This window comes from Agrobacterium leguminum, assembly GCF_015704895.1.
Classification (GTDB): Bacteria; Pseudomonadota; Alphaproteobacteria; order Rhizobiales; family Rhizobiaceae; genus Agrobacterium; species Agrobacterium leguminum.
The window spans coordinates 57,672-115,342 of sequence record NZ_JADQWB010000018.1 but is presented as its reverse complement, the minus strand read 5'-3'; the positions used below and the strand labels follow the sequence as shown (position 1 = coordinate 115,342).

50 protein-coding genes (2 of these 50 cut by a window edge) are annotated in these 57,671 nt (G+C 61.2%); 23 read left to right on the top strand and 27 right to left on the bottom strand.

The annotated features are described in order from the left end of the window. The 5 genes from I3J13_RS21275 to tssH all read right to left on the bottom strand — a co-directional run. On the bottom strand, positions 1-16 hold part of the coding region annotated (locus I3J13_RS21275; RefSeq protein WP_420867949.1) for a contractile injection system protein, VgrG/Pvc8 family (this coding region is incomplete at its 3' end). The annotated region extends 255 nt beyond the left edge of the window; 16 of 271 annotated nt are visible. A 13-nt stretch (positions 17-29) separates the two neighbouring features. After that, a complete protein-coding gene (locus I3J13_RS21270; RefSeq protein WP_196380135.1) occupies positions 30-530 on the bottom strand; it encodes a type VI secretion system amidase effector protein Tae4 in 501 nt (166 codons plus the stop codon). A gap of 11 nt (positions 531-541) precedes the next feature. Beyond that, complete coding sequence (locus I3J13_RS21265) at positions 542-931, bottom strand: Rap1a/Tai family immunity protein (RefSeq protein ID WP_196380134.1); 390 nt, start codon at positions 929-931, stop codon at positions 542-544. A 109-nt stretch (positions 932-1,040) separates the two neighbouring features. Next, positions 1,041-1,517: an Hcp family type VI secretion system effector gene (locus I3J13_RS21260; RefSeq protein ID WP_003504561.1), complete on the bottom strand. Its 477-nt coding sequence runs from the start codon at positions 1,515-1,517 to the stop codon at positions 1,041-1,043. A gap of 57 nt (positions 1,518-1,574) precedes the next feature. Continuing rightward, entirely contained in the window at positions 1,575-4,229 is a 2,655-nt protein-coding gene (gene tssH / locus I3J13_RS21255; protein ID WP_196380133.1) for a type VI secretion system ATPase TssH, read from the bottom strand. 220 nt (positions 4,230-4,449) lie between these two features. Here tssH and tssA point away from each other — a divergent pair, with 220 nt between their 5' ends. From tssA to I3J13_RS21185, 14 genes are all read left to right on the top strand, one after another. Beyond that, positions 4,450-5,505: a type VI secretion system protein TssA gene (gene tssA / locus I3J13_RS21250; protein WP_080707348.1), complete on the top strand. Its 1,056-nt coding sequence runs from the start codon at positions 4,450-4,452 to the stop codon at positions 5,503-5,505. 67 nt (positions 5,506-5,572) lie between these two features. Then, positions 5,573-6,082, top strand: coding sequence for a type VI secretion system contractile sheath small subunit (gene tssB, locus I3J13_RS21245; RefSeq protein WP_035263819.1), 510 nt, complete (start codon positions 5,573-5,575; stop codon positions 6,080-6,082). 100 nt (positions 6,083-6,182) lie between these two features. Then, the gene (tssC, locus tag I3J13_RS21240; protein WP_059761077.1) at positions 6,183-7,664 is read left to right on the top strand and encodes a type VI secretion system contractile sheath large subunit; all 1,482 of its coding nucleotides are present in this window, start codon (positions 6,183-6,185) and stop codon (positions 7,662-7,664) included. 55 nt (positions 7,665-7,719) lie between these two features. Continuing rightward, complete coding sequence (gene tssC, locus I3J13_RS21235) at positions 7,720-9,114, top strand: type VI secretion system contractile sheath large subunit (protein ID WP_196380132.1); 1,395 nt, start codon at positions 7,720-7,722, stop codon at positions 9,112-9,114. Further along, entirely contained in the window at positions 9,111-9,935 is an 825-nt protein-coding gene (locus tag I3J13_RS21230) for a type VI secretion system accessory protein TagJ (RefSeq protein ID WP_196380131.1), read from the top strand. Before tssC (I3J13_RS21235) ends, I3J13_RS21230 begins: the two co-directional genes overlap by 4 nt. Next, positions 9,928-10,437 (top strand): type VI secretion system baseplate subunit TssE, encoded by a 510-nt coding sequence (gene tssE, locus I3J13_RS21225; protein WP_059761081.1) that lies wholly within the window; start codon positions 9,928-9,930, stop codon positions 10,435-10,437. Before I3J13_RS21230 ends, tssE begins: the two co-directional genes overlap by 8 nt. Further along, on the top strand, positions 10,430-12,211 hold the full coding sequence (tssF, locus tag I3J13_RS21220) for a type VI secretion system baseplate subunit TssF (RefSeq protein WP_196380130.1): 1,782 nt from the start codon (positions 10,430-10,432) through the stop codon (positions 12,209-12,211). Before tssE ends, tssF begins: the two co-directional genes overlap by 8 nt. A gap of 9 nt (positions 12,212-12,220) precedes the next feature. Then, entirely contained in the window at positions 12,221-13,225 is a 1,005-nt protein-coding gene (tssG, locus tag I3J13_RS21215; protein WP_196380129.1) for a type VI secretion system baseplate subunit TssG, read from the top strand. A 4-nt stretch (positions 13,226-13,229) separates the two neighbouring features. After that, positions 13,230-14,435 carry an FHA domain-containing protein gene (locus I3J13_RS21210; protein WP_196380128.1) on the top strand — a complete coding sequence of 402 codons (1,206 nt, stop codon included), beginning with the start codon at positions 13,230-13,232 and terminating at the stop codon, positions 14,433-14,435. Continuing rightward, positions 14,425-15,765, top strand: coding sequence for a type VI secretion system baseplate subunit TssK (tssK, locus tag I3J13_RS21205; RefSeq protein ID WP_059761087.1), 1,341 nt, complete (start codon positions 14,425-14,427; stop codon positions 15,763-15,765). The genes I3J13_RS21210 and tssK overlap by 11 nt, the downstream gene beginning before the upstream one ends. Continuing rightward, complete coding sequence (gene tssL, locus I3J13_RS21200; protein WP_196380127.1) at positions 15,762-17,264, top strand: type VI secretion system protein TssL, long form; 1,503 nt, start codon at positions 15,762-15,764, stop codon at positions 17,262-17,264. The genes tssK and tssL overlap by 4 nt, the downstream gene beginning before the upstream one ends. After that, complete coding sequence (gene tssM / locus I3J13_RS21195; RefSeq protein ID WP_196380126.1) at positions 17,261-20,740, top strand: type VI secretion system membrane subunit TssM; 3,480 nt, start codon at positions 17,261-17,263, stop codon at positions 20,738-20,740. The genes tssL and tssM overlap by 4 nt, the downstream gene beginning before the upstream one ends. Before the next feature lie 82 nt (positions 20,741-20,822). Next, positions 20,823-22,229 (top strand): type VI secretion system-associated protein TagF, encoded by a 1,407-nt coding sequence (gene tagF / locus I3J13_RS21190; protein WP_196380125.1) that lies wholly within the window; start codon positions 20,823-20,825, stop codon positions 22,227-22,229. After that, complete coding sequence (locus tag I3J13_RS21185) at positions 22,216-23,121, top strand: protein kinase domain-containing protein (protein ID WP_196380124.1); 906 nt, start codon at positions 22,216-22,218, stop codon at positions 23,119-23,121. The genes tagF and I3J13_RS21185 overlap by 14 nt, the downstream gene beginning before the upstream one ends. An 11-nt stretch (positions 23,122-23,132) precedes the next feature. On the opposite strand, the gene I3J13_RS21180 is transcribed toward I3J13_RS21185, so the two are convergent. Continuing rightward, positions 23,133-24,269 carry a polysaccharide biosynthesis/export family protein gene (locus I3J13_RS21180; RefSeq protein ID WP_020812312.1) on the bottom strand — a complete coding sequence of 379 codons (1,137 nt, stop codon included), beginning with the start codon at positions 24,267-24,269 and terminating at the stop codon, positions 23,133-23,135. Between the two features lie 274 nt (positions 24,270-24,543). On the opposite strand from I3J13_RS21180, the gene I3J13_RS21175 reads away from it, so the two are divergent. Next, entirely contained in the window at positions 24,544-24,840 is a 297-nt protein-coding gene (locus tag I3J13_RS21175) for a PRC-barrel domain-containing protein (protein ID WP_003522015.1), read from the top strand. Positions 24,841-24,936: 96 nt separating this feature from the next. Here I3J13_RS21175 and I3J13_RS21170 read toward each other — a convergent pair whose 3' ends face one another. From I3J13_RS21170 to I3J13_RS21125, 10 genes are all read right to left on the bottom strand, one after another. Then, on the bottom strand, positions 24,937-25,662 hold the full coding sequence (locus tag I3J13_RS21170) for an SDR family oxidoreductase (protein WP_196380123.1): 726 nt from the start codon (positions 25,660-25,662) through the stop codon (positions 24,937-24,939). 57 nt (positions 25,663-25,719) lie between these two features. Beyond that, positions 25,720-27,327 (bottom strand): FGGY-family carbohydrate kinase, encoded by a 1,608-nt coding sequence (locus I3J13_RS21165; RefSeq protein ID WP_196380122.1) that lies wholly within the window; start codon positions 27,325-27,327, stop codon positions 25,720-25,722. Between the two features lie 89 nt (positions 27,328-27,416). Beyond that, the gene (locus I3J13_RS21160) at positions 27,417-28,148 is read right to left on the bottom strand and encodes an SDR family oxidoreductase (protein WP_135398321.1); all 732 of its coding nucleotides are present in this window, start codon (positions 28,146-28,148) and stop codon (positions 27,417-27,419) included. A 39-nt stretch (positions 28,149-28,187) separates the two neighbouring features. Beyond that, on the bottom strand, positions 28,188-29,165 hold the full coding sequence (locus I3J13_RS21155; RefSeq protein WP_020812316.1) for an ABC transporter permease: 978 nt from the start codon (positions 29,163-29,165) through the stop codon (positions 28,188-28,190). Continuing rightward, on the bottom strand, positions 29,155-30,657 hold the full coding sequence (locus I3J13_RS21150; RefSeq protein ID WP_196380121.1) for a sugar ABC transporter ATP-binding protein: 1,503 nt from the start codon (positions 30,655-30,657) through the stop codon (positions 29,155-29,157). Before I3J13_RS21150 ends, I3J13_RS21155 begins: the two co-directional genes overlap by 11 nt. A gap of 69 nt (positions 30,658-30,726) precedes the next feature. After that, positions 30,727-31,638, bottom strand: a complete 912-nt coding sequence (locus I3J13_RS21145; protein WP_196380120.1) for an ABC transporter substrate-binding protein — start codon at positions 31,636-31,638, stop codon at positions 30,727-30,729. Between the two features lie 97 nt (positions 31,639-31,735). Then, a complete protein-coding gene (locus I3J13_RS21140; protein WP_196380138.1) occupies positions 31,736-32,620 on the bottom strand; it encodes an AraC family transcriptional regulator in 885 nt (294 codons plus the stop codon). 386 nt (positions 32,621-33,006) lie between these two features. Continuing rightward, positions 33,007-34,059: an NAD(P)-dependent alcohol dehydrogenase gene (locus I3J13_RS21135; RefSeq protein ID WP_196380119.1), complete on the bottom strand. Its 1,053-nt coding sequence runs from the start codon at positions 34,057-34,059 to the stop codon at positions 33,007-33,009. 260 nt (positions 34,060-34,319) lie between these two features. Further along, a complete protein-coding gene (locus tag I3J13_RS21130) occupies positions 34,320-34,769 on the bottom strand; it encodes a DUF1801 domain-containing protein (RefSeq protein WP_196380118.1) in 450 nt (149 codons plus the stop codon). A 129-nt stretch (positions 34,770-34,898) separates the two neighbouring features. After that, positions 34,899-35,492: a TetR/AcrR family transcriptional regulator gene (locus tag I3J13_RS21125; RefSeq protein ID WP_196380117.1), complete on the bottom strand. Its 594-nt coding sequence runs from the start codon at positions 35,490-35,492 to the stop codon at positions 34,899-34,901. A 121-nt stretch (positions 35,493-35,613) separates the two neighbouring features. Here I3J13_RS21125 and I3J13_RS21120 point away from each other — a divergent pair, with 121 nt between their 5' ends. From I3J13_RS21120 to I3J13_RS21090, 7 genes are all read left to right on the top strand, one after another. Beyond that, entirely contained in the window at positions 35,614-36,840 is a 1,227-nt protein-coding gene (locus I3J13_RS21120; protein ID WP_196380116.1) for an MFS transporter, read from the top strand. Positions 36,841-37,143: 303 nt separating this feature from the next. Further along, positions 37,144-37,647, top strand: coding sequence for an RNA polymerase sigma factor (locus tag I3J13_RS21115; protein WP_020812324.1), 504 nt, complete (start codon positions 37,144-37,146; stop codon positions 37,645-37,647). 151 nt (positions 37,648-37,798) lie between these two features. Beyond that, positions 37,799-38,755 (top strand): FecR family protein, encoded by a 957-nt coding sequence (locus I3J13_RS21110; RefSeq protein WP_196380115.1) that lies wholly within the window; start codon positions 37,799-37,801, stop codon positions 38,753-38,755. Between the two features lie 116 nt (positions 38,756-38,871). After that, positions 38,872-41,292: a TonB-dependent receptor gene (locus I3J13_RS21105; RefSeq protein ID WP_196380114.1), complete on the top strand. Its 2,421-nt coding sequence runs from the start codon at positions 38,872-38,874 to the stop codon at positions 41,290-41,292. Then, entirely contained in the window at positions 41,292-42,182 is an 891-nt protein-coding gene (locus I3J13_RS21100; RefSeq protein WP_196380113.1) for an ABC transporter substrate-binding protein, read from the top strand. Before I3J13_RS21105 ends, I3J13_RS21100 begins: the two co-directional genes overlap by 1 nt. Further along, positions 42,179-44,149 (top strand): Fe(3+)-hydroxamate ABC transporter permease FhuB, encoded by a 1,971-nt coding sequence (gene fhuB / locus I3J13_RS21095; RefSeq protein ID WP_196380112.1) that lies wholly within the window; start codon positions 42,179-42,181, stop codon positions 44,147-44,149. The genes I3J13_RS21100 and fhuB overlap by 4 nt, the downstream gene beginning before the upstream one ends. Then, positions 44,146-44,895, top strand: coding sequence for a siderophore-interacting protein (locus tag I3J13_RS21090; RefSeq protein WP_196380111.1), 750 nt, complete (start codon positions 44,146-44,148; stop codon positions 44,893-44,895). Before fhuB ends, I3J13_RS21090 begins: the two co-directional genes overlap by 4 nt. A gap of 37 nt (positions 44,896-44,932) precedes the next feature. Here the strand turns inward: I3J13_RS21090 and purU are convergent, their stop codons facing one another. From purU to I3J13_RS21055, 7 genes are read right to left on the bottom strand one after another with little or no spacing between them, the layout of a single operon-like run. Further along, positions 44,933-45,817 (bottom strand): formyltetrahydrofolate deformylase, encoded by an 885-nt coding sequence (purU, locus tag I3J13_RS21085; protein WP_003521996.1) that lies wholly within the window; start codon positions 45,815-45,817, stop codon positions 44,933-44,935. A 21-nt stretch (positions 45,818-45,838) separates the two neighbouring features. Next, entirely contained in the window at positions 45,839-47,233 is a 1,395-nt protein-coding gene (locus I3J13_RS21080) for an L-serine ammonia-lyase (RefSeq protein WP_196380110.1), read from the bottom strand. Then, complete coding sequence (gene glyA / locus I3J13_RS21075) at positions 47,234-48,502, bottom strand: serine hydroxymethyltransferase (protein WP_059761123.1); 1,269 nt, start codon at positions 48,500-48,502, stop codon at positions 47,234-47,236. 17 nt (positions 48,503-48,519) lie between these two features. After that, the gene (locus I3J13_RS21070; RefSeq protein ID WP_162936035.1) at positions 48,520-49,074 is read right to left on the bottom strand and encodes a sarcosine oxidase subunit gamma; all 555 of its coding nucleotides are present in this window, start codon (positions 49,072-49,074) and stop codon (positions 48,520-48,522) included. A 13-nt stretch (positions 49,075-49,087) separates the two neighbouring features. Further along, positions 49,088-52,078, bottom strand: coding sequence for a sarcosine oxidase subunit alpha (locus tag I3J13_RS21065; protein ID WP_196380109.1), 2,991 nt, complete (start codon positions 52,076-52,078; stop codon positions 49,088-49,090). Continuing rightward, a complete protein-coding gene (locus I3J13_RS21060; protein ID WP_080853706.1) occupies positions 52,075-52,395 on the bottom strand; it encodes a sarcosine oxidase subunit delta in 321 nt (106 codons plus the stop codon). The genes I3J13_RS21065 and I3J13_RS21060 overlap by 4 nt, the downstream gene beginning before the upstream one ends. A gap of 10 nt (positions 52,396-52,405) precedes the next feature. Further along, positions 52,406-53,659 carry a sarcosine oxidase subunit beta family protein gene (locus tag I3J13_RS21055; RefSeq protein WP_196380108.1) on the bottom strand — a complete coding sequence of 418 codons (1,254 nt, stop codon included), beginning with the start codon at positions 53,657-53,659 and terminating at the stop codon, positions 52,406-52,408. A 147-nt stretch (positions 53,660-53,806) separates the two neighbouring features. Between I3J13_RS21055 and I3J13_RS21050 the strand changes: the two genes are divergently transcribed. After that, positions 53,807-54,853 carry a GlxA family transcriptional regulator gene (locus tag I3J13_RS21050; RefSeq protein WP_196380107.1) on the top strand — a complete coding sequence of 349 codons (1,047 nt, stop codon included), beginning with the start codon at positions 53,807-53,809 and terminating at the stop codon, positions 54,851-54,853. A gap of 17 nt (positions 54,854-54,870) precedes the next feature. Here I3J13_RS21050 and I3J13_RS21045 read toward each other — a convergent pair whose 3' ends face one another. The 4 genes in view from I3J13_RS21045 to I3J13_RS21030 are tightly spaced (at most 14 nt apart) and all read right to left on the bottom strand, a layout consistent with a single transcriptional unit that may run on beyond the window. Then, complete coding sequence (locus I3J13_RS21045) at positions 54,871-55,203, bottom strand: cytochrome C oxidase subunit IV family protein (RefSeq protein ID WP_035239099.1); 333 nt, start codon at positions 55,201-55,203, stop codon at positions 54,871-54,873. Positions 55,204-55,217: 14 nt separating this feature from the next. Beyond that, on the bottom strand, positions 55,218-55,943 hold the full coding sequence (locus I3J13_RS21040) for a heme-copper oxidase subunit III family protein (protein ID WP_196380106.1): 726 nt from the start codon (positions 55,941-55,943) through the stop codon (positions 55,218-55,220). 12 nt (positions 55,944-55,955) lie between these two features. Then, positions 55,956-56,660 carry a cytochrome c oxidase subunit 3 gene (locus tag I3J13_RS21035; protein WP_196380105.1) on the bottom strand — a complete coding sequence of 235 codons (705 nt, stop codon included), beginning with the start codon at positions 56,658-56,660 and terminating at the stop codon, positions 55,956-55,958. Then, positions 56,657-57,671, bottom strand: the 3' portion of a protein-coding gene (locus I3J13_RS21030) for a cytochrome c oxidase subunit I (RefSeq protein WP_196380104.1). 764 nt of this gene lie beyond the right edge of the window; 1,015 of the gene's 1,779 nt are visible here — the last part of the coding sequence; the start codon falls outside the window, past its right edge — the gene reads right to left on this strand; it ends in the stop codon at positions 56,657-56,659. The genes I3J13_RS21035 and I3J13_RS21030 overlap by 4 nt, the downstream gene beginning before the upstream one ends.

Sequence of the window (57,671 nt, the reverse complement as noted above, 5' to 3'; positions counted from 1 at the left end):
ACGGCTGGTCGTTCATGGGATACTCCTAATCAGGACCCGCGGCTGGACTGCAGGGGCCAGAACCAGATCGTTTCCGAATTGTAGTAGCAGGCCGAAGCGCATTGGGTGGCTTCGGAGCCGCCCCGCACAAGATCGATATGACCGCCGCCGGTGTAGCCGGGGATATTGTTGAACGCCACGACACCGTTGCGCGCACCGATGCCGTTGCGCGCCGTCGCGGGAGTGAAAGGCTCGGGTTCGCCAAGATAGCTCGTCCGCTTCATCAGGTTGGCAAGGCGGCGCATGTTCACCTCTATGCCCTTACCGGCATGGGGCCCCTTCTGGATGCGGTGCGAGGCGGGCACGATGTTGATGCCCGACTTCACGAAAGCAATGCTGACGCGGATGGCGCAGGTATTGTGATAGTTCGGATTGCCGATGAAATCGTCCCAGCCGATTTCCGTGAACAGATCACGCTGGCTGAGATAGTTCGGATGCGACGGGTCGCTGCTCGGATAATTCTTATAGAGAGTGTCAAAGTTAACACGCATGGTTCGTCCCACTAGTTACTTTTCTGCTCACAGGGAAAGGAGACCTTGAGCGCCTCCCGCACGAGAGTGGCTGCCTTTTCATCCAGTTTTTCCGCAGGAAGATCGCCGAGATAGGTGTAAATCCGGTCGGTGAGTTCATGGGGCGCCACGGCACCCGCACCGCACCAGTCCGATCCGCTTGTCAGATCGGCCACACCGGCAATATAGGCGCTCGATTTTGCGACGGAAACCAGCCGCCGCATTTCCGGATCAGACACTTCCGGGGCAAGTTTGCCCTCGATGGCCTGCTTGAGTTCGGCACCGGAGAATATCCATGTCCGTTCCTCGGCACCCGCCGACGAAAGACCGGACAGAGCCAGAACAACCGGCACGGAAACAAAAAACGCATATAGGGAGCGCATGAGAAACCCGCCTCGTCCAACGTGGATGAGAAACATCACGACGTGAGCTGCAAAACTGCAATGAAAACGTTCCGGTGCCGGCAAATGCCGACACCGGGTCGCGTCGCTATCAAGCGGCCTTCGTCGTCGCCAGATCGTAAGAGGCGATCATCGGAGACTGCGGCGAGTTGTTGTCGTCGAACGGCGTGTACTTCACTTCCATCTTGGTGAAGTTGAGCTTGATGGTTTCCACCGGCCGGTCACCGCTGGAATCCACCGAGTAGCTGGCGATGAGTGTGTTCGTCAGCAGATACTCGATATAGGTGTTGCCCGGATTGCCCGTGGTCACCAGATGGATGGTTGCGAGCTTGCCGGTGCGGCCAGCGCAGGCTTCCTGGAAAAGCTTGGTGGAAGAAGAATCGCTAACCTTGGTCAGAATGACTTCCGAAATGGTCGGTTCGGATGCTTCGCGGTTTGCAGCAGAACCGGCAGACGTGTTCATGTTGCGCGCTACGTTCCAGTGAATGGCTTCGATGTCCATCCACTTGCGGTGTTCCTCATGCGTGGCGTCGCCCTGGATACCGTCAATCTGCAGATAAATTGGCATGCTGTAAGCTCCTGTAGCTGAAATGACCTCTTGCTTCGAGGCCGCGTTACCCTTCGTTTAATGCCGCATGCGTCGGGTAGCCCCATCCGACGCGGCAACTTTATCCACCCCACCCTCTTCGGGCGCGGCGAATTCATCTGTTTCCCCAGCCGCTTCGGCACGAATGCCGAACCTGTTTTCACCAAAATCGACAACGATCTTGCCCACGCGTTCTCCCGCGATGACTTTTTCGAGGAAAAAGCTGGAAAGAGGCGGCAGGAGATCCTTGCCGATCATGATTTCAATGGCGCGTGCGCCAATTTCACTTGCACCGGCGCGCGCCACCAACGCGTCGCGCGCGGCATCGGAAAGGGTCAGGTCGGCGCCGTATGTTGCGAGCACGCGTTCCCTGATCTTGCCGATCTGCATATCCACGATCCTTGCGAGCTCTTCCGCACCGAGCGGCATGAAAGGCAGGATGATCGTGCGCCCGAGGAATGCGGGCTTGAACTGTCTGGTCAGCTCCGGCATCAGCAGCGCTTCCAGCGCCTCGCCTTCCGGCATCGTATCCGGATCGGCAGAGAGCGCGGCCAGCAGTTCCGAACCGGTATTGGCCGTCATGAAGATCGTGGTGTTCTTGAAATCGACATCGCGGCCTTCGCCATCGCGGAGCACGCCCTTGTCGAACACCTGATAGAAAATATCCTGGACGCCAGGATGGGCCTTGTCGATCTCATCGAGAAGGAGAACGCCGAACGGTCGGCGGCGAACCGCTTCCGTCAACACGCCGCCTTCGCCGAAACCGACATAACCGGGCGGCGAACCGAGAAGCAGCGAAACCTTGTGCTCCTCCTTGAACTCCGACATGTTGATCGTCGTCAGATGGCTGTTACCGCCATAGAGAAGATCGGCGAGCGAAAGCGCCGTCTCGGTCTTTCCCGTTCCGGACATGCCGACGAGGAAGAACACGGCGGGCGGGCGGCGCGGATCGGACAATCCGGCACGGGCGGTGCGCATGGCATCGGCAATGCGGGTAATTGCAGCATCCTGCCCCACGACCCGCTGGCGCATGCGCGCATCCAATGTGCGCGCGCTTTCGATCTGGTCGGCCAGAAGCTTGCCGAGCGGAATTCCGGTCCATCGCGATACGACGGATGCAATCGCTTCACGATCGACCACCGTCGGCACAAGTCTTTCGGCATTTGCCGGTTTGGTCTCAGCCGCAGGCCGCAGGTGCGACACATTCGACGCGCCGGTTTCAACGGGCTGCTCTTCGCTGAGTTCAGCCATTTCCGCTTCGTACCGGCCGCGCAGATCGTCAATCCCGCTCTCGAGCTTCTCGACTTCGTCGCGTATCGACTGGATCCGGCTTTGCATCTCTTCGTCCTGCGGTTCACGCAGAAGCCAGTTCAACTCGTCGGTCAGAAGACGCCGCTCGCTTTCCATGGCGCGCAGCCGTTCCGGCAGGGTCTGCCGCGCCAGCGAAACGGCAGCCGCGGCCGTATCGAGAAGGCTGACGGCCTTGTCCGGCAATTGCCGCGCCGGCATGTAACGCGCGGATAATTGCACCGCCGCCACAATCGCCTCGTCACGAACGATAACGTTATGATGGCTGACGAAGCTATCGGCGACACCGCGCAACATGCGGATCGCGGTCGTCTCGTCCGGTTCGCGCACATGCACGGGCTGGAAACGACGCGTCAGCGCCGCATCCTTTTCGAAATATTTCTTGTATTCGCTCCAGGTCGTGGCCGCGACGGTGCGCACTTCGCCGCGCGCGAGAGCGGGCTTGAGAATATTGGCCGCATCGCCCTGTCCGGCCGCACCGCCCGCGCCGACAAGCCCATGCGCCTCGTCGATGAACAGGATGACCGGCTCGGCCGAGCGTTTTACCGCATCGATCACGCCATGAAGACGGCGCTCGAACTCGCCCTTCACGCCGGCGCCAGCCTGCAGCAGCGAAATATCGAGGTTCAGCAGGCGGACGTTGCGCAATTTTTCCGGCACATTTCCGGAAGCGATTTCCAGCGCCAGCGCTTCGGCGACCGCCGTTTTGCCGACACCGGCCTCACCCACCAGAATGGGATTGTTCTGACGACGGCGCGTAAGAATATCAACGAGTTGGCGCAATTCATCATCGCGCCCGATCACCGGATCGACCTTGCCGTTCCGGGCCTCGGCGGTCATGTCCTGGGTGTAAAGGCGCAGAAAATCGTTCTGGCCGGCGGCCGGCGCTGCACCCGCCGTCGCGGAAGGAACCTCTCTTCCGCTGCTGTCTTCAACCGAACTGCGAAGGCGTTCGAGAGCCGCGCGATCCATCGCCTTCAGCGACGGAAATGCAGAGCGGACGAAAGAGCGGAGCGAGGTTTCCTCATCCATCGCCAGAAGCAGGTCGCAAAGCGTCACGCGGTCGCGCCCGCCCTCCAGCGACGCGAGAACCCATGCCTCGCGGCCCGCCGTCAGAACGTTCTGGGAGAGCGACAAAGCCTCGCCATCGCCGATAACGGCCTCTTCCAGACTGCGGCCGATTTCCGCCTGCAATACCGGAAGTGGAATTTTTAATTCCTCGAATGTTTTCGCATAGATGCCGGCATCTACAACCGCCAGCAGCCAATGCGGGATATCCACGTACCTGTGCCCCATACGCACCGCAACGGAAGCCGCAGCTTCAAGGGTGACGCGCAGGTCAGGCTCAAGCGCTTCAACGAGGCGATTGAGATCGATATGCGACATGCAATGAGCCTCCTGCCCGGGTTCATTCCACAACGTGACGTGGAATAACTATGATGATGAAACCGGGTTGTCCACCCCGAAGTTTATTTTTTATCGGGTTAGATTAGGCAGTAGACGCCACAATTTAGACACATTTTGAATAAGTCTGTCTGAGGAATAGCCTTACGTAAGGGAAGTAACTACAAAAAATCCATTACTATTTTCTGGGGATAGACTGCTCTTGAACGCGCCGCATGTTAAAAGAGATATAGAATTTTTTGGAGATTGCGGAGAAAACATCCGCATCGATTCAAGAACGCGTGAAATATACTATAGAATTAAGGATGAAAGAAACCAGGCACGCACAGAAGAGCGCGCCGCGTCCCCACAGGATAACTTAAAGATCTCCAGTAGCTGGGACAGTGTCAGCAATCTTGGATTGCAGATTATATATTCCGAAAGCAAGGACATAGAAATATTGGCGTGGCTTGCCGAAGCAAGCCTGCGGCTGCGCGGCTTTCCTGGACTGAGAGAAATCTATGAGCTTTGTGGCGATCTTTTTTACAACCACTGGGACTCATTGCGCTCCATCAGCGATGACAATGATGAGGAAAAATTTGCACCTTTTGCGGGATTGAACGGCATCGGCACCGAGGGAACGCTTGTACAGCCGCTCCGGCTTGCGCCGCTGATCCCCGGAGGGAAATTTGGAGAGCACAGCCTCTGGGATTTCCAGCTGGCGCAACGGCCGAACGAGAGCAAACGGCGCGAAGAACTGTATCGGCTGGCATCCGAAGCAGGCGTTGCCGCCATGTCTTCCCATCTGGCGGAGGTGAACGCCTGCCTCTCCAGCTTCGACGCCATCATGGCGGTTCTTTCCGAACGCTGCGGCCAGTCCGCGCCACCCAGCTCCAACATCCGCAACACGCTCATCGAAGCTGCTGCGGCCATCCGCACGCTGGGCGGGCGCGAGCAGGAGCCGGCACCGGTCGAGCAGGCGGCAGCCGCGGTTCCTGGAACCAACGACAACGGGCAACCGGCGGCACGAACAGCCGCGACGTCACCGGAAGGCATATCTTCACGCGACGAAGCGTTTGAAACTCTTCTTTCGGTTGCGCGTTACTTTCGCCGAACCGAACCGCATTCGCCGATCTCTCTTTCCATCGAAACGCTGGTTCGCAGGGGACGCATGGATTTTTCCGAACTGCTGGCGGAGCTTCTGCCCGAGGCACAGGCCCGCAATGCAGTTCTGACGGCCGCCGGGATCAAGCCCGGCGGAGACAACAACGGAAAATAACGAGGCAAGGGACGGAGACGCCGTCCCGTAACAGTCAGCCATGCCAAGGGGCATCAAGGAGGTTGAAATGGCAAGTGTACACGAAAAGCTGGAACGGGTTCGCAAGCCCCGCGTCCACATCAAATACGAAGTCGAAACCGAAGGCGCGATGGTGGTCAAGGAACTGCCCTTCGTCGTTGGCGTTCTCGGCGATTTCTCGGGCAATCCGACCCAGCCGCTGAAGCCGTTCGGCGAACGCAAATTCGTTCAGATCGACCGCGACAATTTCGATGAGGTGATGCGCCGCATGACGCCTGGCCTCAACATTGCCGTTGCCAACACGCTGCAGAAAGACGGCACGGACATGCAGGTCAACCTGAAGTTCGAAAGCATGGACGATTTCGAACCCGGCGCCGTCGTGCAGCAGGTTCCCGCCCTCAAGGCGCTTCTCGACGCCCGCAACGAGCTGCGCGACCTGCTTTCAAAGGCCGACCGTTCGGAAGATCTGGAGCGGATGCTGGAAGATATTCTGCAGAACAAGACCGATCTCGCAACGCTGGTTTCCGAACTCAAGGAAAAGAACGGCGCGAGCAAATAATCGCCTGTGCGGAGGAAAACCTCCCCGAACGGCCCCGATTGCGGGGCTTCAACTGTTCAAGCGGCATTTTTTTCAAAGCCGCATGTGGAAGGACTGAAACATGAGCGCTGAAAGCCTGCTGAAAAATGAAGCACAGGCAACGACCGCCGAAGATCAGGGACTGCTGTCCAAGGTGGTTGCCGCAACCCGCCAGACCGAACCGGACCGCGCGCAAAATCTTCTGCGCACGCTGACAGACCAAGCGCTGAAGGGAACGGTCAAATACGACCGCAACCTCACCGTCACCCTCAACCACGCCATTGCCGAACTGGACCGGACGATTTCCGAACAGCTCGCCGCCATCATGCAGGCGCCGGAATTCGCCAAGCTCGAAGGCACCTGGCGCGGGCTCAACTATCTCGTCAAGAATTCCGAAACGAGCGTCAACCTGAAGATCCGCGTCATGAACGCCGGCAAGCGGGAACTGGCGCGCGATCTGGAAAAGGCCGTGGAATTCGATCAGTCGCGTCTCTTCAAGGCGATCTACGAAGACGAATTCGGCACACCCGGCGGCGAGCCGCTCGGCGCGATCATCGGCGACTACGAATTCGACAATTCCTTCGATGACGTACAGCTGCTTCAGGGGGTTTCGTCGATTGCGGCGGCGGCTTTCGCACCGTTCATCTCGGCGGCAAGCCCGCAGATGTTCGGCTTCGAGGATTATCGCGATCTCGCCCGTCCGCGCGATCTCGAGAAGATCTTCGATACGGTGGAATATGCCAAGTGGCGCAGCTTCCGCGAAAGCGACGATTCCCGTTTCGTCACGCTCGCTTTGCCACGTGTTCTGGCGCGCATGCCCTATGGCCCGAAAACCAACCCGATTGACGATTTCGCCTATGACGAAACCAGGGGTGCGGTGAATGGCGACCTGCAGCATGACGAATATTGCTGGATGAACGCCGCCTATGTGATGGGAACGAAGCTGACCGACGCTTTTGCAAAGAGCGGCTGGTGCACGGCGATCCGCGGTGCGGAAAATGGCGGCCGGGTGGAAAATCTGCCCATGCACGTCTTCTCCAGCGATGACGGCGATCTCGATCTCAAATGCCCGACCGAAGTGGGCATTACCGACCGCCGCGACGCGGAACTCGGCAAGCTCGGCTTCCTGCCGCTCTGCCACTACAAGAACACGGATTATGCGGTGTTCTTCGGTGCCCAGACCGCGCACAAGCCGAAGCTTTACGACAAGCCGGAAGCCACGGCCAACGCCGCCGTTTCGGCCCGCCTGCCCTACATCATGGCCACGTCGCGCTTCGCGCATTACCTCAAAGTGATGGGCCGCGACAAGATCGGCTCCTTCATGGAAGCGTCCGATTGCGAAGTCTGGCTCAACCGCTGGATCGCCAACTACGTCAACGCCAATGACGAAGCGGGCGAAGAAAGCCGGGCGAAATATCCGCTGCGCGACGCCAAGGTGACCGTGCAGGAAGTGCCGGGCAAACCCGGCGCCTACAATGCGGTCGCATGGATGCGGCCTTGGTTGCAGATGGAAGAACTGACGACCTCGCTGCGCATGGTCGCCCGTATTCCGTCCAAGAACTGAACCTGGACCGGGGTGGTCCGCCACCCCGGCCCCGTTCGTCACCCGGAGCCCGCTCATGGCGCATCAGTCCTTTCCGGACGCCCGCATTTTCGCCGACCAGCTCATCGCCCTCATCGACGATGCGCTGACCGGCCAGGTGAACGCCATTCTCCACCACCCTGATTTTCAGGCGATGGAAGCGAGATGGCGCGGGCTTGCCATGGTCGTTCGCGAGGCTGGTCGCGGCGCCGACGTCAAGGTGAAGCTGCTGAATGCCAGCTGGCGCGATCTTGCCCGCAACACGGAACGCGCCACCGACTTCGACCAGAGCCATCTTTTCGAAGTCGTCTATAATCGCGAATTCGGCATGCCGGGCGGCGAGCCGGTCGGCCTGTTGATCGGCGACTACGCCTTTTCCCCTGACGATCTTCAGGGCGCCGATTCCATCACCACGCTGTCGCAGATCGGCATGGTGGCTGCGGCCGCCTTCTGCCCCTTCGTCGCGGCGGCCGCACCTTCCGCCGTCGGCCTGCAGGATTTTGCCGAACTCAGCCGGGTTCACGATTTTTCCTCGCTGAAGCAGGATAAATCGCGGCTGCGGTGGAATGCGCTGCGCGCACGCGACGATTCCCGTTTCGTCGGCCTTGTCGCGCCGCGCGTTTTGCTGCGCTCGCCCTACAGGCCCTATGCGCGGGGACGCGATGACGGATTTCCATTCCGCGAGCATGTGGAGGAAAGCGGCGAGACCCTGCTGTGGGGCAATGCCGCCTTCGCTTTTGCAACGGTGGTGGTGCGCAATTTCGTCGATTCCGGCTGGTTTGCGGATCTGCGCGGTGTGACACAGGATGCCGTGGATGGCGGCATGCTCTCTTCCCGGCAATTGCCGCCGCTCGATCTCGGCATCGAAAGCAACGGCCTTTCCGCGCAGCCGCCCGTCGAAGTGCAGCTGACGACCGGGCAGGAACAGCAATTTTCCGATCTCGGCATCGTGCCCGTCTCCACCACCTATCTCTCCGGCATGGCGATCTTCAACGCCAACCAGTCCCTGCATGCACCCGGCCATTATTCCAGCGAAGCGGCAAGACAGAACGCCCGCCTCGCGGCCATGCTGCAATATGTTCTGTGCGCCTCCCGGTTCTCGCATTACCTCAAGGTCATCATGCGCGACGATATCGGCCAGCTGAGCGATGCCTCGACGATAGAGCGCAAACTGGAAGGCTGGCTTTCCTCCTACACGCTCGGCAATGACGATGCCGAAGCGGCGCTGCGCACGCGCTACCCGCTGCGCTCCGCCGGGATCAACGTCTTCGAGGTTCCCGGCAAGCCCGGAACATTCTCCTGCACCGTGCGCCTTCAGCCGCATTTCCAGCTCGATGACGTCTCCACGAGCTTCCACCTCATTGCCGAAACCATGATGGCGCCCGCCGCCGCATCCCGGTCTCCGGCCGAGCCGCAAAGGATACCCGCATGACGCTGCGCGACGACATTTCCCGCCTTCTCGACGATGACCGGCTGCAGGACGCGATCGGGCTTGCGCGCGAACACGTCAAAACGAAGCCAACCGACAAGGATGGCCGCCATTTCTACATCGACCTGCTGGTCCTTGCCGGCGACTATGAGAAGGCCGATGCGCAATGCAATCTGGCCGCAACATTCTCGCCGCAGGAAAGCGTCGGCTTTTCTCTCTTTCGCCATCAGCTGCGCGCCATGGCCGCACGCAATGCGTGGTTCGAAACCGGCGCGGTGCCGGATTTCCCCGGCGGTCCGTCCGAACTCGATCAACTGGCCATCCGGGCGAATATCGCTGCACGCAGCGGCGATGCGGATGCCGCCAGAACCGCACTGGCTGAACTCGATGATAAACGCGGCAATGTACCAATCGGCCGCAACGGCAAGAGCGCCGGCGATATTCGCGATCTGGACGACCGGATTCCGCATGCGCTGGAGGTGCTGACCAATGGCGGCCGCTACCTCTGGATCGATTACGGTCGCATAGAAAGCCTCGCCATCGACCCGATGAGCCGCCCGCGCGACCTCGCTTTTCGCGGGGCTGAGCTGACGTTGCGCGACGGCGCGGTCGCATCCGTGCTGCTTCCGGCGATCTATCACGGTGCGAAGGACGATGTCAGCCTCCTCCTCGGCCGGGAAACCCGATGGAGCGAGGAAGACCAGCCTCTGGCAACCGGGCAGGGCCAGCGCTGCCTGCTGATTGGCGACGATGTGGTGCCGTTCCACGAGATCGGCTCCCTTTCCGCCGCCTCCGACGATGAAAGGCAGATCGCCCGTGGTTGATCCGCTAGAGCAATATCGCGCGCGGCAGAGAACGCTGTCACGCTCCGTTCTGGACCGGCTGCTCGATGACGCGCCGGATGCGGAAACGGATATGCTCGTCAGCCTGAAGGATCAGGCGCGCGAGATGCGCGAGGTGATCCGCCGCGATCTCGAGGCATTGCTCAATACCCGCCGTAACCCCGCCGGCCCGCCGGCAGCTCTGAAAGAGCTTACCGATGCGTTGGTGAGCTATGGCGTGGACGGCATTCTTTCGGCCAATCTGGTAACGGATGCCTCCAAGGCGCGGCTCGCACGCAGCATCGAGCGGCGGATTTCCCTGTTCGAAACCCGCCTTGGCGATGTGCATGTGACGATCCTGAAAAACCGCACGGATGGCGACCGGGCGCTTCGCATGCGCATACAGGCAAGCTTCCGCCTTCAGGAAGGCATGCCGCCGATCAGCTTCGAATCCCGGATCGATCCGTCCACGCAGCGTTTCCTGGTGGAGGCGACGAATGGCTGACGGCTTTCTCGAAAAATACAATGACGAACTCTTCGCGCTCCGAAAACGCGCTTCGCGTTTCGCAGCGGCGTTTCCGAAGATCGCCGGCCGGCTGCGCATGACGGGCGATGTCGCCGACGATCCGCATGTCGAGCGGCTGATCCAGAGCTTCGCCTATTCCGCCGCCCGTGTGCGCCAAAAGCTGGACGACGAGTTTCCCGAACTGTCCGACAGCCTCTTGGAAACGCTCTACCCGCATTATCTTGCGCCGATCCCGTCCATGAGCGTGGTTCAGTTCACCCCAAGTACGGCGCTCGCAACCGTGCAGACGCTTCCCCGGCACAGTGAAATCCTCGCCGAGCCGGTGGGTGGTGAAAGCTGCCGTTTTCGCACCACGCAGGCGGTGGAAATCGCGCCGCTGCAAATCGCAGCTGCAACGCTTTCCGGCCAGCCGATCGACGCGCCTTTTTCGGCCTCGTTTACCGGCGCCGCCAGCTGCCTGCGGCTTTCGCTGCGCAGCACGGCGCCGCGCGGCGGCACTTTCCCGGAAATGGGCCTGACAAAGCTTCAGATTTTTCTGTCCGCCGCATGGCAGCAGGCCACGGCACTTTACGAGCTTTTGACCAACCATTGCGTGGGCATGGCGCTTGCGCGGCACGCCGAGGACAAGGAAGCCGTTTTCCTGCCCGCCGGCAATCTCACGCCATCCGGCTATACGCGCGATCAGGCCATGTTGCCCTATCCGGCCAACAGTTTTGACGGATACCGGCTTCTCACCGAATTCTTCGCGCTGCCGCAGAAATTTCTCTTTCTCGACATCGACGGGCTGGGCAGATGGAGCGGCGGCGATTGCGAACTCTACATCTATCTGGATGCGGCGGACACGCAGCTTGAGCGCATGGTGTCGGTCCGGGATTTCGTGCTGAACGCCTCGCCGGTCATCAACCTGTTCAAACAAAGCTGCGAACCGCTGAGCCTCGATGGCACGCGCACGGAATACCGCCTGCTGCCGGATGCACGGCGGCAGAGGACCCGCGAAATCTATGCCGTCGAAAACGTTCAACTGACCAGCCGCTCCGGACAGACGGAAAAGACTTCCCCATTTTTCGGCCGCACCCAGCGCAACAACGGCGCGAACGTTTTCTGGCAGATACAGCGCCGTTTCGACGACGACGGTTCTTCCGATACGGACATCGCCTTCGTCGATCAGAAGCGCGGACCGCTTGGACCGCTCGACATGGTGGCGAGCATCGATACGCTGTGCATCAATCGCGAATTGCCAAGCCAGCTTCCCTTTGGCGGCGGCCACCCCTTCCTGCAGCTTTCGACCGGCAACGAGGCGGTGAAATCCATCCATGCGCTGATGCCGCCGACGGCGGCGATCCGCGTCAACGAACGCTCCGCGCGTGAATGGCGGCTGATCTCGCATCTCCTCCTTAACCACCTCTCCCTCACCGACAGCGGCGGCGCGCCGCTGAAGGACATTCTCTCGCTCTATTCCTTCAGGGACAGCCCGGAAACCCGGCAGCTTGTGGAGGCGATCAGCAATGTTAAGGCGCAGAATTCCCATGCCCGGATCGGCTCGGCGATGGTGCCGGGAACGGACATCACCGTGGAGTTCGACCCCGCGCTGATCGCGCGGCCTGCCGCATTTGTTTTCGCCAATGTCCTCAATCATTTCTTCGGGCTCTACACCTCGATCAACAGCTTCACGCGGCTGACGGCGACGATGCGCGGCCACTCCAAACCGATTGCCCGCTGGCCTGCCCGCGCGGCCGACCGGCCGCTGCTCTAGGAGACCGGGATGGAACAGCAGACGCCAACCATGAAAGACCGGCAGGCGGCGCTTCTCAGCGACGATCCCGGCCGTTTTGAGCCCGCCACCGCGTTTCGTGTCGCCCAGCTCGTTTCAGCGGATGACGGGATTATCGTCGGCGCCCATGGCGGAACACAGCCGACCCCGCTGGCGATCAGCGGTTTCAACCGCAAACGCGGTCAGGCCGAACTGAAATCCGCCTTCGCGCCCATTGTCGGGCCGCTCGGTTCGCTGCCGCCGGCCTATGGCGAGTTGCTGCAGCGGGAAGAGCGCAATCGCTCCGGCGCGCTGGCGAGCTTCTTCACTCTGTTCGCGGCAAGGTTCAGCGAACTGTTCGTATCCGCAACGGAAAAATACCGCCTCGCAAGGGGATTACGCTGGTCGGCCGCGCGGCAGGAAAACGGTTTTCGCAAAACCCTGCTTGCACTCACCGGGTTCCGCACTGCCGGTCTGGTCGAGAAGGCAGGCGTGAGCGAAGATGCGCTCCTGCGTTTCAGCGGTCTTCTGGCCGGCCGCAACCGCAATGTTTCGGCCCTGACCTCCATGCTTTGCGAATTCACGGGACTTCCGGTCAATGTCGAACAGTTTCGCCGGCGATGGGTGGCTTTGCCGCTTCACGAACAAAGCCAGCTCGGACAGGCATCCGGGCTGAGGCTCGGACAGAACACGACGGCGGGAAGCGCTGTCGAAGATATGAGCGGCGGTTTCCGGATCGTGATCGGTCCCGTCGCCTATGCGGATTATCTGGCCCTGACGCCCGGATCGAAGCGGCTTGCGGAGATATTTTCGCTGACACGCCTATTCGTCGGAAGCGCCTTGCATTTCGATGTGCAGGTGATCCTGAAAAAGGAGGACATTCCCTTTTGCCGACTCGGCCAGTCCGATGCCCCCGCCCGCCTCGGCTGGAACAGCTGGGCTCGCGTGGCGCCCGCAGAAAAAGACAGCGCCGATGCTGTGGTGACCGAGCGCGAAGGCTCGGCGATTTCCGCGTGAGGGCATGGATATGAAGCTTGCACTCAAGGACACACGAAATATCGGAGCCGCAAGAGCCAGTCAGTGGAGCTTCGAGCGCGGCCGCCGCGTCATCGGTCGGTCTCGCGATTGCGACTGGCAGATCGACGACAATGAGCGGCGCGTTTCCAAACTGCACTGCACGCTCAGCCGCGATGGCGAAGGTTTTACGATCCTTGACCAGAGCGCGAACGGCACGCTGGTCGATGGCCGCTTGCTGCTGGAAGGCGAAAGCGCGCGTCTCCGCGACGGTTCGCAAATCAACATTGGCGGGCAGGTTTTTCGGGTCGCCATCAGCGGCGATGCCGAGCTGGATTTTTCCGATCCCGATGCTTCCCTGCGCATGAGTGACGAGCCGCTGACCATTTCTGCGATCCTTGCCGACATCGCCCCGAACGGCCGTTCGGCCGGCGGCGTGATGGGCAACACCGCCTCCGCCGACGACTGGTCCGAAACATGGCGCGAGGGTGCGAAGCGGAAGGCGAAATCCATTTCGCGAAATGTCGAGATCGGCTGGAGCGAGCCGCCCGCGGCGCGTGGAATAGGCGCCGTTCTGCCAGATAACTGGGATGAGGAGCCGGTTGCGAGCAGCGAGCACGAACATACCGACGCACTGAACACGCCGGTCATGATCTCTCGTCCGGTTTCGGCCTCAGGTAACGAGGATTTCGACAGCGTTTTCCCGGAAGCAGGCGAAGAGCTGACCCCAGAGGGCGCATCAACTGCCGATGCTTCGACTGCGCAGGAGATCGGCGATCTTCTGACCGTGCTGGAACAGGAAAGCGCCGATTGTCTGGCCATCCTCGACATCGAAGGTGAGCGCGCCGGCCACGGTTCGCCAGCCTCCCTGAGCGAGCGGGTGGAAACGCTCATCCGCCAGCAGCGGCGGCTCGCCGCCTCTCTTGAAACCCTTATCCACGGCTGCACGCAAAAACTCGAGCCGAGGCTTCTCGAAGCCTCCGTCGATGCCGGCAACGATCTTCGTGCCAAAATCGAGCGCCGCGACTGGCAGGGACTGATCATGAAGACCGATTACTGGTCCACTTACAAAAAGCAATTTGAGGAAAACGGCCGTCCATTGCCGGTCAGGCAGTTCCTGCAGCGGGCAGCGCGCGGCGAGGCCGCGCCCACGCAGGAACCTGACGCGATAACGGCCGATGCAAAGGGGGTAAACAACCACGATGAGACATGAGAACCGTGTTGCCTGGAGCGAGGGCATGTTTCTTCGCGTTCAGCATTTTCAGCAATCCGACCGCTGGACCGAACGGCTGGTGCGCAACACCACGCGCAACCTCTCGCCTTACCCGTGGGGCATCGCCGAAATCGGCGTGGACCGCAGCGCGCTATCGATAGGGCAATTTGCCCTGTCGAACCTGCGCGGCGTTCTTCCCGATGGAACGCCTTTCGAGGCGCCGGAGGATTCCGACCTGCCGCCGCCGCTCGATCTCGACGAAAGCGTCAAGAACGCCGTTATCTATCTCGCCCTGCCCGCCCGGCAGCCGGGCAAGGCCGACATGTCCGCCAGCGGCCGCAACGATGCGAACAATGTGCGCTTCACCGCCTCCAGCTATGAGGTCTCCGACACGAATATCGAGACGGATTTCGTGGCCCCCATCGATGTCGGCCGTCTCAGCCTGAAATTCCTGAAAACCGGCGACGATCTTTCCGGTTACGATCTCATCGGTCTTGCAAGGGTCATCGAGGTCCGCTCAGACCGCGCGGTCATTCTGGACCCGGATTTCATCCCTCCGAGCCTCAGCTGCGCGGCAGCGCCCCGCCTCAACGAATTGCTGACGGAGCTTCTGGGGATCGTGCGCCACCGCGCCCAAGCGATTGCCGAACGCATCGGCGATCCGACGATCAGGGGAACGGCGGAAGTGGGCGATTATTTCCTGCTGCAAATCCTCAACCGGGCCGATCCGCTGCTGGCGCATCGCTGCGCCAACGCCACGCGTTTTCACCCCATCCGTTTTTACGAAGACTGCATCCAGCTTGCCGGCGAGCTTGCAACCTTCACCACGGATAAAAAACGCGCGACGGATTTCCCGCCCTATCGGCACGAGGACTTGAAAGCCACCTTCGGGGCGGTTTTCGACGATCTGCGCACATCGCTGTCAGCGGTTCTGGAACAGGCGGCCGTTGCGATCGAGCTGGTAGAGCGCCGCCACGGCGTCCGCGTCGGCACCATCCACGATCGCACGCTGCTGCGCGATGCCGGCTTCGTGCTTGCCGTGCGCGCGGATATGGCCGCCGAAGACATTCGCCGTCGCCTGCCGGCGCAGATCAAGGTCGGGCCGGTGGAGCGGATTTCCGAACTGGTCAATGTGGCGCTGCCCGGCATTCCCGTGCGTTCCCTGCCGGTCCTGCCGCGGCAATTGCCCTATCGGTCCGGCACCGTCTATTTCGAGATCGACACGCAATCACCCCTCTGGAAGCAGCTTGAGACCTCCGGCGCGATTGCCCTGCATCTGGCAGGCGAGTTCCCCGGGCTTGAGATGGAAATGTGGGCGTTACGCGAATGAGCAAGGAAAACCCCTCTTCCTGGCAGGATTTGCCGACGGTGGTCGAAATCACCGAGGAAAGCCGCAGACGCAACCAGAACGCCCGCAACATGGCGGCGATCCTCGAAGACATTGTCGAGACCGACGCCCCGGCCGGGCGACCGAAGGCAAGCGCGGCCGCCATGCCGGTCGATCAGCTGCTCTCCGGTTTCCATTTCGGCGGCGGCGATGTGCCGACGCTCGTGCAATCGGCCGCTCCCCTTCTCAACCTTGCGCATCTCCTGCGCTTCAGCGATGCGGAGCCGGATCCCGATCAGCTTCGCCGCGCCTGCATTGAGGCGATCACCCGCTACGAGCGCGACCTCGCTTCCGCCCGCATCAGCCCCGAGCGGGCAAGAGCGGCGCATTATGTCGTCTGCGCCACGGTGGATGATGTGGTTCTGAGCAAGCCCTGGGGCGTGCGGGCAGGCTGGGCGCGCTCCGGCCTTGTCTCCACCTTCCACAACGATGTCACCGGCGGCGACCGGGTTTTCGACATTCTCGACCATTTCCATCAGTCGCCCGGCGCCAGCAAGGATCTGCTGCTGCTGATCTATCTGTGCCTGTCGTTGGCTTTCGAAGGGCGCACCCGCGTTTCGCCAAAGGGTGCGCTGGAGCTTTCGCGCATCCGCGACAGCCTCTACAAGACGCTGATCGGCCAATACGGCACCTTCGAACGGGAGCTTTCGCCGCACTGGAAAGGCGTGGAAGCCCGTCATACGCCATTGCGCACGATGGCCGCGCTGTGGACCCTGCTATCCCTGATGGCGCTTGCCTTCGCGCTTGGTTATCTCTTCTTCACGCTGTCGCTCAACAACGCATCCGATGTCACTTTCGAGAGGCTCGCCCATCTGCCGCCGAACGAGACGCCGAGCGTGCTGATCGCAAGCCCGCCCCAGCCACCGCCGCAGGTCGAAACGCCGAAGGTCGTGGAACCGCCGAAGCCGGTCGAGCCACGGCAACCCTCCCGGCTTGAAAAGCTGATGGCCTTCCTTCAGCCGGAAGTCGAAAGGAAGCTTGTCACGCTGGCGGATGTGAACGGCCGGCTGCGTATTCGCATCAACAATTCGGGCCTGTTCTCCACCGGCAGCGCCGATGTCAGCCCGCAGTTCCGCGATCTCATCCAGCGTATCGGCGGTGCGCTTGCGGCTGAAAAATTCCGCGCCGTCGTCATCGGCTATACCGATACCGTGCCGATCAAGACGGTGGAGTTTCCGTCCAACTGGCACCTTTCCGAAGCCCGCGCCAAGGCGGTCGGGGACATTCTTTCACAATTCACCGGCCCGGAAGCGATCCTGACGGAAGGCCGTGCCGACAGCGACCCGATCGCCGACAACAAAACGGAGGAAGGCCGCCAGATCAACCGCAGAACGGAAATCATGGTCCTGACCAATCCCGATGAAAAACTGAGCGACGCCGGCATTCTCTCGCCGACCATAGAGAACAGTTCGGGACAGCAGCCGCAAGAGGCACAGCCATGAATCCATTGAGCTATTTTTATACGATCCGATCCTATGTCGAGAGCTATGCCGCTCTCATCGGCCGCCGTTTCCTGTCGCTGTTATGGGTGGTCGCGCTCTGCATCGTCATCTGGTTTTACGGCTATCTGGTCGCGCTGGGCGATTTCAAGCCCTTGGGAACGACGCAGGCCCGGCTCATCGCCATCGGCATCGTTCTTACCATATGGCTGATTTATATCGCCGTCACCATTTATCGCGGGCGCAAGCAGGACAAGGAACTCGTCGACAGTATCGAGCGCGAGGCTCTGGCCAACCGCCAGGCCGAAGTCGGCGAAATCCAGATGCGTCTCAAGGAAGCGCTGGCGCTGCTGCGACGGGTCACGAAAAAACGTTTCGGTTATATTTACGACCTTCCCTGGTACGTGATCTTCGGCGCACCCGGCTCCGGCAAGACGACGGCGCTCACCAATTCCGGCCTGCAATTTCCGCTTGGCGATGCGCTCGGCGAAAACGCGGTAAAGGGCATCGGCGGCACGCGCAACTGCAACTGGTGGTTCGCCGACGAGGCGATATTGATCGACACCGCCGGCCGTTACACCACACAGGACGACCTCGATGGCTCCTCGAAGGCCGGCTGGGAAGGATTCCTCGGCCTTCTGAGACGCTATCGCCGCTCGCAGCCGATCAACGGCGCGCTGGTGACATTGTCCATCCCCGATCTTCTCACCCGCGATCCCGAGGAACAACGGCAGGAACTGCGCTCCATCCGCCAGCGGCTTTCGGAACTGGACGAATATCTGCATGCCCGCGTTCCGGTCTATATCGTGCTGACCAAGGCCGATCTACTGCATGGTTTCGTGGAATTCTTCGACGGTTTCAACAAGACCGACCGCCAGCAGGTATGGGGCACCACCTTCAAGCTGGATGAGAGCCATACCGCCGAGAACCTGCCGCAACGCCTGACGGAAGAATTCGAACTGCTGCAACAGCGGGTCGATGCAATGCTGATCGAGCGCCTGCAACAGGAGCAGAATGCCGAGACGCGCGGCCGCATCTTCCGTTTCCCCGCCGAACTTGCGCGGTTGAAAGACCGGCTCCATGAGGCCCTGACCGAACTTTGCGCACGGTCTTCGCTGATCGAAGCCCCGCTTTTGCGTGGCGTTTATCTCGCTTCGGGAACGCAGCCGGAAACGGAAAGGTCTCCCGCAGCGGCCAGAACCCGCCGAAGCTACTTCCTGTCGCGGCTGTTCAAGGATGTCATTTTCCCCGAAGCCGCGCTGGTGATGCGCGACAAGCGCCTTTCCGGACGGCAATTGCTGGTGCGACGCATCGCCTATGGTGTTTCGGCCGCAGCAGTCGCCATCGTCTTCACCGGCTGGATTTTCACCTATTTCGCCAATACGCAGGCGCTTGCCGAAGCGGATCGCAAACTTGGCGCTTATGAACAGCTCGTTCAGGGCATTCCCGTGCGCGATGTTTCAGACGCCGATTTTCTCCGCATCCTTCCGGCGCTCGACAATCTGCGCGACGTCAATTCCGGCTTTGCCCGCGAGAGAGTGTGGAATGTCAGCTTCGGGCTCGATCAGGAAGACAAGATCGCCGGACGGCAGCGTGACGCCTATCAGCGCGCGCTCAATGCCCTGCTCCTGCCGCGCATGATCGTGCAGCTGCAGAAACAGCTCAAGGATGAAAAAGACGTCACGCGCACCTTCAATTCGCTGAAGCTCTATGGAATGCTGGGCGGCATGGGTGCGCTGGACCCCGATTTTCTGACCGTGCAGACGCACCAGATGTTCGCATCCCTCTATCCCGGCGATGGAAGGGCGGCGGCGAGAGAAGCGCTCGACCGGCATGCGAAAGCGCTCGCAGACGGCGTGCTCGCCCCGATTGAGCTAGACGCACGGCTCATTGCAACTGCCCGTGAAACCATCCGCAATCAGGCTGTCGGCACGCGCGCCTATGATATTCTCGCCGGCCTTCCGCAGGCGCGGGAACTGATGGAATGGACACCCGCCGCGGCCTTCGGCCCGCTGGGAGAGCGCGCCTTCGAGCGGCGCAGCAAAGCGCCGATGGCGGAAGGCATCGAAGGTCTTTTCACGGCGGAGGGATATCGCAGCGTCGTTATTCCGCAGGTCGCCCATGCGGCCCGTATCGCACTTTCCGAAGGATGGGTGCGCGGTTCCGATGATGCACTCCGTGGCGCAACGGTCGAACAGGGGGCGCAGGCCGCGCTGCAAATCTATTTCGACCGTTTCGAGAAAAAATGGGCCGATACGCTGGCCGACCTTCGGGTCAAGCCGTCCCAGACCCTTGGCGACGCGGTGGAAACAACCCGCGCGCTTGCCAACGAACGCAATATCGTGGTGGAGGCTGCCAGATCGATCGCGGAGGCGACCGATCTGCGCCCCGGAGCAAATCCCGCCGCCCTCGCCTCCGCCGCTGAAGGCGACGCGACCGCAGCCGTTCTGGCCGCCACGGTAAACGCGGCCGATCCCTATGCGAGACTGCGCGACATGCTGGCGGCGAAAGGCGCGGCCACAACGGGCGAGCAGGCCAATGGCGGCAAGGCCGGCGGCTCGCCATCGGAACAGTTGCTCGCGCATTTCAAGATGCTGAACGAACAGCTTGCCCGCTCGGCAACCACCTCCGACGAGGTCGCCAAGGTGTTCGACGTGGACAGCCAGCTCACCAAGGCCAATCAGGATCTGTTGCAGCAGGCCCGTGAATTGCCGGCGCCCCTCGATGTGTGGGTGGCGGGCGTGGCGGCGGATGTCGGATCGCTTGCGGTCAAATCCGCCCGCAGCCGCATTGCCGAACTCTGGGCGGCCGATGCGGCATCGCTGTGCTCTTCCATCGTGACCGGCCGTTATCCTTTCGACAGGTCGTCTTCCCGCGATGTCGCCATCGCGGATTTCACCCGTCTCTTCGGGCCGACCGGGATTTTCCAGTCCTTCTTCAAGCAGCGAATGGAAGCCTTTGTCGACAAGACGACCAACCCCTGGGGCTGGAAAGGCACCTTCGGCGCGGCCGGCATTCCAAGCAGCGCCGTCGCCCAGTTCGAAAATGCCGACAAGATTTCGCGCGCCTTTTTCCCGAATGGCAGCGAGACGCCGGCGGTGTCGATCAATGTCAAACCCGTTTCACTCACCAATGCCTCCAGCGCGGTGATGCTGGAAATCGAAGGCGAGCGGGTGGTTTATTATCACGGCCCCATTCAGGCGAAATCGATCACCTGGCCGTCGCGTGAAAACACGGCGAGCCTCTCGCGCATCGCTTTCCAGCCGGGCGGCTGGCAGCAGGCGAAAACCGAAAACGGCGACTGGTCGCCATTCCGGCTGTTCGATGGCGCCGATATCGAAAACCAGTCGGGCGACCTGCTGCGGGTGCGATTTGCGAATGGCGGGCAGGCTGCCGAATTCGATATCCAGTTCGGCTCGGTTCTCAACCCGTTCAAGCTGGACGCCATCGCCGGCTTTGCCTGCCCCGCGCAATTTTAGCGGCGGGGCGGCGCACCGTTTTTTTAAGGAGGGGATCTAGGATGAAAGCAACGACGAAAAGCACCGCGGTCAATAACGACTGATGGCCACTCAGGCATCGAAGCCCGCGGAAACCGCAGCGGAAAGCGATCGCATCGGCTTCTTCGGCAAGGTCCCCAGCCATGGCGACTTCATCTCCGACGGGCTTGAACGGGAGCTGATCGGGACGTTTGACGACTGGATGCGATCCGGCCTGCACGCCTGCGCAGACCTGTTTTCAGGCCGATGGCCCGAAATATTTACGTCATCGCCGCCCATTCGCTTCATCATCGAAAGCGGCATATGGGGAAACTGCGCCTATGCCGGCGTGCTGGTACCCAGTGCAGACCGGGTGGGGCGCAAATATCCGCTTGCCATCATTGCCCAGCTCAATAGCTTCCGGAAACATCCGAGAACGCTCTATCTCGACGACACCTGGTTCATGGCCGCCGAGGCGCTGGCCGAAACATCCATGACGGGCGATTTCGATATGTCCCGGTTTAACACCTCCGTTAAAAAACTGCGCCTGCCGAAACCACGGGAAGAGGATGACGCGCCGGAAATGGTGCGCAGCCACACACCGACCAGCCTCTGGTGGCGCATCGATCCCGTCAGCCGCCGCGCCCGCGGTCTCAAATTCGACGGCAAACCGAAAGCTTCCGATTTCCTGCGCCTCTTCAGCGACATGGCAGGCAAGGGCGAAGAGGACGGCTCGACACCCGTACAGGCGCAGGAGAGTGCGAAACACAAAACTCCGCCCGTGATGACGCCCGCGCCCGCACCGCCAACCGAACAGCCGTCATCGGTCATCTACAGCTATGCCACGCACCCGGGAACACGGCTTTCCCTGAACGCGGATTCGCTCTTCGTTTCCCAGAGCCCTGCCCTCTTCGCCATAGCAGATGGACAGGGCGACACGCACAGCGCCGTGGAAGCTGCACGTCTGGCCACAAATATTCTTGCCGAAACGCCCGATGCCGAAAACCCCGAGGTGATGGCGCAGCAGATCAGGGGAAAGCTCGGCACCGTCAACAGCCTGCTTCTTTCCCGGCAAACCATGGGCGCTGACGGCAGGCCGATGGCAAGCGTCATCATTGCCTCCATTATCGGCGGCAGGTTGAGTGTCCTATGGTCCGGCGACGCGCGCGCCTATCTCCTGAAAAACGGAACCATGCATCAGCTCTCGCGCGATCACGTCGTTGTCGGCATGAAAAGGCAGCTCTCGCAATGTGTCGGCCTTTCCCAGCAGTTCCGGCCGGATATTGTCGGGGAAGACTGGGGGTCGCAGGACAGGCTGCTCCTGTGCAGCTATCCGCTGGTACAAATCCTGAAGGAACGGGCCATTGCCGAGATTGTCGGCAACACCGCGATCAAGGATTGCGCCAGCGCCCTGATCCAGGAGGCGCTGATCGAGGACGCACGCGAGAATGTCAGCGCCATCGTGATTGGAAACCGGCTTGAGCAAGGGTAAACAACCGGGCGATGGGCCTGCCTATCCGCAGGTCGCCGAGCGCTTTTCCGATCTGTGGCAAACCATCCGCCATGACGGCACGCGGGAAAGGCCCACCGAAGAACAGAAAGACCTGATCGATCAGGTCAGAAATGCGCTGGATCGGAAAGTCTCGCATTTTTCCGACGCGAAACCCGACTGGATCGCCGACAGCTTTGCCCTTGAACGGATTGCCTACGAAAGCGAAAACACGCTGCTGCTGCAAGTGCGGCACCGCGATCTCGGCTCCCTTCACGCCCTGAAAACCACGCCGCCGGCGTTGAGAAACGACGCGGCGCTGCTGCAAAGATTACGCGAGGAGGCGCAGCTCGGCCTGACATTGCGCCATCCTTGCCTGGTGGAAACATCAGCGCTGCTGAGACTGGCCGATGGCCGACCGGGCTTGTTACAGCCATGGTTCCCGCAATCATTGGCGTCGCTTGCATCGCAGCCGCCGGTTACCGCGCCGCAGGCGATCACAATCCTTCGCCGCCTGCTGGAAGGGCTGAGCGCCATACATGCACGGGGATATGTCCACTGCGATGTCACGCCAGCCAATATTCTGCTGGAGGACGGCGATTTCGAAACGGGCAGGCTTGGCGATTTCGGCATTGCGCTGGAGATCGGCCAAAAACACGCGGATCGCGGCATGAGCTTTGCCGCCTCGCGCGAATTTGCAGCACCGGAACGGATGCGGGACGCAACCGCAAAGCCGGATCAGGACATATTCTCCGTGGGGCGGCTTGCCCGGCGGCTTATCGCGACGGGCGAGGTGCGAAAAACGCAAAGGCTGGTGGATTTTGCGGACGCCTGTTGCCAGGACGAACCCGCGTCGCGCCCGCAATCGGCGATGGAAGCGCTACAGCTTCTGTAGCGCTTCATTGATCAGTTGCCGCTGCCGGGAAGCGGTGCTGCCGCCGTCGGCACGCTCTTCTGGAACACGGTCAGGAGCTTGGCCGAATCCACCAGCGGCGCGTTGCTGGCATAGAGCACATCGCCCTTCTGCATCTGGAAGAGCTGCATGAGCGCAATGCTGGAAGCATCGCGCATATTGACGTGATAAATCACCGGCCGCATGGTCGTGGCCGTCGCAACCGGGCCTTTCGCGCCCGATGCGGTTGCCGACGGCACCTGAATGATCTCGTTGCGGAAGACATAGACATTGCGCGCGTCCGCACGGTCATCCAGCAATCCACCGGCGCGGCCGACAGCCTGAGCGAGGGTCAGTTTTCCGGCTTCGAACTGGAATTCGCCGGCGCTCTTGAAAGCGCCAAGCGCGGTGTAGCTCGCCGCATCGCCATCGATCATGATCTGATCGTCCGGCGACAGGCGGATATTCTGGCGGTCTTCCCGCATGACGCGGTCAAGCGGCGCGCTCGCCCTGTGCGAGCCGCGAACGACAGTAACCGTGGCAGCGCCCGGAGCAACAGTCGGGCCCCCGGCCTGATTGAGCGCGTCGAGCACCCGCTCCTGACGGGCGGTAAGCGTTATTTTTCCGGGGTTTTTCACCGCACCGCTCAGCATGACGGCGCTCGTCGGCTTGTCGACGACGGTGACGACGGCCTGCGGGTTCACAGCCGACCCTTTGAGCCCGGCAACGACCTGCGATTGCAGCCCCTCGGGCGTCGAATCCACCACCCTCTGTTTGCCGACGAAGGGGATATTCACCGATCCGCTCTGGTCCACCGTAAAGCGTCCGAGATTGAGCGTCTTGCTTTGCGTCGGGGAGAAAAGCCCGTCTTCGCCGGTATCGAGCACGGTGATGTCGATCACGTCGCCGCGACGCAATCTCTGGGCGTTGTAACCGGTGTTGCGAAGCGCTGTAAGGCCGGGGCCGGAGGCATTCTGCAGGCTTCCGGCGGATACCGTGGCCGCCGGCGCATTCGCCAGCTCTATGACGGGGATTTTTTCGTTGGTTCGAGGGAAAGTCGCAGATCGGATATTGCCTGCGGTCGGTCCGTCAGATGGCTTTGCACATGCGCTCAAAAGAGCCACCAGCAAAACCGCCCCCAACTTTTTCATCCCTCATCCCCTTGATGATTCAACCTGACGCAGAGATAACATCCAGACACGTCATCGCAACAACTTTAGCGGTTGCAATTTAGCGAAAACTTGTCTTCCAGAGAAAAGGTGTGACCATTCCGCAACCTTTTCGGAACCGCCTGCCGCAAACCCCAACAATGTACCGATGAAAAATCACCGGTCGTCACCGACTGGCGCCGGCCAATGATATTCAATGGAACGGTTTTGCAATGGAGGAGTTTGTTTTCTGCAAACCAAGACAGGAGCAAGAACAATGGATCACACCAATCACGTACGCCTGGTTGAAACCGAACTGACGCCGTCCGTTCTTGAAGGCGCCACCGTTTATGGTGCAGACGATCACAAGGTCGGCAAGGTCGATCATGTCCACGGCGTCGGGGCCGGCAGCACCGCCATCATCGATGTCGGCGGCTTTCTTGGTATCGGCGCAAAGCCGGTCGCAGTACCGCTCAGCGATCTTGATTTCATGCGGGATGAGGACGGCGATGTCCACGCGGTCACTTCATGGACCAAGGACCAGCTGAAGGACATGCCCGAGCATCGTCACTAACAGCATTGTTATTCATAAAGAGGAGCGCCCGGCTGTTTGCCGGGCGTTCTTTTATTTTCGGGCAAGCGTTTGCGCGTCAGACTTCCCCTACGCACATCAAACGGCGAGGAAACCGCCATCGACCGGCAACACGGCTCCGGAAATCATGCGGCTGTCATCCGACAGGAGCAGCGCGATGCTCTGAGCCACCTCTTCCGCTTCGGCGAACCGGCTGAGCGGATGGCGAACCATCATCGGCTGGCTTTTCGCCGGATCGTTCCATGCTTCCGCGGCCAGTTCGGTGAGGGTGATGGTGGGCGCAACCGCGTTGACGCGGATGCCGTGCGGGCCAAGCTCCTTGGCAAGAACGCGCGTCGCCCCTTCAAGCCCGGCCTTGGACGCCGCGTAGCAGAGGTGATCCTGAAAACCGCGGTGACCGGCGATGGAGGTGATGTTGACGATGGCGCCGCCGCCGCCCTTCGCCACGCGGGCGCAGGCAAATTCCTGACATGCGACCAAAGCCGCGCGCAGATTGATGCCGAGAACGGCTTCATAACCCGCATCGCTCATCTCCAGCACGCTTTCGAGCACGTTGATGCCGGCGCTGTTGATCAGGAAATCGCAGGGGCCCGCTTCCTTCATCGCGGCGCGGGTGGCGGCGACATCGGCAAGATCGACGCGGATCGAACGGCCGCCGATTTCGCTTTTCAGGCTGTCGAGATCGGACTGGGTGCGGCTGATCGCCACCACTTCCGCACCGCGCGCGGCCATCAGGCGAGCGCAGGCGCGACCGATGCCTTTGCCTGCGCCGGTGATGATGACGGATTTTCCGGAAAACTGCATGGAATCCTCTTTATTTTGCGGCCGATACAGCCGGACGATATGAGCTTGTGACGTGGTTCAATGGCTGGCGGCACGAATGGCGCGCGCGGCATTTTGCAGCACCAGAAACGCGTCGTACCGCGCCTGATGAATCTTCTGAAAATCTGGATCGGGCGCAGCACAGCTGTCGATACGCGACATCGCGGGCATGGCGACCATCAGGTCCGGATAGGTTCCGGCGGCGACGGCGCCCAGCATGGCCGAGCCGAGAAGCACCGGCTCCTCGCATTCAGTCAGTTCCACGGGAAGCCCCGTCGCGTCCGCCAGTAGCTGCCGGGCAAGCGGATGCGCACCCGCCCCGCCGCTGACGCTGATGGTTTCCACCGGCGCACCATTGCGGGCCTGTGTTTCGATGATCTGGCGAAGCCCGTAACCGAGGCCGAGAAGGCCGGCCACATAAAGCGCCACAAGGGAATCCACGCCGGTCTCGGTGCCGTAACCGGCAATGACAGCGCGGGCATGGGGATCGGCAAAGGGCGCGCGGTTACCGAGAAACTCCGGCACCACGTGAAAATCCTCGGCGATCTTTGCGGCAGCGGAAGCGGATGCGGCAAGATTGAGCGCCCGGTCAGCGAGCCATACCGGCAAGGCTTTGCCTTCCTTGTCGGCAAGCGCCTTCGCCTCGGCATAGGCCGGGTGCAGCTGCACCAGGTAATCGATGGCCGCGCCGGCGGCAGACTGGCCGCCTTCATTGAGCCATGCGCCGGGAACCATGGCGGAATAATAAGGACCCCATACCCCCGGCACGAAGGCGGGTTCGGCGGTTGTCGTCATAGTGCAGGACGAAGTGCCGAAAACATAACCGAGGCATCGCGATGCATCGCCACCCGCAGCCACCGTGCCGACGCCGCCGGCATGGGCGTCGATCAGACCTGCCGCAACCGCGGTGCCAGCAACCAGACCCATGGCTTTTGCAGCATCTTCCGTCAAACCGTTACCCAGCGCCGTGCCGGGATGGACGACGCTTTGACCGATGCGGCGAAAACCCTGCTCGGCGAGATCGCCAAGCCCGATGCGGGTGAAATACTCCGCATCCCAACGGTTTTCATGGGCCAGATAGGTCCATTTGCAGGTCACCGTGCAGGCGGAGCGATCAAGCGCGCCCGAAGCCTTCCATGTCAGAAAGTCCGTGAGGTCGAAGAAGTGCTCGGCACGCGCGTAGATGTCGGGCCTGTTTTCGCTCAGCCAAAGCAGTTTCGGCGTTTGCATTTCCGGGGAAATACGGCCGCCGACATATTTCAGCACGGCGTGTTCGCCGGCATTGATGCGCTCCGCCTGTTCAACGGCGCGGTGATCCATCCAGACGATGATGTCGCGCTCGGGATGATCGGGTGCGCCCACCGGCAGGGTCTCATCTTCCGGTCCGCGCACCACCAGCGAGCAGGTGGCATCGAAACCGATGCCGGCGACCTCGGCGGGATCGATGCCGGCGCGGGAAACGCTTTCCCGAACGCTATCGCAAACGGCCTGCCATACTTCGCCGCTCGATTGTTCGGCAATGCCGCCATCCTCGCGATGCATGCTGATCGGGCGTTTGGCAGTGGCGAGAAGCTTTCCCGCGACATCGAAGACACCGGCGCGCGCCGAGCCGGTCCCGACATCGACGCCAATCAGATAGGAAGCCATTTACGATACTCCTCGGAGCGGATCATCCGGTGCTTGAACAGGATTGAGCGGCGGGACCGTTTCCGGTCTTTCCGCCGCTCCGGAGATTTTTAAACGCGGTCGAAGTTGGTCGGCAAGACCAGCATGTCGCGGATGGTGACCGTGCGCTTGCGCGTCAGCATGTAGACAACGGCATCGGCCACTTCGCTCGCATCGATGAGGCTGCCGGATTCCTTGGCCTTGCGGAGATTTTCCTCCGGCCAGTCGGCGAGAAGTGCGGAAACGACCGGGCCGGGAGACACCTGCGCGACACGCACGCCGTGCGGGATCATCTGGCGACGCATGCCCTGCACGAAGCTGGTGATCGCCCATTTCGAACCCGAATAGACCGGCTCCCAATAGGTCGGGAAGTGGCCGGCGATCGAGCAGGTGACGACGATATCGCCGGTCTTGCGCTCCGACATATGCGGCACGACGGCATGGACGTTCTTCATGACGGCGTTGACGTTGAGGTTCAGCATCTTGTCGATGGCTTCGGGCGTTGTTTCGGTGAGATCGCCGCCGATATAGGTGCCGGCATTGCAATAGAGAATGTCGATATGATCGACCTTCCCGAGGATTTCGGGGATCATGGCGTTGCAGCTGTCGGCATCCAGAAGGTTGGTGACCTGCGGAATGGCGCGGTCGCCAAGTCTGGCGGCCAGTTCATTCAAGGCTTTCTCGTTCCAGTCGACCATGACCACGGTTGCGCCCTGTTCCAGCAGCGCTTCCGTTGTGGCAAGCCCGATGCCGGATGCGGCGCCGGTGATGACCGCGATCTTGCCTTGCAGCGATTCAGACATTTAATTCTCCTGCGTTTATGAAGATGTTTCCGGGCCGGCTCAGCGCCATTCGCGCCCGATATAGATGGCCAGCAGGATGATGCCGCCCTTGATGACATCCTGCAGATAGGGGTTGATGCCCATGAGGTTGAGGCCGTTATTGAGGATGCCGAGCAGCACCGCACCAATCAGCGTGCCGAGGATGAGGCCCCTACCCCCGGCAATCGCCGTGCCGCCGAGAACGACCGCCGCGATGGCGTCCAGTTCGAAGCCGACGCCGGCATTCGGCTGACCGCTCATGAGGCGGCCGGTGAGGATGAGGGCCGCAAGCGCTGCGGTGACACCCGAAATGCCATAGACGGCGAGTTTGACGCGCTGCGTCTTCACACCCGAAAGACGGGCCGCCAGCTCGTTTCCGCCAAGTGCATAGACATGGCGGCCGAAAGCCGTGCGCTGCAACAGCACCCAGGCGATGGCATAGATCACCACCATGATGACGACCGGCACCGGAACGACGCCGATACGGCCGACGCCGAACCAGGAAATCCAGCTCGGAATGCCGCTGACCGGATAACCGCCGGAATAAATGAGGCCGAGACCGCGCGCCATGCCCATGGTGGCGAGCGTGACGATGATGGCGGGCATCTTGCCCCAGGCGACAAGCGCCCCGTTGAAGATACCGATGCCGAGACCGATGAAGAGACCGGCCGGCAAGGCAACGGAGGCAGGCAGGCCCGAATTCACCATCAGGCCGGCGGACAATGTGCCGACAAGCGCCATGACCGCGCCGACCGACAGGTCGATGCCGCCGGTAAGGATAACAAAGGTCATGCCGACGGCGAGGATGCCAACGACGGAGACCTGCCGCAGCACGTTCATGATGTTGTTGAGGCTGAAGAAATTGTCGCTCGCAAGTCCCATCAGGATCGACACGACGATGAGACCCGCCAGAGGCAGGGCGAGCGGTGAACGCAGCATGGCGCTGAGACTGAAGCCGCCCGTTTTCGCGGCAGTGCCGGTGTTTGCATCAAGCGACATGTTCAACTCTCCCGGTGGTGGCGTTTGTCATTATTGTTTCTGAATTGATGTCTTCGCCCTCGACCGTGGCGACGATGCCGCCGGAACGGAAGACGCAGACCCTGTCGGACATGCCGATCACTTCCGGCAGCTCCGAGGAGATCATGATGATCGAATGGCCTTTGGCGGCGAACTCGCGCATCAGCGAATAGATTTCCGCCTTTGCGCCGACATCGATGCCGCGTGTCGGCTCGTCGAAGATCAGCACGCGCATGTCATGGTTCAGCCAGCGGGCGATGACAATCTTCTGCTGGTTGCCGCCCGATAGCGTGTCGACGCGGGCAAAGGGCCCCTGCGCCTTGACCTGCACCTGCGCCATGGCCTTCGTTGTGTGTTCCAGTTCCTTTTTGAGATCGAGGAACCAGTGGGCCTTACGGTATTTGCGATAATTGTTCAGCGAAATATTCTGCAGGATGGAGAAGCTGGTGATCAGCCCCTCCTCCTTGCGGCTTTCCGGCAGCAGGCCAATGCCGCGCATCAGCGCCTCATCAGGGCCGGAAAAACGCGTGTCCACACCGTCGACCTTGATCTTGCGGCGCGAGGCGGAATGCGCGCCCAGCATGGCGAGAACCGTTTCCGTGCGCCCTGAGCCGACAAGCCCGGCAAAACCGAGGATTTCACCCTTATGCAGCGTAAAGCGCGAGACGGGACCGCCTTTCTTCAATTGCAGCTCTTCCACCTCGATCACCTTTGCGGCGGAAGGATCGAGCTGTGGCTTCGGCGGGAAACTGGCTTCGATGCGCCGGCCGACCATCATCTCGACCAGACGGTCATTGTCGACCTCCGACGTCAGGCAGGAGCCGATCAACTCGCCATCGCGCAGAACGGTGATGCGGTCGCAAATCTCGAATATTTCTTCGAGATGATGCGAAATGAAGATGATCGCCACACCCTGACGCCGCAGCTCGCGCATCACCTTGAACAGGTGTTCCGTCTCGGAGGGGGTGAGCGTTGCCGTCGGCTCGTCGAGAACGAGAATGCGCGCATCCAGCGACAGCGCCTTTGCGATTTCGACGAATTGCTGCTGGGCAACGGAAAGACGATGCACCGGCACGTCGAGCGGAACATCCACCGCCAGACGGCTCATGATTTCAGCCGCGCGCTTGCGCATCGCGCCCTTGTTCAAAAGGCGCAGCGGCCCGCGGATTTCTCGGGCAAGAAACATGTTTTCCACGGCATTGAGATAGGGGATCAGGCTGAATTCCTGAAACACGATGCCGATGCCGGCGGCAATCGCCTCGTCGTAATTGGCGAAGCGGCGATCCTGCCCGTCGATGCGGATCGTTCCCTCCGATGGCTGCAAAATGCCGCACAGGATCTTCATCAAAGTCGACTTGCCCGCGCCGTTCTCGCCCAGAAGCGCATGCACCTCACCGGGGCGCGCCTGAAGGTCGACGCCGCGCAGGACTTCGATCTTGCCAAAGCTTTTTCTTATTCCATTCAGTTCCAGCATTTCACCCTCCTCAATGGTCGGGACTGCCCCGCCCCCGTACAAGACGGGGACGGGACCTGGGAGGAGATCTTACCAGCTGAACTCGCCGGCATTCTTGCTGTCGACGACCATGACGTCGATCGGCACTTCCTTCGGCACGACGCGAGCGCCCCACTTCTGGGCGAGCGCCATGGCAAGGCCAACGCGAACCTGGTCACGCGGGAACTGCGCGGTCGTTTCGATGAAAGGCGTGCCGTCGGCAATCGCCTTCACCGCTTCCGGAGCACCGTCAACCGAGGTGAGCTTGATGTCCTTGCCAGAGCCCTGGATCGCAGCCATGGCGCCCATCGCGCCGCCGTCATTCACCGAGAAGATGCCGGCGAGATTCGGATGCGACTGGATCATGTTTTCAACGACGCCAAGCGCAACGGAGCGGTCCTGACGGCCGTTCTGCGTATCGACCAGCTTGATGTCGGCGAATTCGGCAAGCGCCGCCTTGCAGCCTTCGACGCGCTGCAGGATCGGCACGACCGGAATGCCGTCGAGGATCGCGACCTCACCCTTGCCGCCGAGGGCCTCGCCGAGATATTTGCACGACATGTAGCCGGCATCGCGGTTCTTCGAACCGACGAAGGTGTCGACCGGGCCGTTGGCGTTGGCGTCGACGGCAACGACCGTCACACCGGCAGCCTTGGCGGCGTGAACGGCGGCTTCGATGCCGGCGCTGTCGGTCGGGTTCAAAAGCAGGATGTCGATCTTCTGCTGCAGCATGTCTTCGACGTCGGAAATCTGCTTTGCCACATCGTGGCCGGCGTCAGTCACGACAACGTCGGCGCCGATGCTTGCGGCAGCTTCCTTCAGCGCTTCCTGCATCGATACGAAATAGGGGTTGTTCAGCTCCTGGAAGGTCATGCCGATCTTCAGCTTTTCCTGCGCCAGCGCCGGAGCGGCCATCATTGCAATTGCGGCTGTCGCCATCAGAAACCTGGACTTCATTTTCATCTCACTCTTCCTCCCGGTTGGAAAATTGGGGCAACAAGACCCCGTTTCCGGACAGCCTTCTGCCCGAATTCTAAAAAATCGGTGATGTGTCGCTGGTTTAATCCGCCATGACCGCTGCCTTCTGGGCTGCGAATATGGTGCGAAACCTCGACGGCGACATTCCCTTCAATTTCAGGAAATGCCGGTTGAAATTCGAAAGATTGGAGAAGCCCACATCGTAGCAGACCTCCGCCACCTTGACCTCCTGATCCGCCAGCAGCATCTGGCAGGCGAGATCGATACGTAGCTGATTGCGATACCGTACCAGCGTCGTTCCCGTGTGACGCTTGAAGGCGCGGGAAAAGGCGCTCTGGCTCTGGCCCACCATTTCGGCGAGGTCGATTTCCTCGACCTGCTCGGTCAGGTGCTGGCGCAGATGCGACAGCGCGCGGTTGATGCCGCTGTCGCCGATGCCGGTCAGGTCCAGCTCGTAGCTCAGGCTTGCCAGCACCTCGGAAGACGGCGCGTTGACCAGGAGATCGAGAATTTCCCAGAAAATCGCCAGCCGCGTCAGCCCCTGCGCCTCGATCAGCCGAAGGATCAGCGGGCGAACGCGATCACTCGTTTCATCGTCGAACAGAATGCCGCGGCGGCTGCGGTCCAGCAGCGCACGCACCACCTCCATCTCGGACATGGAGGTGCATGCATCCTCGATAAAAGCCTCCGGAAACTGGATCACGAGAGAGCGTGTCGGCACGATCTCGTCCGGCTCGATCTCGCTGATCCAGTTCTGGGGGAGATTGGGACCGGTCATGATGAGCTGACCGGGGCCGAAGCGCCCGACGAAATCGCCGATATAAAACGTGCCTGACGTGGCAACGACGAGGTGGATTTCGTATTCGGGATGATAATGCCAGCGCACGGTGCGGAACGGATAGCCATGCCGCCAGGCGGCGAAGGATTCGCCCTTGCGGATGTGCACCAGTTCCAGATCGGGCTGCATCATAGTTCCTCCCATCGACACGTCCGCCGCATTTGCGGAGCAGAGCCATTCCTCTTTATGGCTCGTCCCAGGCGTTGATGAGGAGCATATGGCGTGCGCTATCTGTGCTTCCACATCACGCCGAAGAAATTACCGATACTTTTTTGACTCTTTTTTGTCGGGAATTGAATAGTCGCCGCATGGGACTGGCCAGAAACTCGGCGGCCGCGCCGATTTTTTTGCACAATTCGGCGTGATCCGCTCAAACAATGCTCACCCGGAGGCGATATCCGGTAAATTTTTGGAGTGCGGACCGCCGGACAACGGCAGGCCGCACTCATACTTTTCCGCAGCATCTCCGCCACTCAATCATCGGTGGCAGGCATCGGTGGTCGGCACGCGATCTTTTACTGCGGCATCACGATCTGAAGTTTCACGTCCGTTTCCCGCGCCTCCACCGCACGGTCGAAGCCGGCGATGCTGTCTTCGAAGGGAATGGTCGCGGAAATCAGCGGCTTCAGGTCGACCTTGCCGGAGGCGATGAGCGCAACTGCCCGGTCGTAAACATTGGCGTAACGGAAAACCGTTTCGACCCGCAGTTCCTTGGCCTGCAGGCCGACAATATCGACCGGAACCGGATCGACAGGCATGCCGACCAGCACGATCGCGCCGCCCGGCCGCGCCAGCTTCGCCATGCCGAGCACGGCGGGTGCTGCGCCCGAGCATTCGAAGACGATATCGCAGCCCCAGCCGTCGGTCGCCGCCGAGACGGCCTCGGCGAGATTGCGCTCGCGGATGTTGACGGTTTCGATGCCATCATAGGCACCGATGATATCGAGCTTCGGCTGGGCGAGATCGGCAACGATGACCTTGGCGCAACCGCCGGCAAGCGCCGCCAGCGCCACCATCATGCCGATCGGACCTGCCCCGGTGACGACAGCGATATCGCCCGGCTGGATACGTGCCCGGAGCGCCGCCTGCATGCCGATGGCGAAGGGCTCTACCATGGCGCCTTCGGCGAAGGACACATTGTCGGGCAGCCTGTAAGTGAAGGCGGCGGGATGAATGACCTCAGGCGTCAGGCAACCATGAATGGGCGGCGTCGCCCAGAAGCGGACAGCCGGATCGACATTGTAGATGCCGAGCTTGGAGGCGCGCGATGTGGGATCGGGAATACCGGGCTCCATGCACACGCGGTCGCCCACCTTCAGATGCGTCACCTCGGCACCGGTTTCGATCACCGTTCCAGACGCTTCATGGCCGAGCACCATCGGCGCGTTGACGACGAAATGACCGATCTTGCCATGGGTGTAATAATGGACGTCCGAGCCGCAGATACCGACCGTATGGGTGCGGATGCGCACATCCTTGTGCCCGAGTTCAGCGGATCCCGCTCCACCCGGAATGTCAAAATCCCTGAGCGAGAGCTTGCCTTTTTCTTCCAGCACCAGTGCCTTCATCTCATCCTCCGTGGTTTGCGATACGCCTGGCAGCGACTTCAGTGAGCGTGATGGCGTGCAACCCCGGCAAAAGTAAACAGAAATCGGCCGGATCGGCCGGTTTTTCTTCACTCCGGAAAAACTGTATCGGACAGCCCGCGATTTCTCATCATCCGCAGCGCGACGCGATCCTTAAGAGGCAGGAAAACCGGCATGATTCGTCGGCCTATTTCGCGATCATCGCATGCCCAAGAGCCTGTCGCACCGGTAAACCCGTTCGCTCACATTTTTTCGCCGGGTAACACACTTGCCTGCCTCACCCACTCCACGAACTGCGTTTCATCGAACGCATCCTCGCGGATATCGAGGTAACGGACTTTCGGATGTTTGGAAGTGCCGGGCGGCAAGGGCTGCAAGGATGCGCCGTTAAGGAAGGTCACCTTGATATATTTCGTAAAGCAGTGAAGGCTGAGGAACCAGATATCGTCCTCCATGCCGTAGAAGGGAGAATTCCACTTCACAGCCTTGCGCACACCGGGCACGACACCTTCGATCAGCCTGTCGATACGGCCACCGACCGCACTTTTCCAGCCCGGCATGGCGGCAATATAGGCCTGCACCGGCGCGTCGCCATATCCTTTTGCAATCTGGGGATTGCCGCCTGAAAGAAGCTTCGGCGATTGATCCGATGGCGCGCTTCCGGACGCTTTTTCCGACGGCTTGTCGACCATAACCTTGACCTCAGAGGTGTCAAACAGGTGCTACCAATAACATGATCTGTATCTATTCCAGATATTTCTACACATTTTCCGTGATGATCGCCTAGCCGACCCGGAATAACAGATAGGCAGCTATGCGGGTCAGTCTTTCCTGACCCGCAATCCCTCCAGAAAGGTCCGGAAACTGCCGACAGCCCGTTTCGAGGTCGTTTCCGGGTCGTCGGAATTGGCTATCCATTGGGCGGCGCTGCTGCTCGCCGCATTGATGAAGCGGGCGCATGCCTCCGGATCGATGTTGCCGATAGTGCCTTCTTCCCGGAGCGCATCCAGGCTTCGGGCGACAGCCGAGATACAGCCATTGGCATTGGGCCAGCGCGACGGATCGCCGAGCACGGCCGGCCCGTCGCGAAACATGATCCGCTGGATTTCCGGTTCGAGAGCCATGCGCACATAACCGACATTCTCCTCGACAAAGCCCTCCCACCGGGTCGCGGCCCTCGAGGAGATGTCACAGAGCCTCTTCGTCATCTCCGCATCGATTTCGGCCACAACCGCCAGCAACAGGCCTTTCTTGTCGCCGAAATGGTGATAGAGCGCGCCACGGGTGAGACCGGCTTCAGCGGTGAAGTCGTCCATCGACGCTTCCGCATAACCGATGCTGCCAAAGGCCTTGCGACCGGCAGCCAGAAGCTTCGCCCGCGTCTCGGCAATCATTTCACTGCGAGGTTTGCGCATTTCTTCTCCATTTTCTACATACGACGCGTATATTAGTTGACATACGCGTCGTATGCAATTATCTCATTCACATACGCCACGTATGTATGTGGTGGACACCCTTAGAACAAGGTGCATCCCGATGTCTAATCCATACAGAGAAATTTTCCGGGCTCCAGGCGCAAAAGGCTTTTCCGCCGCCGGTTTTTTCGCCCGTCTTCCCATTGCCATGGCCCCGATCGGCATCGTCGCCATGCTTTCCCAGACTCATGGCGAATATTGGCTGGCCGGCGCCGTCTCGGCAACCTTCGCATTGACCAATGCCGCCCTCTCCCCGCAAATCTCCCGGCTGGTGGACCGCAAGGGGCAGAGCAAGGTCCTCATCCCCGCCACCATCGTCTCGGTCATCGCCTTTGCGGCGCTGATTATCGCGACAAATCAGAGATGGCCCGCCTGGACGCTGTTCCTTTCCGCCTTCCTCGCCGCCGCCATGCCGAGCATTCCCGCCATGATGCGCGCCCGCTGGACGGAAATCTTCCGCGACCGGCCGGAGCTGAACACCGCCTTCGCCTTCGAATCCGCCGCCGACGAACTTGTCTACATCTCCGGCGCCTCGCTTTCCGTTGGCCTTGCGGTTTCGCTCTTTCCGGAAGCGGGCATGATGATCAGCACCACCTTCCTGGCGCTCGGCACCTTTGCCTTCCTTCTGCAACGCTCGACCGAGCCCAAGGTACGTCCGGTTGAAAGCGGCCGCCGGCAGCGTTCGGCCATCTTCCTGCGCCCGGTCCAGATCATCACGCTCGCGCTGATCTTCGTCGGCTCGACATTCGCCACGGCCGAGGTGAGCGCCGTCGCAATCACCAAGGAGCTTGGCCAGCCGGGGGCCGCCAGTCTCGTCATCGGCGTCTATGCCATCGGCTCCTTCGTGGTCGGCCTCATCCTCGGCGCGCTCAACCCCAAAATGCCGCTGCAACGGCAATTGCTGATCGCCGTCAGCGTGCTCGCGCTCACCGCCCTGCCGCTGCTTGTCGCCAACACCTCGGTAGCACTTCTCGCTTTCGCCGTTTTCCTCAGCGGCGTTGCAATCTCGCCGATCTTCATCACCTCATTCGGCCTGATCGAACGTCGCGTGCCGGAATCGATGCTGACGGAAGGCGTGACCTGGGTGATGACCGGCATCGGTATCGGCATGGCGCTCGGCGCCTTCGTCTCCGGCTGGGTGATCGACAATTTCGGCCCGGATAACGGTTTCTGGGTCTCCGTCGCCGCAAGCCTTTCGACAGTCGCCATCATCGCGCTCGGCCAGCGCAGCCTCTCCGGAGATCGCGGACGGTCGGATATGGAGGCCGTGGCGCAACCCGCCGAATAACAACCTTTACTCGCAGTCTGCATCGTTCATCGCGGTAATTGATATATACGCAGGAAAGGTCACAGACTAATCCATAATACAGCGACTGTTTTACTTTACCGTCGCCCCGCAAGCATGATACCGGCAACATCAACGGCCGATGATATCATGCCTGCGGGGCGACCCTGCTTATCGAAGCCGTCGCTTCGCATATTCTCGAATTCGGCACCGATTGCACATAATCGACCGACGGCTGCATCGTTCGACACACCGACCGTCCGTTCACCGGGCAGGCACGGGGTCGATTACCGGAAGGCAAGGCTCTTGAGTTGGGATCTGCAGGAATTGTTCCGGCTATATGCGAAGGGCATTGTCAGGTCCCTGCGCAGCAGGGGTATCGATCCTGAAACGGCATCCGATCTGGCGCAGGATGCGTTTTTGAAGGTGCTTGCCTCACCGCCGCCGGCAAGTGCCGCTTCCCACAATCCCAAATCCTATCTCTATACGGTGGCGCGTAATCTCAGCATCGATCATTATCGCCGCGAACGCAGCCTCCGCCGTGTCGACCTGCCGCAGAATGCCTTCGATGCCATCATCGACCCATCGCCATCGGCCGAAACCATCGTCTATGACCGTCAGCGGCTGCAGCTGGTGGAACAGGCGCTTGCGGAACTGCCGCGGCGGGTGCGCGAAGCCTTTCAGCTGCACCGGATGGGCGGCCTGACGATCAGCGAAGTGGCGCAGAAGCTCGGCATGTCCACCACCCGCACCTGGGTTTTGATCCGCGACGCCTATGAGCACATAGAGGATCGCCTGAACGGTCTGTAGAGGACGGGAACCGTCGTCTTGCTCCAGATATCGCCGTTTAATCGCCGGCCTGCGCATTAAACTTCTTTCATTCGGAAATATGCGGCCTCTCATTCGTATATATCAAAGGCTGTGACGTTGTCCGGTCTCCGGCAATCCTGAAAGGCTCCCTATGAACGAAGTGTCGGAAGAACGGCGCCTGTTTCGTGAAGCTGCGGATATTGCCATTCGCCTGCAGAACGATCCCGGCAATCCCGTTGCCATCGAAACGGCACGCGCCTGGATCGAGCGCGGACCGGCCCATGCCGCCGCCTGGGCGAAAGTCGCCGCGATCCACGGCATGACCGGCCAGATTCTGGCCGAGGAGGCTCGTTCCTCGCAAAAGGGCTTCGACCCCAACCGGCGTCTTCTGCTTGTCGGCGGCGTGCTCTGTCTCGGTGCGGCGGTAGGCGGTTCGCTGCTGGCACCCTATGTGACGTTGCGCGCCCGCGCCGATTATCTGACATCGACGGCCGAGATCAGAGAAATCCCCCTCGAGGACGGCAGCATGGTCACGCTCGGACCGGACAGCGCAATCGCCGTCGATTTCGGCGAGCGGGCAAGACGGGTGAACCTCCTTGCCGGCATGGCCTATTTCGATGTCCGGCCCGATGCCTCGCGCCCCTTCTCCGTCGCCTACGGACCGTTGACCGCCACGGCGCTCGGAACCGCTTTCGACGTTTCGGGCGATGATCTCTCCATCTCCGTCTCCGTCGATCATGGGCTGGTTCTGGCCACATCGCCCGATCTGCCTTCTCCCGAGGGAGAGAAACTGGCGGCAGGCGACTGGCTGACCTACGATCAGGCATCGCGCCGTATGGACCGCGGCGTCAGGGAAGCTTCGGAAATCGCGGCATGGCGCACGGGCATGCTCATTGCCGAGAAGGAGACGGTCGCGGCGGTGGTCAATCGCATCGCCCGCTGGCAAAAAGGCAAGGTGGTCATCGCCACCCCTGCCCTGAAAAACAACGTCGTCAGCGGCGTCTTCGATCTTGCCGACCCCATCCGCGCGCTCGATGCGGTGGTGCGGCCATTCGGCGGCAAGGTGCGGGCCGTCACGCCGTTTTTGACCGTTATTTCCTCCATCTAAGAAAACTTGAGAAAAAGAGGAAAATTTTCGAACGCCATTCGTATTGTCCTCAGAGAACCCGTCGCCAGCATAGGCCGGCCGGTCTCCGGGGACAGATTTAATGGAGTGGCTTTCACATGGGGAATGAGTTCTCATCGGCTCATAAGGGTACAAACAGGGGTCGTAAGGGTCGTGGCGCGCTGTTTTTCGCCTTTCTGGCGACGACCACGGCGCTCGCCGCCGGCATCGCGGCACAGCCGGCCTTTGCGCAGGCGGTTTATTCGGTTCCGGCCGGCCCGCTGAACAAATCGCTGGCAACCTTCGGAAAACTGTCGGGAACGCAGATTTCCTACGATGCCTCGATTGCACGCGGAAAACTTTCGCAGGGCGTCAGCCGCGCGACAACCCGCGAGCAGGCGATCGTGGAGCTTCTGCGCGGCACCGGCCTCGTTTATTCCTTCACCGACGCCACCTCCGTCGTCATCGCCGCGCCGGTCAGCGCGGCAAGTGCTGCGGCAGCCGGAAACTCCACCCTTCTCGCACCCATTACCGTTCAAGGCACGCGTGGCGCATCCGTATTGCAGCAGGACGGGCTGGCGCAGGATGGCTACCGCACGGAAACCCTGTCCTCTCTCGGCCTGCTCGGACAGACGGCCATTCGCGATACACCGTTTTCCGTCACTGTCGCGCCGAGGGAGCTGATCCAGAATATCCAGGCGCAATCCCCGGAGGATATCTACCGCGTCCTGCCGACCATCCGCAGCCAGACACCGCAGATGTCCGGCTGGGCGCCGATGGCCAATATTCGCGGTTTCACCACCTATGACACCGCCGAAGACGGCTTCCGCCGCTCCTACAGCCACGCGACGGTGCTGGAAGACAAGGAACGCACCGAGGTTCTTTCCGGCCTTTCGGGCTTTCTCTATGGCGCGGCCTCGCCCGCCGGAATGATCAACTATGTCTACAAGCGCCCGACGCAGGAACGTTTGAACAGCGTAACGGTCGGCAATTACGGCGGCGCGCAGGCCTTCGTCCATGGCGATTTCGGCGGCCGCATCGATCCGGAAGGCGACATGGGTTATCGCCTCAATATCGTCCGTTCGGCGGGCGACACGGCCATCGACGACCAGAATGTCGACCGCTTTCTGGCAAGCGGCGCTTTCGACTGGAACATCACCGACCGGCTGAAGCTCGAACTCAATGCTTCCTACAGCAAATACAAGCTGGACGCCGCCAACTCCTACTGGGCTTTCGCAGACGGCGTGCTGCATGGCGATGCGCTCGACGCCAGCAGGAACTGGAGCCAGCCCTGGATTCACGACGAAATCGAGAAAAAACGATACTCGGCCAAGCTCACCTACGATGTGAACGACGCCATTACCCTGCGCGGCGGATATATGCGGGAATATATCGACCGGCCGGTTCAGGATCATACGATGAATCTTGTCCAGTCCGCGGAGGAGTATTCCCAGATCGCAATTCGCTCCGGCAGGACAAAAAACGTCTTCGACGCCGCGAATATTTTCGCTGACGTCTCCTTCGATACCGGCGCGGTCTCCCACAAGCTGACCGCCGGATATTACATGTATCAGGGCAAGGACTGGGGTACGACTTACAACCCCAATACCGGCTGGCAGCCGTCTTTCCCCCTGTCCTCTCCCCGGCATATTGCCGAGCCGACTTTCCCGCCAAACACCGGCACGCTCTACAAGTCCGGCTATGTGCGCAATCATAACTTCGTCGTCGGCGACCAGATCGAATTCGACGAACAATGGTCGGCCCTCGTCGGCGCCAATTACAGCATGATCCAGAGCCAGTCGCTGGACAGCAGCGGCGCCCGCTCCGCCCCGGACTACGATGAAGCAAGGCTCTCGCCCTCGGGGTCGCTGCTCTTCAAGCCGGTGGAGGCGGTGACGCTCTACGGCAGCTATATAGAAGGCCTTGAGCAGGGCGGCGTTGCGCCGGACACGGCCGCAAATAGCGGGCAGATTCTCGCCCCCATGGTCAGCAAGCAGAAGGAAATCGGCATCAAGGGCGATGTCGGCGACATGCTGCTGACGGCGGCGCTGTTCGACATCTCCAAGGCCTACGAACTGACGACGGATGCCAATATCTACACGCAGGACGGCCGCCAGCGCCATCGCGGCATCGAGTTCACGGCGACCGGCAAGGTGACGGATGACCTTACCATTCTCGGCGGCTTGACATTCCTCGACGCCAGGGTCGAAGGCGGAACCTATGACGGCAAGCGACCCATGAACGTCGCCAATGTTCTCGCCAAGGTCTATGCCGAATATGAGGTTCCCACCGTCGAAGGTCTCTTCCTGACCGGCGGCCTCTATTACACCGGCAAACAATGGGCGACTTCCGAAAACAACGACCGCCTTTCCTCCTATGTCACCGCCGATCTCGGCCTGCGTTACACCACCGAAAACTTCGGCAATCCACTGACATTCCGGCTGAATGTCAGCAACATCACCGATGAGAACTACTGGCAGAACAGCTATTATCTCGGAGCGCCGAGAACCGTCTCCTTCTCGGTTCAGGCGAAATTCTGATGATGCTGCGCAGTTCCCTGTCCCGCAGAGCGTTGCTCTGCGGGACAGGTGCTTTTTTCCTTACAAACCGGCCGTCATCGGCCGCCCGTTCCGGCGGCATCGTCGCCATGGACTGGGTGAGCGGGCAGAACCTGCTGGCGCTTGGCGTGCAGCCCGCAGCCATGCCGGAACTGGAACGTTATGGCAGCCTCGTCGTCGAACCGGCGCTGTCGCCCTCGGTCGCCGAGCTTGGATTGCGGTCCGAGCCCAATCTGGAACTTGTGGACTATCTTCGACCAAGCCTCATCCTGCACAGCGACGATTTCACCATGGCTGCCGGCCGGCTTGCCGCCATCGCCCCCACCCACCTTTTCGATTCCGGCGTCACTGCGGGCGAAAACCATTTAATCAGTGGCAGAAACGCCCTCATCGCGCTCGCCACGCGGATCGGCGATCCCGGCCGGTTTGACGCATTTGAGGAAAATTTCGACGCGGAAATGCAGCAGGCACGCGCACGGCTCTCCGCCTATGACGGACGGCCTCTGCTGCTGGCGACGGTCATAGATGGCAGGCGATTGCTGGTTTTCGGCAGGAACAGCCTCTTCCAGAATGTTCTCGATCAATTCGGCATCGAGAACGCCTGGGATGGCTACACCTCGCAATACGGTCATACGACAGTGACGGCCGACCAGCTTTCCCGCCATCCGCAGGCGCGGCTTCTGTGCATCGGCGATACCAGCAGCGAGAAGCTGGACACACTTCTCAGCGCGCCGGTCATCAAAAGCCTGCCCTTCATTCGCGAAAACCGGTTGATGCGTATCAGGGACGTGCTGTTTTACGGCGGATTGCCGCCGGCAAGACGTTTCGCCCGCCTCGTTTCCGAAGCCCTTGCCGGTGAGGCATCGCCATGAAGAGGACGGCGAACATATCCGCGATCGTCATCACATCGCTCGCCATCGTCTGCGCCGGCCTTGCCGGCTTCAACCTGTTCCTGCGCATGCCCGATGGGACGCCGCTTGCAGCCCTGTTTTTTCCCGATCCCGACATGACGGCGCAGGTGCTGCTGCACAATACCTTGTTGCCGAGGATCGTGGTGGCGCTGATGACCGGTGCGACGCTCGGCCTTGTCGGGGCGATCCTGCAAAACATTCTGCGCAATCCGCTTGCCGAGCCGGCGACGCTCGGCATTTCAGCCGGTTCCTATCTGTTGCTTGCCATTGCCACGCTGTGGTTCCCGCAATGGACGGGCGCACGGGAATGGATCGCCTTTGCGGGCGCGGCGCTGTCGCTTCTGGCAATCCTCGCACTCTCCTGGCGCAAAGGCCTGTCGCCCGTCACCGTCACGCTGGCAGGCATGATCGTAAGCCTTTATTGCGGTGCTGCGAGCGCCGTTCTGGTGCTGTTCAACCATGATTTTCTCGTCAGCATCTTTTTATGGGGTGCTGGATATCTCGATCAGCAGGACTGGAGCGCCGTCTCCTTTCTGGCCCCTCGTCTCGCCGTGCTCGCCCTTGCAGTCGTGCTGCTTCTTCGCCCCCTGACGATCATGACGCTTGAGGACGCCAATGCAAAAAGTCTCGGCCTGTCGCTTGCCGCCTACCGCCTGCTGACGCTGGTGGTAGCGGCGGCCTTGACGGCGGTGGTCACCGCCTCCGTCGGCATCATCAGCTTTATCGGCCTTGCCGCCCCCGCGCTCGCGCGCGCCTGCGGCGCAAGACGAATGGCGGCGCAGCTCGGTTATTCGGCAGCACTTGGCGCACTGCTGCTGACCTTGACCGACCAGATCGTCCTGTTTTTTCCCGTCACCTATCGATTGTTCCCGACCGCCGCCGTCACCGCTCTTCTCGGTGCGCCGCTGATGTTCGCGCTGATCCGGCGGCTGAAGATGCCGGCCCCGCCGCAGCCGGGCGCGCAGCCGGCGGCAGCGCGCCTTGCCTCGCCCATTCCGGCTTTGCTCGGTCTCATCGCCATTCTCTGCGTCGCCGCCGGCGTCGCACTCGCCGTCGGGAAAAACACGGAGGGCTGGTTTTTATCGGGACTTTACGATCTGCATGGTCTCGGCTGGCGCTGGCCGAGGGCGCTCGCGGCCTTCAGCGGCGGGGCGATGCTGGCGCTTGCCGGCGCCATTCTGCAGCGCGTCACCGGCAATCCCATGGCGTCGCCAGAGGTGCTCGGTGTCTCCTCCGGGGCGATGCTCGGCGTCATTCTGCTTCTTCTCACCCTTGCCGCACCCACCCGTGGCGCGCAAATCCTCGCAGGTGCGGTGGGTTCGCTGACGGTTTTGCTGCTGATGCTGACCCTGTCGCGCAAGCCGGGCTTTTCCGGCGACCGGCTGCTGCTGATCGGCATTGCGCTCAGTTCCGTCTCCGGTTTCGTCATGGCGGTATTGATGACATCGCAGGACCCGAGGCTCGGTCAGCTTCTCGCCTGGCTTTCCGGCTCCACCTATGCCGTCGCGCCGGGCGAAGCCATCATGGCGGCGGTCCTGCTTTCTTTTGGGCTTGCCTTAACCCCCTTCATTCGCCGCTGGCTGGAAGTGCTGCCGCTTGGCGAAGATATCGCCCGAAATACCGGCGTCTCTGTCGTGGCGAGCCGTAACGGTCTCTATTCGCTTTCCGCCATTCTCACCGCAAGCGCGACGATCCTCGTGGGCCCCTTGAGTTTCGCCGGCCTGATGGGACCGCATCTGGCGCGGCTCGCTGGTTTCCAGCGCGCCGGCACGCAATTGCCGGCGGCGGCGCTGATCGGCGGGCTTATCCTGCTCATCGCCGACTGGCTGGGGCGCAACCTCATCTTCCCGTTTCAGATACCCGCCGGCCTCCTGGCGACGGTGGTTGGCGGGCCGTTTTTGCTTGTACTTATCGGAAGGCGCGCATGACCATATTCGCGGATGACAGTTTCAGGATTCTGACAGTGGTCGACAGCCAGCGCCTCACCCCATTCATGCAGCGCCTGCGCTTTACCGGCACCGGTCTTCACCGTTTCAATACGCTGAAAAACCTCCATGTCAGGCTTTATTTCGCAAAGCAGAACAATAACTTCAACCGCAATCTGCCCGCCGCGGAAAATGTTGCCGAACCCGCGGATGCCTTCGCTGTCCGTTATTACACGATCCGGGCGATAGATCCCGATAGCGGTTTTATCGATATCGATTTCGTTCTGCATGAGGATACGGGGCCGGGATGTTCCTTTGCCCGGAATGCGCGTCCCGGCGCGCTTTGCGGCATGTCCGGCCCGTGCGGACTGGGAATGAAGCCAGCAAAAAACTATCTGCTGGCCGGGGATGAAACGGCCTTACCCGCCATCGCCCGCATCTGCGAGAACCTGCCCAGGGATGTTAACGGCCAGATTTTCCTTCGGGCCGAGAATTGCCGATATGACATCGTCGCGCCGCCCGGCATGCAAATATGCTGGTTGCCGCGCTCGACGGTATCTCCCGCGAAATTCATCGAACATGTTGGCGGGGCGGCGATGGAGACAGCCGCTTCCACCAATGATTATTTCCTGTGGCTCGCCAATGCGTTCTCCCAATGGCAGGACTTTCGGGACAAGTTGTCGGTCCTGTCCAAGAAACGTTATCTCAACGCCTGCTACTGGCGGGACGACATGACGACGAGCCACTGAGAAAGGACGCGAATTACGGTTCCGCAAGAACCCGCATTCAGCCCATACGTTCGGACACATGTTCTCCGGGAGACGCGGGAAAAACGACCGTCCTGTTTCCGTTCAGGAAGACCCGGTGATGAATATGAGCGTGGATGGCCCGCGCAAGCACCTGGCTTTCCACATCCCGGCCGAGGCTGACATAATCCATTGCGCTCTGGGCATGGGTCACGCGGATCGTATCCTGCTCGATGATCGGCCCTTCATCGAGATCGGCGGTGACGTAGTGGGCGGTCGCCCCGATCAGCCGCACGCCGCGCTCATAGGCCTGCTTATAGGGATTGGCGCCCTTGAAAGACGGCAGGAAAGAATGGTGGATATTGATGATACGGCCTGACATTTCCTGACACAACGAGTCCGACAGAACCTGCATGTAACGCGCCAGTACGACGAGTTCCGCCCCGTTATCCCGCACCACCTGCAGGATCGCCGCTTCGGCCTCGGGCTTCGTTTCCGGCGTGACGCGGATGTGATGGAAGGGAATATCCTCATTCACCACCTGCTTCTGGTAATCGAGATGATTGGAGATCACGGCGACGATCTCGACCGGCAGCGCGCCGATGCGGGAGCGATACAGCAGATCGTTCAGGCAATGACCGAAGCGCGAGACCATGATGACGACCTTCGTCTTTCGCGAAAGGTCATGAATATCGTAATCCATATCGAAGTCCGCCGCGACGGGACCGAAGCCGTCAAGCAGCGCATCGCGTCCCGATCCCTGTTCGGAAACGAAGCTCAACCGCATGAAGAAGCGGCCCGTCTCCTGGTCGGTGAATTGCGAACTGTCGTTGATGTTGCAGCCGGACCGGGCGAGATAACCGGAGACGGCAGCGACGATGCCGCTGCGCGCCGGGCACGCGACTTTCATGATATAGGTGGTCAAATCCTGCTCCCCCTTGATGGATCAGCACTCCGGCAGGTTGACGGCGATGCCGCCCTGCGAGGTTTCCTTATATTTCACATGCATGTCGCGGCCGGTCTCGCGCATCACGGTGATGCAATTGTCGAGCGGCATGAAATGGGTGCCGTCGCCACGCAGCGAAAGGCTGGCCGCCGAGACGGCCTTGATGGCGCCCAGCGCATTGCGTTCGATGCAGGGAACCTGAACGAGCCCGGCCGCCGGATCGCAGGTCATGCCGAGATGATGCTCCAGTGCGATTTCAGCGGCGTTTTCCACCTGCGCGTTGCTGCCGCCCAGAACCGCGCAAAGCCCGGCCGCCGCCATGGCCGCCGCCGACCCCACCTCGCCCTGGCAGCCGACTTCCGCCCCCGAAATCGAGGCATTGTGCTTGATCAGGCCGCCAATCGCCGCCGCGACCAGCAGAAGATCGCGAATGCCTTCCCGGTGCGCACCGACGCAATGGTCGAGATAATAACGCGCCACCGCCGGCACCACGCCCGCCGCCCCGTTGGTGGGTGAGGTGACGACGCGCCCGCCGGCGGCGTTTTCCTCATTCACCGCCATGGCGTAGACGCTCATCCAGTCATTGGCCTGATGCGGCTGGGTGAGGTTCAGCCCGCGTTCCGATTGCAATTGCGCATGGATAGCCTTCGCCCGGCGCTTCACTTTCAACCCGCCGGGCAGAATGCCCTCCTGCGTCAGACCCCGCTCGATGCAGCTTTCCATCACCTCCCAGACGCGGTCCAGCCTCGCATCCAGTTCCGACCCGTAAACAACCTCTTCATTCGCCCGCTTCATCTGAGCGATGGTCTTGCCGGACGCGCGGCCCATGCGCAGCATTTCCGCCGCCGTGCTGAAAGGATAGGGCACCGGCTGCTGCTTGCCGGCGCTCAATCCCCCGGCCGACCTTTGCAGCTCCGTTTCGGTGACGACGAAGCCGCCGCCAATCGAATAATAGACCTCCCGGTGATAGGTGTTACCCTGACGGTCGCAGGCAATGAGGACCAGCCCGTTGGCATGGCCGGGAAGCGGCGGGCCATAATCGAAGACCAGATCCCTGTCCGGATCGAACCGCAGCGCCGGCAGCCCCTCGGGCTCGACGAGGCCGGTCCTGCGCACTTCCGCCTCGATCTCCTCCACCCGGTCGGGATCGAGCGTATCGGGTTTCAGCCCGCACAAGCCGAGAATGACCGCGCGATCCGTCGCATGGCCCTTGCCGGTGAAGGCGAGTGAGCCATGCAGGCTCGCCCGCAGGCCGAACAGGTCTCCGGCCCCCGGGAACTTGTCACCGCCGCGCAGATCGTCAAGAAACCGGGCGGCAGCGACCATGGGTCCCATCGTATGAGAGGACGATGGGCCGATGCCGATCTTGAATATATCGAAGACCGACAGGAACATTTACGAACCGTAGATCGGGAAGGCGTCGCAAAGCGCTGCGACCTGCGCCCGCACGTCGGCCTCAATTGCGGCGTCACCCTCGGCATTCGCCGCAAGCGCATCGATGACACGCAGGATCAGCGCACCGATCTGTTCGAATTCGGCGACGCCAAAGCCGCGCGTGGTGCCGGCGGAGCTGCCGAGCCGGATACCCGAGGTGACGAAGGGCTTTTCCGGATCGTTGGGAATGGCGTTCTTGTTGCAGGTGAGCCCCGCCCGCTCCAGCGCGATTTCGGCGATCTTTCCGGTCACGCCTTTCGGGCGCAGATCGACCAGCACCATATGGCTGTCGGTTCCACCCGAGACGATCCCCAGACCGCCCTTCGTCAGCACGGCGGCAAGCGCCTGTGCATTGGCGATGACCTGACCGGCGTAATCTGCGAAGTCCGGGCGCAGCGCCTCACCGAACGCCACGGCCTTGGCGGCGATGACATGCATCAGCGGACCGCCCTGATTACCGGGGAATACCGCCGAATTGAGCTTTTTGGCGAGATCGGCATCATTGGTAAGGATAACGCCGCCGCGCGGACCGCGCAGGGTCTTATGGGTGGTGGAGGTGACGACATGGGCGTGCGGCACGGGGTTCGGATATTTGCCGCCGGCGATCAACCCGGCATAATGGGCCATATCGACCATCAGATAAGCGCCGACTTCGTCGGCTATTCTGCGGAAGCCGGCGAAATCGATCTGACGCGGATAGGCCGATGCGCCCGCCACGATCAGCTTCGGTTTCGTCTCCAGCGCCCGTGCCCGCACCTTCTCCATATCGATCAGATGGGTTTCGGCGTCGACCTCATAAGAGACCACATCGAACCATTTGCCGGACATGGTGACCGGCGAACCGTGCGTCAGGTGGCCGCCATGGGCCAGCGAAAGCCCCATGATCCGGTCGCCGGGCTGAAGCAGCGCCAGAAACACCGCCTGATTGGCCTGCGCGCCGGAATGCGGCTGCACATTGGCGAATTCAGCACCGAAGAGTTGCTTCAGCCGGTCGATGGCGACCGCTTCGACCTTGTCGACAAATTCGCAGCCGCCGTAATAGCGCTTGCCGGGATAGCCCTCGGCATATTTGTTGGTCAGCACCGAGCCTTGCGCCGCCAGAACATCGGCGGAAACGATGTTTTCCGAGGCGATCAGCTCGATCTGCGTCTTCTGGCGATCGAGTTCCTCAGCGATGGCGTCGGCGATCACCGTGTCCGAAACGGTATTATGTGACAGTCGGTTGAGCATTGTTTTCTTCTCCCAGATCAGGCGATGTCCGCCGCAAGTTCCTTGCAGCCGGTTTCAAGCAGATGGCCAAGATGCGATACGAAACTGTTCCAGATATCCATGCGGAAACGGTTTTCCGCATCGCGCCAGAGCACCACGCTGACGCCGTCGAAAATCGTCCGGCGTCCCTCGCCGACGGCAATCGTGTCGATGTCGCGGGCGCAGCCCAGCGTCAGCAATTCGGCAGCCTGCGGACCTTCGATCAGGAGCGTCACTTCTCGTCCGGAAATATCGACGAGACTATGCGGATGGCTGGCGTAAACGCCTGCGCAGGCGGCGATCAGCCCGTCGACCGCGCTGACAGGTGCAAGCACGGTCCACTCGTCGGGGCCAAGGCGCAGGACCTCGATGTCGCCTGAAGCGGCGCGGAGGCCGATCCGGTCCGGCAGGGTAAGGCCAAGGGCGGCGTTGAGCGGGGCGAGATCGCCGCGCGCCCGCAGCGACAGCCGCGCCTGCGCGGTCAGAACGCTGACCCGGGCAGCTTTGCTCTCGGCCAGCGTGCCGGGAACGGGGGAGGAAACGCGCATGTTCATTGTCATCTCCAGGTCAAATCTTCAGGCGGGTATTTTCGGGATCGACGAACACCATCCCGGTGATTTTCGCGGCAATGGTGCGGTCCAGCATCGGAATGTAGACGGTCTCGCCCATCCGATCATGGCCGCCCTCAACCAGCGCCAGCGCAATCGGCTGGCCTGCGGCATCCGAGTGATAGGAGGATGTGACGTGACCCACCATTTTCATCGGGATCGGCTGTTTCGGATCGAAGACGATCTGCGCGCCCTCTTCCAGCTTCGAGCGGTCTTCAGTCAGAAGACCGACGAGGTGACGGCGGCCCTTGGCGACGAGATCGGGGCGGGCAAGGCCGCGCTTGCCGACGAAATCCGGCTTGTTCTTGCCCACGGCCCAGCCCATCGCCGCATCATAGGGCGTAACCGTACCGTCGGTGTCCTGGCCGACGATGATGTAACCCTTTTCGGCGCGCAGCACATGCATGGTTTCCGTGCCGTAAGGCGTGATGCTATATTGCTGGCCGGCCTCCCACAGGATTTCCCAGAGCTTGCGGCCGAGCGGCGCCGGCACATTGACCTCAAAGCCGATCTCGCCGGTGAAGCTGACGCGGAACAGCCGCGCCGGCATACCGGCCACGGTGCATTCCACGCAGGACATATGCGGGAAAGCCTCTTCCGTCAGTTCGACACCTTCCACCAGCGGCGTAAGCAGCTTTGCCGCGTTCGGGCCGTTCAGCGCAATGGTCGACCACTGTTCGGTGGTCGAGGTCAGCCAGACATTGAGATCGGGCCATTCGGTCTGGAGGTAGTCCTCCATCATGTTCAGCACGCGGGCGGCGCCGCCGGTGGTGGTGGTGACATGGAAACGGTCCTCGGTCATACGGCCGATGACGCCATCGTCGCGGATGAAGCCGTCATCGCCGAGCAGCAGGCCATAACGGCAGCGGCCGGCGGCAAGCTTCGTCCAGGGATTGGTATACATGCGGTTCATGAACTCGACCGCATCGGGACCGACCACTTCGATCTTGCCGAGCGTCGAGGCATCGAAAATACCCACACTCTGGCGCACTGCCCGGCATTCACGGCTGACCGCCGCATCCATGTCTTCGCCCGGCTTCGGGAAATACCAGGCGCGACGCCATTGCCCGACCGGCTCATAGACCGCGCCGTGCTCCTCAGCCCAACCGTCGATCTGCGTCTTGCGCGTCACTTCGAAATGCGCGCCGCGGTGATAACCCGCAAACGCTCCGAAGGTCGTTGGCGTATAGGGCGGACGGAAGGTGGTCAGTCCCACCTGCGGCTGGCGCTTGCCCAGCGCTTCCGCCGCGATGTTGAGACCGTTGATGTTGGACATCTTGCCCTGATCTGTCGCCATGCCGTTGGTGGTGTAGCGCTTGACATGCTCGATGGAGCGCATGCCCTCACGCACGGCAAGCCGCAGATCCTTGGCCGTCACGTCGTTCTGGTAATCCACGAAGGCCTTGGCCTTGCCGGCATCGCGGTCGCTCAGCAGTTCCGTGTGCGAGACGCCGCTGCCAGTACGGTCATGTTCCACCGCATGGCTGGAACTATTGGCAGTCTTGCCGAGTGCGGCGGCGACTTCGCGACCCCGTTCCGCGCCGTCCTTCAGCGCCGCCTCGATGCCCCACAGCCCTCGCCCGGCCCCGGCAATCACGCAATCCTCGTTAGTGAGGGCAGGAAGGAACGTAGTCCGTTCATCATCCCAGGCAATCTTGCCCTGCGTATGCGAAAAGAGATGCAGCGACGGCGTCCAGCCGCCCGACATTAGCACGGCATCACAGGCGATCTCCTGTCCCGCACCGACCGACGCGCCATTGACCGCATTGACCCGGACGGACTTGACCCGCAGCCGGCCCGAGGTCGCCGTGACCGTATGCGACAGCTTGACCGGAATGCCGAGCGCGCGCGCTTCGTTCACCAGTTCCTCGCGCACCTTGGCGCGGGTATCGACAATGGCCTGAACGCGCGCGCCCGCGCCGTGAAGATCGAAGGCCGCATACCAGGCGCTGTCATGGCTCGTCACCACAACCGGCCGGTTGCCGACCTTGACGCCGTAACGGTTGAGATAGGTCTGGGCAGCACCCGCCAGCATCACGCCCGGCCGGTCGTTGCCGTGGAAGACCAGCGGCTTTTCCAGCGCGCCCTGCGCCAGCACCACCTGACGCGCCCGCACCCGCCACAGGCGCTCGCGCGGCGTATCCTTCGGCACGGTTTCCAGATGGTCGGTCAGCTTTTCGCAGAGGCCGATCATGTTCTGGTGGTAATAGGCAATCGCCGTCGTGCGGGTCATGACCCTGACGCCGCGCTCCTTCAGCGCCTTCAGCTCATCCGCCAGCCAGTTCCATGCGGGCTTGCCGTCGATCTTCGCCTGCGGCTCCGACAGCAGCGTGCCACCGGCTTCAGCATTTTCATCAACCAGCACGACCTTCAGACCATCGACCGCCGCTGCGCGCGCTGCCGCGAGACCGGCAGGACCGGCGCCGACGATCAGCACATCGCAATGCAGGTTGCGCGAGGCATAAGTGTCGGGGTCCTCCTCCGTCGGCGAAACGCCGAGACCCGCAGCCGCGCGGATGAAAGGCTCGTAGACCTTGTTCCAGAAGCTCTTCGGCCACATGAATGTCTTGTAATAGAAACCCGCCGAAAACAGCATATAGGCCATGTCGTTGACCGCGCCGATATCGAATTTCAGGCTCGGATATTTGTTCTGCGAGGTGGTTTCCAGCCCGTTCCAGATTTCCTGCACCGTGGCGCGGGTGTTCGGCTCGAAACGTCCGACGCTGCGGCGGGTGCCGATCAGCGCATTCGGCTCCTCGGAACCCGCCGCCACCGGGCCGCGCGGGCGGTGGTATTTGAACGAGCGGCCCATCAGATGCACGCCATTGGCCAGAAGCGCGGAGGCGACCGTATCGCCCTTCACGCCGCGATAGGTCTTGCCGTCGAAGGTGAAGCTCACGAAGCGGGCGGCATCCACACGGCCACGGCCGGAAACGCGATAGGAGTTCATTTCGACACCTCGGAACTGGCTGGTGCACGGGTCAGGGAAGAAAGTTCAGGACGCGGCTCGCCCGCCCGATAGGTCGTGAGGAAACGGTCGCTCACCGTGTCGCGCACGGCGTTGAAGAAGCGGCCGCAGCCATGCAGGTGCCGCCAGCGCTCGAAATGCGGACCCTTGACGTTTTCGCGGATGAACAGGAATTCTTCCCATTGTTCATCGGTCTGCGACGAGGGATCGGCGGCGCGGCTAATATGGGCCTGCCCGGCATAGGTGAATTCGGCTTCGGGCAGTGTTTCGTTGCAATAGGGGCAGCGGATCAGCAGCATGGTTCTATCCTCAGTGCGCCACGGCGGCGGCGGCCGCTTCGTCGATCAGGCGGCCGGAACGGAAGCGTTCCAGCGTGAACGGCGCGTTGATCGGATGCGGTTCGTTTTTGGCGATGGTCCAGGCGAAGGTATGGGCAGCGCCCGGCGTCGCCTTGAAACCGCCGGTACCCCAGCCGCAATTGACGTAAAGCCCGTCAACCGGCGTCTTGCCGAGAATGGCCGAGCGATCCGGCGTGACATCGACGATGCCGCCCCATTTGCGCAGCATCCGCATGCGGTTGAAGATCGGGAAGATCTCGACGATGGCGGCGATGGTATGCTCGATCAGCGGCAGGCCGCCGCGCTGCGAATAGGACGTATATTGGTCCGTACCCGAACCGATCACCAGCTCGCCCTTGTCGGACTGGCTGATATAGGCGTGGACCGCGTTCGACATCACCACGCAGGGGAAGATCGGCTTGATCGGCTCCGACACCAGCGCCTGCAACGGATAGCTTTCGAGCGGCAGACGCACGCCGGCCGTGTCCATGACGACCGAGGTGTGGCCGGCAGCCGAAACCGCGACCTTCTTCGCCTTGATGAAGCCCCTCGCCGTTTCGACGCCCGCGACGGAGCCGTCGGCATTGCGGCGAATGGCCGTGACCGGGCAGTTCTGGATGATATCGACACCACGGGCGGCAGCGCCGCGCGCATAACCCCAGGCGACGGCATCATGACGGGCCGTGCCGGCCCGTTCCTGAAGCGCGCCGCCCATGACGGGATAGCGGGCATTCGGCGCAATGCTGAGCGGCGGGCAATAGTCCCTGCACTCTTCCGGGGTAAGCCAGCGATTGTCGACACCGTTCAAACGGTTGGAATGGATGTGGCGCTTGAAGCTCTGCACATCGTGCACATTATGCGCCAGCATCAGCACGCCGCGCCTTGAATACATGACGTTGTAGTTCAATTCCTGGCTCAAATTCTCCCACAGATCGACGGCGTGATCGTAAAGACGGGCGCTCTCGTCATAGAGATAGTTCGAGCGGATGATCGTGGTGTTGCGGCCGGTATTGCCGCCGCCGAGCCAGCCCTTGTCGATGACGGCGACATTGGTGATGCCGTGCTGGCTGGCCAGATAATAGGCAGCGCCCAGACCATGGCCGCCGGCGCCGACGATGACCACGTCATATTCGGCTTTCGGCTGACTGTCGGGCCATTGCTCGTCCCAGTTCTTGTGGCCGGTCAGGGCATTCCGCAAAAGATTGAAGGCATTAAAACGCGTCATGAGCGGGACCCGATGGTTGGAAAATCTCGTGTCGTAAAAGCTGGAGCATTTCCAGCCGAAGCGATCTCGCTTCGGCGTCGGACAATGCGGCACAAAAAAAGGGTAGAGCATTTGCCGCGCCCCGGCTGGACAATCGCGTCTGTTTGCATGAATATTTGCGTCATGACCTCACACCGCGCCAGAAAACGCCTCAGCGTCGCCTTCCTGCTTGCCGACCGCTTCACGCTGTCGGCCTTCGCGAATTTCGTCGATGTGCTGCGCCTTGCGGCCGATGAGGCGGACCGTTCACGGCCTATCCTGTGCGAATGGTCGGTGCTCTCGGCGACCATGAGCAGCGTACAGTCGAGCTGCGGTGTGAAGGTGCAGCCGGATACGCGGCTGATGGACGCCGGGCACTACGACTATATCGTCGTTGTCGGCGGCTTGATCAGCGATCACAGCGCCCTGCCGCAGGAGGCGCTGCGCTTCCTGAAAGAAAGGGCGGCGGCCGGCGTTCCCATTGTCGGGCTCTGCACCGGCGTTTTCATCCTGCACGAGGCCGGCCTGCTCGACGGTTATCGCTGCTGCGTGAGCTGGTTCCACCACCAGGATTTTCTCGACCGTTTCGATACCGTCCAGATGATCTCCGACCAGATCTTCGTCATCGACCGCGACCGGCTGACCTGTTCCGGCGGCCACGGCGCCGCGCATCTGGCAGCCTTCCTCGTCGAGCGCCATGTCGGCCAGTCCGCCGCCGTCAAGAGCCTCAACATCATGATGATCGACAGTGCGCTGAGCGGTGAAAAGCCTCAACCCGGCCAGCAGAGCGCACGCAAGGCCAACGATCCCCTCGTCAAAAAAGCAATCCTGCGGATGCAGCAGAATATCGAGGTTCCGAGAACCGTGCTGGAACTGGCGAATGATCTCGGCCTTGGCCGCCGCAGCCTCGAACGGCGTTTCCTCGCCGACCTGGGCGCAACGCCTTCCAAGGTCTATCTCGAACTGCGGCTGGATCGCGCTTTGTCGCTCCTGCGCACGACGCGTGACACAATCACCCAGATTGCGCTCGCCACCGGTTTTTGCGATGCCCCGCACCTTTCCCGCACGCTACGAGCCGAGCGCGGTTTCACCCCCAGCGAATATCGCAAGACTCAGGCCGGCCACGTCGCAACCGACGAGGAATTCGCCGTCGGCGTGCTGCTTCCACAATCCTGAAAATCTTGCCTCGGGTCTCAAGAACCGGCCCCCATGAAGGTCACCCGGGTAAGAGCCGTATAGTTGGATTCCGAGGCCATCAGGGCTGCGAAGACGAGCACGAGAACCGGCGGAAGCAGGATGGCGTAGATCAGGACCAGCCGCTCCCAGGCCATATGCATGAAAATCGCCATGATCAGCCCCGCCTTCAGGATCATGAACAGGATGATCAGGGACCATCTCGGATAGCTCTGAATGCCGAGATAATCGACCATATAGGAGAAGGCGCTGAGGACGAAAAGCAGTCCCCAGACCACCATGTAAAGTCTTATCGGATGCTGCTGTCCCTGTTGTGACTGTTGCTGTGCCATGATGCCATCCTCACTCACCACAGATAGAAGAATGCGAAGATAAAGACCCACACCAGATCCACGAAGTGCCAGTAAAGCCCGGTTATCTCGACGATCTCGTATTGCCCCTTGCGGCTGGTGAAGAACCCCCGCCTTTCCTCATCGAAATCTCCCCGCCAAACCTTGCGCGCGACGATGAGAAGAAACAGGACGCCGATGGAAACATGGGTGCCGTGAAAGCCCGTGATCATGAAGAAAGCCGAACCGAACTGCGCCGCACCCCACGGGTTTTCCCAGGGACGAACGCCCTCTGCGATAAGCTTGCTCCATTCGAAAGCCTGCATTCCCACGAATGTCGCGCCAAGCGCTGCCGTCGCCACCATCAGCGCGGCGGTTTTGCGACGGTCGCGGCGATATGCGAAGTTGACGGCCATGGCCATCGTGCCGCTGCTGCTGATGAGAACAAAGGTCATGATGGCAATCAGGATCAGCGGAATGTGCCTGCCGGCAATCGTGAGCGCGAAAACCTCGCTCGGATTGGGCCAGGCCGCGGTGGCCGACATGCGCGCCGCCATATAGGCCAGCAGGAAACAGCCGAAAATGAAGATATCGCTCAGAATGAATATCCACATCATCGCCTTGCCCCAGGAGACGTTCTTGAACGCCCGCTGGTCCGATGACAGATCGGCGGCGATGCCGCGCAATCCCGCCGGCCGCAGATGCGGATCACTTACCGGTCTTTCCTCCATGGATGCGGCCATGATCGACACTCCTCAGGTGACCAATTGACGGCAGAGATCGACGAAACTGTTCGCCCAGCCGGCGAAAAGCGCAAAAAGGATAAGCCAGACGACCAGCATGAAATGCCAGTAGATGGCGCACAGCTCCACACTCAGGCGCATCCTCGCCGACAAGGGCTCGCTCCGGGCACGGATTGCGGTGCGACCAAGCACGAAAAGCCCGCCCAATATATGCAGGCCGTGCAGGCCGGTGATCATGTAGAAGAAGCTGTTCGATGGGTTATCCGCCAGAATATAGCCTGCGGAGATGAGTTGCCGCCACGCCAGGAATTGACCGGCGACAAAGAAAACAGCCGTCGCAAAGGCTGTCACAAGAGCCGCATTCAGTCTCTCGCGATGATCTGGACGGGTTTCGGTTTTCGCCCATTGCAGCGCCAGACTGCTGGCGGCAAGCGCCGCGGTGTTCACCCATAACAGTCCGGGGATCGGGATACCCCACCAGTCGGCGCCGCCCATGCGGCCGAGATAGGCGCTGATGAGCAAGGTGAACAACGCGCCGACAACCGCCAGAAATATCCCAAGTCCGACTTTCGCGATTGTCGCCGACGATCCCTGCATCTGCGGCGCATCGCCTGCCAGACCGACTTCCAGCCAAGGCTTCGAGGCCAGCCGCTGCCGCGCCATCCACCAGCCGATGATGCCGGCGATCCCGGCCATGAAGATGAGGATGGCGCTCATGACGGGACCCTTTCGGACGGCCCGGCAGCCGCCGGCTGGTTTTGCGGCAGGAAGTCCTCAGCCGCGCCGGGCACGCTGTAGTCATACGGCCAGCGATAAACGACCGGCAGTTCCTTGCCCCAATTGCCATGAACCGGCGGGGTCTGCGGCGTCTGCCATTCCAGTGTCGTGGCCCGCCACGGATTGCCGACCGCCTTTTTGCCCCAGCGCAGGCTCCACTCGAGATTGAACACGAACAGCAGTTGAGCCGCACCGACGATGAGCGCGGCCACGGTGATGAATATGTTCAACGTGTGCGCCGAATCTGGAATGAAAGCGGTTTCGCCCAGCTCGTAATAGCGGCGCGGCACGCCCATCAGCCCGAGATAATGCATCGGGAAGAAGATGGCATAAGCACCGAGAAAGGTGATCCAGAAATGGACGTGCCCCATCGCCTCGTTCAGCATCCGGCCCGTGACTTTCGGATACCAGTGGTGAATCGCACCGAAGATCACCATGATCGGCGCGACCCCCATCACCATATGAAAATGGGCGACCACGAACATCGTATCCGAAAGCGGCACATCGACGACGACATTGCCGAGGAAGAGACCCGTCAATCCGCCATTGATGAATGTGACGATGAAGGCGAGCGCAAACAGCATCGGTAGGGTGAGATGGATATCGCCGCGCCAGAGCGTCAGCACCCAATTATAGACCTTGATCGCCGTCGGCACGGCGATAATCAGTGTCGTGGTTGCAAAAAAGAACCCGAAATTCGGGTTCATGCCGCTGACATACATATGATGCGCCCAGACGACGAAGCTCAGCGCCGCGATGATAACGATCGCCCAGACCATCATGCGGTAGCCGAAGATATTCTTGCGCGCATGGGTGCTGATCAGATCCGAGACGATGCCGAAGGCGGGAAGTGCGACGATATAGACTTCCGGATGGCCGAAGAACCAGAACAGGTGCTGAAACAAAATGGGACTGCCGCCCTCCTGCTTCAATTGTTCGCCCATCTCCACG

Excerpts from the sequence above, each read along its gene's own strand:
- I3J13_RS21270 (WP_196380135.1), bottom strand. The coding sequence starts at position 530 with ATGCGTGTTAACTTTGACACTCTCTATAAGAATTATCCGAGCAGCGAC.
- I3J13_RS21265 (WP_196380134.1), bottom strand. The coding sequence starts at position 931 with ATGCGCTCCCTATATGCGTTTTTTGTTTCCGTGCCGGTTGTTCTGGCT.
- I3J13_RS21260 (WP_003504561.1), bottom strand. The coding sequence starts at position 1,517 with ATGCCAATTTATCTGCAGATTGACGGTATCCAGGGCGACGCCACGCAT.
- tssH (WP_196380133.1), bottom strand. The coding sequence starts at position 4,229 with ATGTCGCATATCGATCTCAATCGCCTCGTTGAAGCGCTTGAGCCTGAC.
- tssB (WP_035263819.1), top strand. The coding sequence starts at position 5,573 with ATGGCAAGTGTACACGAAAAGCTGGAACGGGTTCGCAAGCCCCGCGTC.
- tssC (WP_059761077.1), top strand. The coding sequence starts at position 6,183 with ATGAGCGCTGAAAGCCTGCTGAAAAATGAAGCACAGGCAACGACCGCC.
- tssC (WP_196380132.1), top strand. The coding sequence starts at position 7,720 with ATGGCGCATCAGTCCTTTCCGGACGCCCGCATTTTCGCCGACCAGCTC.
- I3J13_RS21230 (WP_196380131.1), top strand. The coding sequence starts at position 9,111 with ATGACGCTGCGCGACGACATTTCCCGCCTTCTCGACGATGACCGGCTG.
- tssF (WP_196380130.1), top strand. The coding sequence starts at position 10,430 with ATGGCTGACGGCTTTCTCGAAAAATACAATGACGAACTCTTCGCGCTC.
- tssG (WP_196380129.1), top strand. The coding sequence starts at position 12,221 with ATGGAACAGCAGACGCCAACCATGAAAGACCGGCAGGCGGCGCTTCTC.
- I3J13_RS21210 (WP_196380128.1), top strand. The coding sequence starts at position 13,230 with ATGGATATGAAGCTTGCACTCAAGGACACACGAAATATCGGAGCCGCA.
- tssK (WP_059761087.1), top strand. The coding sequence starts at position 14,425 with ATGAGACATGAGAACCGTGTTGCCTGGAGCGAGGGCATGTTTCTTCGC.
- tssL (WP_196380127.1), top strand. The coding sequence starts at position 15,762 with ATGAGCAAGGAAAACCCCTCTTCCTGGCAGGATTTGCCGACGGTGGTC.
- tssM (WP_196380126.1), top strand. The coding sequence starts at position 17,261 with ATGAATCCATTGAGCTATTTTTATACGATCCGATCCTATGTCGAGAGC.
- tagF (WP_196380125.1), top strand. The coding sequence starts at position 20,823 with ATGGCCACTCAGGCATCGAAGCCCGCGGAAACCGCAGCGGAAAGCGAT.
- I3J13_RS21180 (WP_020812312.1), bottom strand. The coding sequence starts at position 24,269 with ATGAAAAAGTTGGGGGCGGTTTTGCTGGTGGCTCTTTTGAGCGCATGT.
- I3J13_RS21175 (WP_003522015.1), top strand. The coding sequence starts at position 24,544 with ATGGATCACACCAATCACGTACGCCTGGTTGAAACCGAACTGACGCCG.
- I3J13_RS21170 (WP_196380123.1), bottom strand. The coding sequence starts at position 25,662 with ATGCAGTTTTCCGGAAAATCCGTCATCATCACCGGCGCAGGCAAAGGC.
- I3J13_RS21165 (WP_196380122.1), bottom strand. The coding sequence starts at position 27,327 with ATGGCTTCCTATCTGATTGGCGTCGATGTCGGGACCGGCTCGGCGCGC.
- I3J13_RS21160 (WP_135398321.1), bottom strand. The coding sequence starts at position 28,148 with ATGTCTGAATCGCTGCAAGGCAAGATCGCGGTCATCACCGGCGCCGCA.
- I3J13_RS21155 (WP_020812316.1), bottom strand. The coding sequence starts at position 29,165 with ATGTCGCTTGATGCAAACACCGGCACTGCCGCGAAAACGGGCGGCTTC.
- I3J13_RS21150 (WP_196380121.1), bottom strand. The coding sequence starts at position 30,657 with ATGCTGGAACTGAATGGAATAAGAAAAAGCTTTGGCAAGATCGAAGTC.
- I3J13_RS21145 (WP_196380120.1), bottom strand. The coding sequence starts at position 31,638 with ATGAAAATGAAGTCCAGGTTTCTGATGGCGACAGCCGCAATTGCAATG.
- I3J13_RS21140 (WP_196380138.1), bottom strand. The coding sequence starts at position 32,620 with ATGCAGCCCGATCTGGAACTGGTGCACATCCGCAAGGGCGAATCCTTC.
- I3J13_RS21135 (WP_196380119.1), bottom strand. The coding sequence starts at position 34,059 with ATGAAGGCACTGGTGCTGGAAGAAAAAGGCAAGCTCTCGCTCAGGGAT.
- I3J13_RS21130 (WP_196380118.1), bottom strand. The coding sequence starts at position 34,769 with ATGGTCGACAAGCCGTCGGAAAAAGCGTCCGGAAGCGCGCCATCGGAT.
- I3J13_RS21125 (WP_196380117.1), bottom strand. The coding sequence starts at position 35,492 with ATGCGCAAACCTCGCAGTGAAATGATTGCCGAGACGCGGGCGAAGCTT.
- I3J13_RS21120 (WP_196380116.1), top strand. The coding sequence starts at position 35,614 with ATGTCTAATCCATACAGAGAAATTTTCCGGGCTCCAGGCGCAAAAGGC.
- I3J13_RS21110 (WP_196380115.1), top strand. The coding sequence starts at position 37,799 with ATGAACGAAGTGTCGGAAGAACGGCGCCTGTTTCGTGAAGCTGCGGAT.
- I3J13_RS21105 (WP_196380114.1), top strand. The coding sequence starts at position 38,872 with ATGGGGAATGAGTTCTCATCGGCTCATAAGGGTACAAACAGGGGTCGT.
- I3J13_RS21100 (WP_196380113.1), top strand. The coding sequence starts at position 41,292 with ATGATGCTGCGCAGTTCCCTGTCCCGCAGAGCGTTGCTCTGCGGGACA.
- fhuB (WP_196380112.1), top strand. The coding sequence starts at position 42,179 with ATGAAGAGGACGGCGAACATATCCGCGATCGTCATCACATCGCTCGCC.
- I3J13_RS21090 (WP_196380111.1), top strand. The coding sequence starts at position 44,146 with ATGACCATATTCGCGGATGACAGTTTCAGGATTCTGACAGTGGTCGAC.
- I3J13_RS21080 (WP_196380110.1), bottom strand. The coding sequence starts at position 47,233 with ATGTTCCTGTCGGTCTTCGATATATTCAAGATCGGCATCGGCCCATCG.
- glyA (WP_059761123.1), bottom strand. The coding sequence starts at position 48,502 with ATGCTCAACCGACTGTCACATAATACCGTTTCGGACACGGTGATCGCC.
- I3J13_RS21070 (WP_162936035.1), bottom strand. The coding sequence starts at position 49,074 with ATGAACATGCGCGTTTCCTCCCCCGTTCCCGGCACGCTGGCCGAGAGC.
- I3J13_RS21065 (WP_196380109.1), bottom strand. The coding sequence starts at position 52,078 with ATGAACTCCTATCGCGTTTCCGGCCGTGGCCGTGTGGATGCCGCCCGC.
- I3J13_RS21060 (WP_080853706.1), bottom strand. The coding sequence starts at position 52,395 with ATGCTGCTGATCCGCTGCCCCTATTGCAACGAAACACTGCCCGAAGCC.
- I3J13_RS21055 (WP_196380108.1), bottom strand. The coding sequence starts at position 53,659 with ATGACGCGTTTTAATGCCTTCAATCTTTTGCGGAATGCCCTGACCGGC.
- I3J13_RS21050 (WP_196380107.1), top strand. The coding sequence starts at position 53,807 with ATGAATATTTGCGTCATGACCTCACACCGCGCCAGAAAACGCCTCAGC.
- I3J13_RS21045 (WP_035239099.1), bottom strand. The coding sequence starts at position 55,203 with ATGGCACAGCAACAGTCACAACAGGGACAGCAGCATCCGATAAGACTT.
- I3J13_RS21040 (WP_196380106.1), bottom strand. The coding sequence starts at position 55,943 with ATGGCCGCATCCATGGAGGAAAGACCGGTAAGTGATCCGCATCTGCGG.
- I3J13_RS21035 (WP_196380105.1), bottom strand. The coding sequence starts at position 56,660 with ATGAGCGCCATCCTCATCTTCATGGCCGGGATCGCCGGCATCATCGGC.